51 protein-coding genes (2 of these 51 cut by a window edge) are annotated in these 57,671 nt (G+C 59.8%); 31 read left to right on the top strand and 20 right to left on the bottom strand.

From position 1 onward, the window contains the following. Positions 1-658, bottom strand: the beginning of a protein-coding gene (locus G5154_RS14440; RefSeq protein WP_421251102.1) for a phosphoethanolamine transferase. Its footprint begins 959 nt before the window's first position; only the first 658 of its 1,617 coding nucleotides appear in the window; its start codon is at positions 656-658; its stop codon lies off the left edge, out of view. Between the two features lie 220 nt (positions 659-878). Between G5154_RS14440 and G5154_RS14435 the strand changes: the two genes are divergently transcribed. From G5154_RS14435 to G5154_RS14395, 9 genes are all read left to right on the top strand, one after another. After that, positions 879-2,114 carry an HD-GYP domain-containing protein gene (locus G5154_RS14435; RefSeq protein ID WP_421251103.1) on the top strand — a complete coding sequence of 412 codons (1,236 nt, stop codon included), beginning with the start codon at positions 879-881 and terminating at the stop codon, positions 2,112-2,114. Between the two features lie 353 nt (positions 2,115-2,467). Beyond that, the gene (locus G5154_RS14430) at positions 2,468-4,138 is read left to right on the top strand and encodes a LytS/YhcK type 5TM receptor domain-containing protein (protein WP_421251104.1); all 1,671 of its coding nucleotides are present in this window, start codon (positions 2,468-2,470) and stop codon (positions 4,136-4,138) included. Next, on the top strand, positions 4,135-4,839 hold the full coding sequence (btsR, locus tag G5154_RS14425; protein ID WP_005344408.1) for a two-component system response regulator BtsR: 705 nt from the start codon (positions 4,135-4,137) through the stop codon (positions 4,837-4,839). Before G5154_RS14430 ends, btsR begins: the two co-directional genes overlap by 4 nt. A gap of 140 nt (positions 4,840-4,979) precedes the next feature. Beyond that, positions 4,980-6,401 (top strand): carbon starvation protein A, encoded by a 1,422-nt coding sequence (locus G5154_RS14420; protein WP_019445441.1) that lies wholly within the window; start codon positions 4,980-4,982, stop codon positions 6,399-6,401. A 212-nt stretch (positions 6,402-6,613) separates the two neighbouring features. Continuing rightward, complete coding sequence (locus tag G5154_RS14415; protein WP_042032410.1) at positions 6,614-6,952, top strand: DUF3302 domain-containing protein; 339 nt, start codon at positions 6,614-6,616, stop codon at positions 6,950-6,952. 3 nt (positions 6,953-6,955) lie between these two features. Next, entirely contained in the window at positions 6,956-7,993 is a 1,038-nt protein-coding gene (locus G5154_RS14410; RefSeq protein ID WP_005344402.1) for an HlyD family secretion protein, read from the top strand. 103 nt (positions 7,994-8,096) lie between these two features. Continuing rightward, a complete protein-coding gene (locus G5154_RS14405) occupies positions 8,097-9,857 on the top strand; it encodes a DEAD/DEAH box helicase (RefSeq protein ID WP_421251105.1) in 1,761 nt (586 codons plus the stop codon). Positions 9,858-9,990: 133 nt separating this feature from the next. Beyond that, on the top strand, positions 9,991-11,427 hold the full coding sequence (dacB, locus tag G5154_RS14400; protein WP_216979114.1) for a D-alanyl-D-alanine carboxypeptidase/D-alanyl-D-alanine endopeptidase: 1,437 nt from the start codon (positions 9,991-9,993) through the stop codon (positions 11,425-11,427). Between the two features lie 94 nt (positions 11,428-11,521). Further along, entirely contained in the window at positions 11,522-11,818 is a 297-nt protein-coding gene (locus G5154_RS14395) for a GrxA family glutaredoxin (RefSeq protein ID WP_224970215.1), read from the top strand. A 123-nt stretch (positions 11,819-11,941) separates the two neighbouring features. Here the strand turns inward: G5154_RS14395 and G5154_RS14390 are convergent, their stop codons facing one another. Beyond that, positions 11,942-12,787: an endonuclease/exonuclease/phosphatase family protein gene (locus G5154_RS14390; RefSeq protein ID WP_005337873.1), complete on the bottom strand. Its 846-nt coding sequence runs from the start codon at positions 12,785-12,787 to the stop codon at positions 11,942-11,944. A 107-nt stretch (positions 12,788-12,894) separates the two neighbouring features. Here G5154_RS14390 and G5154_RS14385 point away from each other — a divergent pair, with 107 nt between their 5' ends. Next, positions 12,895-13,119 carry a hypothetical protein gene (locus G5154_RS14385; RefSeq protein ID WP_005344394.1) on the top strand — a complete coding sequence of 75 codons (225 nt, stop codon included), beginning with the start codon at positions 12,895-12,897 and terminating at the stop codon, positions 13,117-13,119. On the opposite strand, the gene yciA is transcribed toward G5154_RS14385, so the two are convergent. The 6 genes from yciA to G5154_RS14355 form a co-directional block, all read right to left on the bottom strand. Beyond that, on the bottom strand, positions 13,120-13,524 hold the full coding sequence (yciA, locus tag G5154_RS14380) for an acyl-CoA thioester hydrolase YciA (protein ID WP_005337875.1): 405 nt from the start codon (positions 13,522-13,524) through the stop codon (positions 13,120-13,122). A gap of 59 nt (positions 13,525-13,583) precedes the next feature. Then, entirely contained in the window at positions 13,584-14,435 is an 852-nt protein-coding gene (locus G5154_RS14375) for an NAD-dependent epimerase/dehydratase family protein (RefSeq protein WP_421251106.1), read from the bottom strand. A 161-nt stretch (positions 14,436-14,596) separates the two neighbouring features. Further along, positions 14,597-15,919, bottom strand: coding sequence for a hypothetical protein (locus G5154_RS14370; protein WP_421251107.1), 1,323 nt, complete (start codon positions 15,917-15,919; stop codon positions 14,597-14,599). 250 nt (positions 15,920-16,169) lie between these two features. Next, positions 16,170-19,745 (bottom strand): pyruvate:ferredoxin (flavodoxin) oxidoreductase, encoded by a 3,576-nt coding sequence (nifJ, locus tag G5154_RS14365; protein ID WP_421251108.1) that lies wholly within the window; start codon positions 19,743-19,745, stop codon positions 16,170-16,172. Next, positions 19,742-21,388: an NAD(P)-binding protein gene (locus tag G5154_RS14360; protein ID WP_421251109.1), complete on the bottom strand. Its 1,647-nt coding sequence runs from the start codon at positions 21,386-21,388 to the stop codon at positions 19,742-19,744. The genes nifJ and G5154_RS14360 overlap by 4 nt, the downstream gene beginning before the upstream one ends. 176 nt (positions 21,389-21,564) lie before the next feature. Beyond that, positions 21,565-22,317 (bottom strand): substrate-binding periplasmic protein, encoded by a 753-nt coding sequence (locus G5154_RS14355; RefSeq protein WP_120415265.1) that lies wholly within the window; start codon positions 22,315-22,317, stop codon positions 21,565-21,567. A gap of 77 nt (positions 22,318-22,394) precedes the next feature. On the opposite strand from G5154_RS14355, the gene G5154_RS14350 reads away from it, so the two are divergent. Then, a complete protein-coding gene (locus tag G5154_RS14350; RefSeq protein ID WP_421251110.1) occupies positions 22,395-24,245 on the top strand; it encodes an MOSC N-terminal beta barrel domain-containing protein in 1,851 nt (616 codons plus the stop codon). Between the two features lie 213 nt (positions 24,246-24,458). Next, positions 24,459-26,171, top strand: coding sequence for a methyl-accepting chemotaxis protein (locus tag G5154_RS14345; protein ID WP_421251111.1), 1,713 nt, complete (start codon positions 24,459-24,461; stop codon positions 26,169-26,171). Between the two features lie 78 nt (positions 26,172-26,249). On the opposite strand, the gene htpX is transcribed toward G5154_RS14345, so the two are convergent. From htpX to bioB, 5 genes are all read right to left on the bottom strand, one after another. Further along, complete coding sequence (gene htpX, locus G5154_RS14340) at positions 26,250-27,122, bottom strand: protease HtpX (RefSeq protein ID WP_421251112.1); 873 nt, start codon at positions 27,120-27,122, stop codon at positions 26,250-26,252. A 111-nt stretch (positions 27,123-27,233) separates the two neighbouring features. Continuing rightward, positions 27,234-27,914, bottom strand: coding sequence for a dethiobiotin synthase (gene bioD, locus G5154_RS14335; RefSeq protein ID WP_043851316.1), 681 nt, complete (start codon positions 27,912-27,914; stop codon positions 27,234-27,236). A 58-nt stretch (positions 27,915-27,972) separates the two neighbouring features. After that, complete coding sequence (gene bioC, locus G5154_RS14330; protein ID WP_421251113.1) at positions 27,973-28,788, bottom strand: malonyl-ACP O-methyltransferase BioC; 816 nt, start codon at positions 28,786-28,788, stop codon at positions 27,973-27,975. Next, on the bottom strand, positions 28,781-29,977 hold the full coding sequence (gene bioF, locus G5154_RS14325) for an 8-amino-7-oxononanoate synthase (RefSeq protein WP_216963655.1): 1,197 nt from the start codon (positions 29,975-29,977) through the stop codon (positions 28,781-28,783). The genes bioC and bioF overlap by 8 nt, the downstream gene beginning before the upstream one ends. Then, entirely contained in the window at positions 29,974-31,062 is a 1,089-nt protein-coding gene (gene bioB / locus G5154_RS14320) for a biotin synthase BioB (RefSeq protein WP_005344369.1), read from the bottom strand. Before bioB ends, bioF begins: the two co-directional genes overlap by 4 nt. A gap of 193 nt (positions 31,063-31,255) precedes the next feature. Between bioB and bioA the strand changes: the two genes are divergently transcribed. Continuing rightward, the gene (gene bioA / locus G5154_RS14315) at positions 31,256-32,530 is read left to right on the top strand and encodes an adenosylmethionine--8-amino-7-oxononanoate transaminase (protein WP_421251114.1); all 1,275 of its coding nucleotides are present in this window, start codon (positions 31,256-31,258) and stop codon (positions 32,528-32,530) included. Between the two features lie 176 nt (positions 32,531-32,706). Next, entirely contained in the window at positions 32,707-33,519 is an 813-nt protein-coding gene (locus G5154_RS14310) for a HAMP domain-containing protein (protein WP_216979127.1), read from the top strand. A 23-nt stretch (positions 33,520-33,542) separates the two neighbouring features. Here the strand turns inward: G5154_RS14310 and G5154_RS14305 are convergent, their stop codons facing one another. Next, the gene (locus G5154_RS14305) at positions 33,543-33,893 is read right to left on the bottom strand and encodes a hypothetical protein (protein ID WP_337073583.1); all 351 of its coding nucleotides are present in this window, start codon (positions 33,891-33,893) and stop codon (positions 33,543-33,545) included. A 194-nt stretch (positions 33,894-34,087) separates the two neighbouring features. On the opposite strand from G5154_RS14305, the gene asnS reads away from it, so the two are divergent. The 4 genes from asnS to G5154_RS14285 all read left to right on the top strand — a co-directional run bounded on the left by asnS (position 34,088) and on the right by G5154_RS14285 (position 38,902). Then, entirely contained in the window at positions 34,088-35,488 is a 1,401-nt protein-coding gene (gene asnS / locus G5154_RS14300; RefSeq protein WP_216979129.1) for an asparagine--tRNA ligase, read from the top strand. Between the two features lie 110 nt (positions 35,489-35,598). Then, positions 35,599-36,354 (top strand): ABC transporter substrate-binding protein, encoded by a 756-nt coding sequence (locus G5154_RS14295; protein WP_337073584.1) that lies wholly within the window; start codon positions 35,599-35,601, stop codon positions 36,352-36,354. A 373-nt stretch (positions 36,355-36,727) separates the two neighbouring features. Further along, the gene (locus tag G5154_RS14290; RefSeq protein ID WP_421251115.1) at positions 36,728-38,071 is read left to right on the top strand and encodes an anaerobic C4-dicarboxylate transporter; all 1,344 of its coding nucleotides are present in this window, start codon (positions 36,728-36,730) and stop codon (positions 38,069-38,071) included. Positions 38,072-38,245: 174 nt separating this feature from the next. Beyond that, positions 38,246-38,902 carry a hypothetical protein gene (locus tag G5154_RS14285; RefSeq protein WP_421251116.1) on the top strand — a complete coding sequence of 219 codons (657 nt, stop codon included), beginning with the start codon at positions 38,246-38,248 and terminating at the stop codon, positions 38,900-38,902. Between the two features lie 139 nt (positions 38,903-39,041). Here G5154_RS14285 and G5154_RS14280 read toward each other — a convergent pair whose 3' ends face one another. Then, complete coding sequence (locus G5154_RS14280; protein ID WP_337073586.1) at positions 39,042-40,181, bottom strand: M20 family metallopeptidase; 1,140 nt, start codon at positions 40,179-40,181, stop codon at positions 39,042-39,044. A 134-nt stretch (positions 40,182-40,315) separates the two neighbouring features. Further along, the gene (gene dcuC, locus G5154_RS14275; RefSeq protein WP_216954209.1) at positions 40,316-41,692 is read right to left on the bottom strand and encodes a C4-dicarboxylate transporter DcuC; all 1,377 of its coding nucleotides are present in this window, start codon (positions 41,690-41,692) and stop codon (positions 40,316-40,318) included. A 285-nt stretch (positions 41,693-41,977) separates the two neighbouring features. Here dcuC and G5154_RS14270 point away from each other — a divergent pair, with 285 nt between their 5' ends. From G5154_RS14270 to G5154_RS14235, 8 genes are all read left to right on the top strand, one after another. Continuing rightward, positions 41,978-42,292: a hypothetical protein gene (locus G5154_RS14270; RefSeq protein WP_005344357.1), complete on the top strand. Its 315-nt coding sequence runs from the start codon at positions 41,978-41,980 to the stop codon at positions 42,290-42,292. Between the two features lie 316 nt (positions 42,293-42,608). After that, positions 42,609-42,959, top strand: coding sequence for an ArsC family reductase (locus G5154_RS14265; RefSeq protein ID WP_288726945.1), 351 nt, complete (start codon positions 42,609-42,611; stop codon positions 42,957-42,959). Between the two features lie 19 nt (positions 42,960-42,978). Next, positions 42,979-44,106: a succinyl-diaminopimelate desuccinylase gene (dapE, locus tag G5154_RS14260; RefSeq protein ID WP_421211764.1), complete on the top strand. Its 1,128-nt coding sequence runs from the start codon at positions 42,979-42,981 to the stop codon at positions 44,104-44,106. Next, entirely contained in the window at positions 44,103-44,792 is a 690-nt protein-coding gene (locus G5154_RS14255; RefSeq protein ID WP_421251117.1) for a M15 family metallopeptidase, read from the top strand. The genes dapE and G5154_RS14255 overlap by 4 nt, the downstream gene beginning before the upstream one ends. Continuing rightward, complete coding sequence (locus G5154_RS14250; RefSeq protein ID WP_005337933.1) at positions 44,789-44,935, top strand: hypothetical protein; 147 nt, start codon at positions 44,789-44,791, stop codon at positions 44,933-44,935. The genes G5154_RS14255 and G5154_RS14250 overlap by 4 nt, the downstream gene beginning before the upstream one ends. A 269-nt stretch (positions 44,936-45,204) precedes the next feature. After that, positions 45,205-46,932, top strand: coding sequence for a potassium/proton antiporter (locus G5154_RS14245; RefSeq protein WP_421251118.1), 1,728 nt, complete (start codon positions 45,205-45,207; stop codon positions 46,930-46,932). 43 nt (positions 46,933-46,975) lie between these two features. Continuing rightward, positions 46,976-48,079 carry a beta-N-acetylglucosaminidase domain-containing protein gene (locus G5154_RS14240; RefSeq protein ID WP_421211760.1) on the top strand — a complete coding sequence of 368 codons (1,104 nt, stop codon included), beginning with the start codon at positions 46,976-46,978 and terminating at the stop codon, positions 48,077-48,079. 153 nt (positions 48,080-48,232) lie between these two features. Next, positions 48,233-49,441 carry a cation:proton antiporter gene (locus G5154_RS14235; RefSeq protein ID WP_319920183.1) on the top strand — a complete coding sequence of 403 codons (1,209 nt, stop codon included), beginning with the start codon at positions 48,233-48,235 and terminating at the stop codon, positions 49,439-49,441. Positions 49,442-49,514: 73 nt separating this feature from the next. Here G5154_RS14235 and G5154_RS14230 read toward each other — a convergent pair whose 3' ends face one another. Beyond that, positions 49,515-50,147 (bottom strand): LysE family translocator, encoded by a 633-nt coding sequence (locus G5154_RS14230; protein ID WP_069554739.1) that lies wholly within the window; start codon positions 50,145-50,147, stop codon positions 49,515-49,517. A gap of 232 nt (positions 50,148-50,379) precedes the next feature. Between G5154_RS14230 and G5154_RS14225 the strand changes: the two genes are divergently transcribed. From G5154_RS14225 to G5154_RS14215, 3 genes are all read left to right on the top strand, one after another. Further along, on the top strand, positions 50,380-52,002 hold the full coding sequence (locus tag G5154_RS14225) for a methyl-accepting chemotaxis protein (RefSeq protein ID WP_216979139.1): 1,623 nt from the start codon (positions 50,380-50,382) through the stop codon (positions 52,000-52,002). 175 nt (positions 52,003-52,177) lie between these two features. Then, positions 52,178-52,708 carry a DUF1523 family protein gene (locus G5154_RS14220; RefSeq protein ID WP_005344342.1) on the top strand — a complete coding sequence of 177 codons (531 nt, stop codon included), beginning with the start codon at positions 52,178-52,180 and terminating at the stop codon, positions 52,706-52,708. Next, the gene (locus G5154_RS14215) at positions 52,705-53,001 is read left to right on the top strand and encodes a winged helix-turn-helix domain-containing protein (RefSeq protein WP_005344341.1); all 297 of its coding nucleotides are present in this window, start codon (positions 52,705-52,707) and stop codon (positions 52,999-53,001) included. The genes G5154_RS14220 and G5154_RS14215 overlap by 4 nt, the downstream gene beginning before the upstream one ends. A gap of 101 nt (positions 53,002-53,102) precedes the next feature. On the opposite strand, the gene G5154_RS14210 is transcribed toward G5154_RS14215, so the two are convergent. Both G5154_RS14210 and rihA read right to left on the bottom strand, forming a co-directional pair. Then, a complete protein-coding gene (locus G5154_RS14210; RefSeq protein ID WP_216979140.1) occupies positions 53,103-53,570 on the bottom strand; it encodes a hypothetical protein in 468 nt (155 codons plus the stop codon). A 33-nt stretch (positions 53,571-53,603) separates the two neighbouring features. After that, complete coding sequence (gene rihA / locus G5154_RS14205; RefSeq protein ID WP_421251119.1) at positions 53,604-54,539, bottom strand: pyrimidine-specific ribonucleoside hydrolase RihA; 936 nt, start codon at positions 54,537-54,539, stop codon at positions 53,604-53,606. 256 nt (positions 54,540-54,795) lie between these two features. Between rihA and G5154_RS14200 the strand changes: the two genes are divergently transcribed. Then, positions 54,796-55,491, top strand: coding sequence for an RluA family pseudouridine synthase (locus G5154_RS14200; RefSeq protein WP_421251120.1), 696 nt, complete (start codon positions 54,796-54,798; stop codon positions 55,489-55,491). A gap of 154 nt (positions 55,492-55,645) precedes the next feature. Here G5154_RS14200 and udp read toward each other — a convergent pair whose 3' ends face one another. After that, positions 55,646-56,401: a uridine phosphorylase gene (udp, locus tag G5154_RS14195; RefSeq protein ID WP_005344336.1), complete on the bottom strand. Its 756-nt coding sequence runs from the start codon at positions 56,399-56,401 to the stop codon at positions 55,646-55,648. A gap of 392 nt (positions 56,402-56,793) precedes the next feature. On the opposite strand from udp, the gene yiaY reads away from it, so the two are divergent. Then, positions 56,794-57,671 carry the 5' portion of an L-threonine dehydrogenase gene (gene yiaY / locus G5154_RS14190; protein ID WP_421251121.1) on the top strand. Its footprint extends 274 nt past the window's final position, so the window shows 878 of its 1,152 coding nt (coding positions 1-878); its start codon is at positions 56,794-56,796; its stop codon lies off the right edge, out of view.

The raw sequence follows: 57,671 nt of genomic DNA, 5'->3' as shown, positions 1-57,671 counted from the left end.
CCCTGGCATCGGTCCCTAGGTGCTGGTAAGGGATAGGCGTGGCAAACAGCACATCCCGTCCATATTTGTAGAGGCCGTGCACATAGTTGGCGGGCACAATCTCTTTGGCCAGCGACTTGTTGTTGCGACCGACCGAGGCGTAATCCTGATAGTAAAGAGCCGCGATCCCCCCGATAAAAAGCAGAGAGAGGACCAGGGCGCCGGTGCGCAACGCCAACCCATGATACCAGCGAGCCGGATAGCGGATCCGCAGTGACCAGAGCATCAGAGTGGGCAGTAGCCCGGTCAGCAAGAACCAGAGCGCAACCGAGCCATTCAAATAGGCACCCGCCTCACCACTGTTAGTCTCTACTATGTTTTGCATCATACCGGCGTCAAAGATGATGCCATATTTGAGCATGGCGTAACTGACGATGGAGCCACTCAGGATCAATACGGTAAAAAAGGGTTTGAGCACAAACCGGAACGTGAAGGGAATAAACACGGCATTGAGTGCCGCAATCAGCACCAGCGGGATCGAGATGGCGAATCCGGCTTTGACGTGATTCAGCTCACTGAGCACCGAATAGAAGTGCAAAAGGATAGGCCAGTTAAGAACCAGCGCGAAAAAGAGCACAAGCAGCAGATTGGTCTGCAGCACACCGAGCGTTACACGCATACATCACTCCTAAATACCGGCCTGCAGAGCCGGTCAAGCAAACGAAAACAACGGAGCCAGCGTAGGAAGTAAAACTTAAGAGCGAATTAAGAGAGTTCTGATGCTCGTGCGCTTTATCACAGCGCGGATGGTTCCCGGTCTCCTTCATGGATTTTTAGTTGTCTATCCATCGGATTTTGCTAGCTTGTTGAGTAGGCATTCCAGAAATGCAGGTTAACCGATGGCACTGATCCAAGCCTCAATCGAACAGTTGCGGGTAGGCCACTATATCCATCTCCCCACCGGATGGACCAATCACCCGTTCATGTTCAATGCCTTCAAAATCAAAGATCAGCAGCAGCTGGACATCATCCGCCACCTAGATCTGAACCTGATGATGGTGGATCCGGACAAGAGCGATCTGCCTATCGAGCCGCTACTGCGTGGCGATATTCCTGATGCCGGACCCGATCTCGATGAGCTGGAATCCCTGATTGATGCAGGTCCACCCCCTTTTGACGAAAAAGCCTTTCGTCGCTCCATGCGCGCCGCCGACAAAGCCTTTGGCCAGTCCATGAGTGAGCTGCGCGATGCACTCGGGGCGCTCAACCTCAAACCGGACGAGGGGTTAGCCAACACCGCCCAGATCGTCCGCAACGCCGCCTTCACCCTCAGTCAGCACGAAGGTCCGCTCGGTCTCCACCTTATTCGTAGCCCCCACACCGATGTTCTGCTACAGCACAGCCTCAACGTAGCTTTCATTGCCATGCTGATGGCGCGCGAACTGGGGATGAACCCCATCGAATTGGAGGAGACCGGACTTGCAGGACTTATCCACGACATCGGCGAGCTGAAAATTCCGAGCCAGATCACCCAAAAGCGCGGGGAACTCAACAAGGCCGAGCAGAACTTTCTCAAGATGCATCCCCAGTACGGGCTGGAAATGCTGACCCAGCTCAACGCCTTTGAACCGAAAATCCGTCAGGTCGCCCATCTGCACCACGAGCGACTCGATGGCAGCGGTTATCCACTCGGGATCAAGGGGGGAGAGATCCCGCCATTAGCCCGGCTGATCGGACTGGTCGACTTCTACGATGAGCTGCTTCATCCGCGCAACAGCGGCACGCCGGCAGCGCCGAGTCAGGCCATCAGCCAGCTCTACAAGTTATCCCAGAAGAAGTTCGACCAGAATCTGGTCAAGTTACTGGTGAAGGTGCTGGGAGTATACCCGCCTGGCTCCCTGGTGAAACTCTCAGACGAGAGTATTGCGCTGGTGCTCTCTACCGAGCCCACCATGCCTCTCAAGCCGAAGATCCTGCCCTTTATCAAAGCCCAGCGCCCGGAAGCCGTCGCCATGATCGATCTGCGGGAAGATGAACGCACCATCACTGCTTTTATCAAACAGGAAGAGCTGGATGAGGGACAACGGCAGTTCTTTAACCTGACCCGCCGCTTCTGCTACTACTTTGCATTCTGAGTTATCCCCAGAAGCTGGGGATAACTCATTGGACAAACCGGAATAATTGCTCAAACCCCCATCAGAAGGTTGCCAACTGACCATGTATAAAAAACGCCCAGCCAAGGGGCCGGGCGGAGCATGCCACCTCCGTGTGGCGTATCCAGTGGATACATTCATGCTCCATCCATCAATATCAACCCGCTGCCGCTTACACAAATATCAATTTAACATGCTGATTTGATATGGTTTTATCCACTTGTTCTGGCAAACTGGCGGCCCGTTGCGCCCAGTTGGGCCAACAGAACAAGATCCTGATCACACTTATTCACGGGCTGACTATTTTTTCAGCTGGCTTATGAGGAGCGTTTTTTATGCAGTTGGTCCTCTCCTTGCTGCAACAGATGAGCGTCAGCCTGGTGATCGCCTATCTCTTCTCGAAAAGCCCACTGCTGCGTCCGCTTGCCAACTATTCGGTGAGGCTTCCTCACAAGATACTGATATACATCATTTTTTCCAGCTTTTGTATCCTCGGCACCTATGTGGGCCTCGATATCGACGATGCCATCGCCAACACCCGGGCGGTCGGCGCCGTCTTGGGGGGATTATTGGGGGGACCACTGGTGGGCTTTCTGGTAGGGCTGACCGGCGGCCTGCACCGCTATACCCTGGGCGGCTTCACCGATCTCGCCTGCGCCATCTCTACCACCTGCGAGGGGTTGCTCGGGGGTATTGTTCACTGGCGGCTGATGCGCGCGGGGCGAACAGATGCCCTGTTTCAGCCCCGCATCGCCTTCTTTACCACCCTCTACGCCGAAATCATGCAGATGGTGATCATCCTGCTGGTAGCCACCCCGTTCGACAAATCTCTGCTGCTGGTACGGACCATCGCCACCCCGATGATTCTGGCCAACTCCTGCGGTGCGGCGCTCTTTATCAGCATGATCCGTGACCAGCAGCGAATGTATGAGAAGTTTTCCCGGGTCTTCTCCGCCAAGGCACTCAACATCGCCAACCGCACAGTGGGGATCATGAGTCAGGGCTTTACCCCGGAAGCGAGCAACAAAATAGCCCGCATCATTCAGGAGGAGACCGGCGTGGGGGCAGTCGCCATTACGGACACCGAGCAGATCCTCGCCTTTATCGGCACCGGCGAAGATCACCATCTGCCGGGTACCCCCATTGCGTCAGCCATCACCATGCAGGCCATCGCCCAGAACCAGGTGTTGTTTGCCGATGGCAACAGTCAGCCCTATCGCTGCAGCCTCTCCCCTGCATGCCAGCTTGGCTCGGTGCTGGTGATCCCGCTGCAGGGGGACAAGGGGGTGATTGGCACCATCAAGCTCTACGAGCCGAAGAAGCGGCTGTTTCTCAAGATCAACCACACCTTGGGTGAAGGGATTGCCAACCTGCTGTCACAGCAGTTGTTGGCCGGTCGGCTGGAGCAGCATCAGCGGCTGCTGGTGCAGTCCGAACTCAAGCTGATCCAGGCCCAGATCAACCCCCACTTTCTGTTCAACACCCTCAACACCATCAGTGCCATCACCCGGCGTGATCCGGACAAGGCGCGAGACCTTCTGCTGCATCTTTCGCTGTTCTTTCGCAAGAACCTCAAGCGCCAGAGCGGCCTTGCGACCCTGCAGGAAGAACAGGAGCACTGCCAATCCTATCTGGAGATCGAGCTTGCCCGCTTTGGCGATCGGCTGACGGTGATAAACGAGATCCCGCCCCATCTGGCCACACTGCGACTACCCAGCTTCACCCTGCAACCGTTGATCGAGAATGCCATCAAGCACGGCATCTCGACCCTACTGGAACAGGGGCGCATTCGCCTCTGGACCGATGAGCATCCCACCAGCGTCACCATCCACGTGGAAGATAATGCAGGCACCTGGCAAGCGCACCCCGCTGGCGACGGTCTGGGCATGACCATTGTCGATCGGCGACTGAAAAGCGCCTTTGGCGAGCGCTATGGCGTGACTATTGCCTGCGAGCCTGAGCAGTGGACCCGGGTGTCGTTCACCATCCCCAAGGAGCAACCATGATCCGCACCCTGATTGTCGATGACGAACACTACGCCCGCGAAGAGCTGAGGCAGCAGCTGGCTTGCGATCCTGCCATCGAGATCGTGGGGGAAGCGGCCAACGCCATCGAGGCGCTGCCGCTTATTCAGCGCCTCAAACCCGACGTGGTATTCCTCGATATCCAGATGCCCAAGCTGAGCGGTATGGAGCTGGTGGCCATGCTCGATCCCCTGCCCCGCATCGTCTTTGTCACCGCCTTTGACGAATATGCCATTCAGGCCTTTGAGGAGAACGCCTTCGACTACCTGCTAAAGCCGGTGGAACCCGCACGCCTCGCCAAAACGCTGGCACGCCTCAAGCAGGATATCTCCCCGCAGCCCATCGAGCGGCTGGCCCCCACCATCGCACATATTCCGGGCTATCTGCACAACCGGGTCAGACTGCTGCCCATCGCGCAGGTGGAGTATGCCTTCTCCGATCTGGGCGGGGTCCATGTGGCCTGTCAGGGCGAGCTGTTCCACACCCAGCTCACCCTCAAATCACTGGAGGAAAAGAGCCCGCTGCTGCGCTGCCACCGCCAATATCTGGTCTCTCCCAACGCCATCTTCGAGATCCGGTTGCTGGATAACCAGTTGGCAGAGATTGTCACCCCGAGCGGCGCACGGGTGCCGGTCAGTCGTCGCTATCTCAAGGAGCTGAAAGATCAGCTGGGGCTGGACTGAGCCGCGGAGTGTGCGCCTGATCACAGCCGCCGACCGCTCGGCGCGCCAAAGCGCCGCTCGGGGAGTTTCACCTGCCAGTCAGGCGCAACCGTTTTAGACTCGCTCTGCACACTAAAAAATAACAATGCAGGAGCGTAGCAATGATCTGGTTCTTCCTCTGTGTCGGCTTACTTGTGGCCGGCTACTTCATATACGGCAAATTCATCGAACGGATATTCAGCCCGAAACCCGAGCTGAAAACCCCCGCCATCACCATGGCTGACGGGGTGGACTATGTCCCCATGTCGGACAAGAAAGTCTATCTGGTTCAACTGCTCAACATCGCAGGCGTCGGCCCCATCTTCGGCCCCATCCTGGGTGCCCTCTACGGCCCGGTCGCCATGCTGTGGATCGTCTTTGGCTGCATCTTCGCCGGTGCGGTACATGACTACTTCTCTGGCATGCTGTCGGTGCGCGCCAAGGGGGCCTCGGTGCCAACCGTGGTCGGTGAGCATCTGGGCACCGCCGCCAAGCACTTCATGAACCTGTTTGCCGTGGTGCTGCTGATGCTGGTGGGCGTGGTATTCGTGCTGAGCCCGGCAGGGCTGCTCGCCAACCTCACCTCCACCGATCTGGTCTACTGGATTGTGGCAATCTTTGCCTACTACATCCTCGCGACCATAGTCCCCATCGACAAGATCATCGGCCGCTTCTACCCCATCTTCGGCGCCCTGCTGGTCTTCATGTCGGTCGGCCTCATCGTTGGCCTGATCGCCTCCGGCAAAGGCTTCTACAACACCGGGATGGACTTCTCCAACCTGCACCCGACCGAACTGCCGCTCTGGCCGCTGCTCTTCATCACCATCGCCTGTGGCGCGGTATCAGGCTTCCACGCCACCCAGTCACCGCTGATGGCGCGCTGCATGCAGAACGAAAAATCCGGCCGCTTCATCTTCTACGGCGCAATGATCGGTGAAGGGATCATCGCCCTTATCTGGTGCACCCTGGGTCTCTCCTTCTACGACAGCACCGAAGCGCTCAACGCTACCATGGCCAACGGCGGCCCGGCGGCCGTGGTACACGAAGTCTCCACCAGCCTGCTCGGCACAGTCGGCGGTATTCTGGCCATCCTCGGCGTGGTGATCCTGCCCATCACCTCCGGTGACACCGCGTTTCGCAGTGCTCGCCTGATCGTGGCGGACTTCCTGAAGATGACCCAGAAACCGCTGGCCAAGCGTCTGCTGATCGCCATCCCCATGTTTATCCTTGGCTTCATCATCTCCAAGGCTGAATTCGGGGTGATCTGGCGCTACTTCGGCTGGGCCAACCAGACCACCGCCGTCATCATGTTGTGGGCTGCGGCTGCCTACCTCATCAAAGAGGGCAAGCTGCACTGGATATGCACCATTCCCGCCATGTTCATGACCGCTGTGGTGATCACCTATCTGGCCAACGCCCCCATCGGGTTCGGGCTGGAGATGGGGACCTCCACCATCATCGGCCTGACTGCCACAGCGGCCATTACCGTGGCCTTCCTGATGAAGTTCCGCCAACCACTGGTTAGCAATCCCAGTGAAGGGTGATGTCTGACTTGAGGTGGTAAAAAAGGGGGCCAAAAGGCCCCTTTTTAATTGACAAAAGAACCAATAAAACAACTCGTTATTCCCTTAAGCTCCTATACAGCACAAGCCCTTAAGATTCCGTGCGACCTGACGATAAATATGTGATTTTAAATTGCTTTCCCGAATATATGAATCAATGATAAAGCTGTGCTTAAAGCCAGTGGAGGTTATACATGTTCCTTGACTACTTTGCCCTTGGCCTGCTCGTCTTTGTCGCGCTGGTCATCTTCTACGGAATCATCGTGATCCACGATATTCCTTACGAAATCGCCAAACATCGCAATCATCCCCATCAGGATGCCATCCATGTTGCCGGCTGGGTCAGCCTGTTTACGCTGCACGTGTTGTGGCCTTTCCTCTGGATCTGGGCCACCCTCTACCGCCCGGATCGGGGCTGGGGCTTTAACCAACGCCTGCAAAAAGATGAAGATGATATCGCGGCCCTCAGAGAAGAGCTGGCTGAACTGAAGGGCCGTCTCAACCATATCGAACAGCAAGAGCAACAGGGATAAATCATGGACCTGCTACTGATCCTGACCTATACGGCACTCTGTGTAGCCATTTTCAAAATCTTCCGCATCCCGCTCAACAAGTGGACTGTTCCGACTGCCGCGCTGGGTGGTGTGGTGCTCATCGGCACCCTCATCATGCTGATGAACTACAACCACCCCTACTCCGAGATGGCGCGCAACTACTACCTCTCTACCCCTATCGTACCGCTGGTCAAGGGCCGGGTGGTCGAGGTGCCGGTGCAAGCCAACCAGCCGGTGAAGAAGGGCGATGTGCTGTTTCGCCTCGATGACGAGCCTTTCAGACTGAAAGTGGAGAGCCTGAGCGCTCGCCTCGATGCCAACAAGGATCAACTCAAGTCCATTGACGCCAGACTACGCTCAGCCAAACTGGACAGAGATCGCGCCAGTGACCTGATGCGCCGCGGCGTCGGCAAGCAGCGTGACCTCGACGTGACCCAGGCGAGCGTAGACGAGATCGCCGCCCAGATGGATCAGCAACGCGCCACGCTGGAAGATTTGCAGGCCCAGCTCGATGAAGCCAAATACCAGCTGGCCCAGACCGTGGTCTATGCCCCGAGCGATGGCCATGTGGTGCAGCTTGCCCTGCGTCCAGGCATGATCGCCACCCCGTTTATGTACCGTCCGGTGATGACCTTCATCCACAAAGATGAGACTGCCTATGTTGGCTGGTTCTGGCAGAACAGCATGCAGCGTCTGGCGGTGGGTGATGAGGCCGAAGTGGTGATCGACGGTATTCCCGGCAAGATCTTCAAGGGCAAGGTGACCGCCGTGATCCCGGCCATTGCCGCCGGTAACGTGCAGGCCAACGCTATGCTGCTTGACCAGAATAGCGCCATTCGTCCAGGTCGTATGCCGGTACTGATCTCCATTACCGACCCCGAATGGGCAAAGTATCAGGTAATCGCGGGTGCCAGCGGACAAGCCGCTGTCTATACCGAGTATTTCCACCATGTTTCTGTAATGCGCAAAGTGCTGCTGCGCATGGCAAGCTGGATGAATTACCTCTTCCCCTTCCACTAAGCACGCAATGTATTCAACGGGCCGGCATCATGTCGGCCCGCTGTTTTTTGGCGGCAAGATCCCTATAATGGCGCCATCCTGCCAAGCCCCGCGCCAAACCTGCATGTTCGTTCTAAGACCCTATCAGACCGACGCCGTCAACGCCGTCATCAGCCACTTTCGCAAACACCCGGATCCCGCCGTGGTGGTGCTGCCCACCGGGGCCGGCAAGAGTCTGGTGATCGCCGAACTGGCCCGCAAGGCGCGCGGACGGGTGCTGGTACTGGCCCACGTCAAGGAGCTGGTGGAGCAGAACCACGCCAAGTACGAGGCGTGGGGGCTCAAGGCCGACATTTTTGCCGCCGGTCTCGCCCGCAAGGAGGCAAGCGCCCAGGTGGTGTTCGGCTCGGTGCAATCGGTCGCCCGCAATCTGGCGGCCTTCGACAGCGCCTTCTCTCTGCTCATCATCGACGAGTGCCACCGGGTCTCGCTCGATGACGACAGCCAGTACCATCAGGTGATCGACCACCTCAAGGCCGCCAATCCGGCCCTCAAGATCCTCGGCCTCACCGCTACCCCCTATCGGCTGGGGCTGGGCTGGATCTACCGGCGCCACTATCACGGCATGGTCAAGAGCCACGGCGAACGGCTGTTTGGCGACTGCGTGTTCGAGCTGCCGCTGCGCTTCATGGTGAAAAACGGTTACCTGACGCCGCCACGCATGGTGGATGCCCCCATCGTCCACTACGACTTCAGCAAGCTGGTGGCGCGGGAGAATGGCCTCTTCAGCGAGGCGGATCTCAACGGCGAGCTCAAGCGTCAGGAGCGGGTTACCCCCCATATCCTGAGCCAGGTGCTGGAGTATGCCTCCGACCGGCAGGGGGTGATGATCTTCGCCGCCACCGTCGAACACGCCCGGGAAATTCACGGCCTGCTTGGCGCCAGAGGCCAGCAGGCGGCCCTTATCACCGGTGAGACGCCGGGGCCGGAGCGCGATGCCCTCATCAACGCCTTCAAGGCACGCGAGCTCAAGTTTCTGGTCAACGTGGCGGTGCTCACCACAGGCTTCGATGCCCCTCATGTCGATCTTATCGTGATGCTCAGGCCCACCGAGTCGGTCTCCCTCTACCAGCAGATCGTCGGGCGGGGCCTGCGTCTCTCGCCGGGCAAGAGCGATTGTCTGGTGCTCGACTATGCGGGCAACAACTTCAACCTGTTCGCCCCCGAAGTGGGGGAGCCTCGCCCCCACGCCGGTACCGAACCGGTACAGGTGCCCTGCCCCGCCTGCGGCTTTGCCAACACCTTCTGGGGCAAGACCGACGAGGATGGCAAGGTGATCGAGCACTACGGCCGCCGCTGTCAGGGGCTGTTTGAAGATGACGAGGGCAACCGCGAAGAGTGTGACTACCGCTTTCGCGCCAAGATCTGCCCCGGCTGTGGCGCGGAGAACGACATCGCCGCCCGCCGCTGCCAGAGCTGCAATCAGCTGCTGGTTGACCCTGACGACAAGCTTAAAGAAGCGCTCAATCTCAAGGATTGCATGGTGATCCGCTGTGCAGGGCTGACCCTCACCGCAGGGCGCGGCAAACAGGGGGAGCGGCTGGAGGTGACCTACCACGATGAGGATGGATTGACCCTCAGCGAATACTTCGGATTTCACTCCCCGGGCGCACGGCGCTTGTTTCAACAGCACTTTGTGCGTCATCATTGGCCCGCCCCGGGTCTGGAACCCGAATTTGCCACCCTGGCGAGCGTGCTGGCGGCACAAAGCCAGTTCCGTCATCCCGATTTCGTCATCGCCCGCAAATCGGGGCGCTTCTGGCAGATAAAAGAGAAGATTTTTGATTATGAGGGTCGCTATCGCACCGCCAACTCGCTGGCGTGATGGCCAGTGGCGACCGGCATAAATCGTATGAATGGCTTTGCCACGGTCGATCCCGCATCGGCGGGTGGAACCAGGTTGAATTGTCAGGGCCGGCGCCACTGCCGAGCCCCCTTCGTCACGTTTAGAGGATGTTATGCAGCGGCTGTTGATTGGTTTTTGTGCTCTCTTTTCCCTGGCGGCCCAGGCCGCCCCGCTCACCCCGCCCCAGGGGGGCCAGTACGCCATCATAGTGCAGGGCAACAACGGCGTTGAATTTGCCCGTCATGCGGATCAGATGATCGCCCCCGCTTCCACCATGAAGGTGCTCACCGCGCTGGCGGCCCGCCTCGAGCTGGGTGCCGATTTCCGCTTCGCTACCGACATTCAGGCCCAGCCCGGCGCCAAACAGGGCGACACCATCAACGGTGATATCTGGATCAACTTCGTCGGCGACCCCACCCTCTCCCGCATGGATCTGCTCGCCCTGTTCAAACAACTCGGCGTCACCAGCATCAAGGGCAATGTCTACGTCAACACCGGCGCCTACAACGGCTACGAGCGCGGCAACGGCTGGTCGTGGGGGGATCAGACCCTCTGCTTCGCCGCGCCCGTCTCCTCGGTCATCATCGACAAGAACTGCGCCTACGGCACCATCACTGCCACCCAGATTGGCAAACCGGCGGTCGGCAATGTGGCCACCGGCGTCCCCATCGGCATCGGTGCCGACAACGTGGAAGTGATGAGCTATGGCGACATGGCGCGCCAGTTCTGCGCACTGGAAGTGGATATGGCCAAGGGCAACTTCTACGAACTCAAAGGCTGCATCACCCCGAATAAAGAGCCGCAGGGTCTGCGTTTCGCTATTCACGACGTGGAAGCCTGGGGCTGGGACAACATCCGCTGGGCGATGAACCGGGCCGGTATCAAGCATGACGGCCTGCTGCGGGTCACCCACAAGGCCCCGGAAGGGGCAGAGACCCTCGGCACCCACTACTCGGTCTCCCTGCCGGTGATGCTGGCCAAGATGCTGAAGAAATCGGACAACCTCTACGCCGACACCTTCCTCAAAACCGTGGGCCGTCACTACTACAACAAGCCGGGCAGCTATCGCAGCGGCACCATGGCGGTGCGCGCTATCCTGACCAAACATGGTATCGATCTGGGTAATGCGACCCTGGCCGACGGCTCCGGCCTCTCCGCTCACAATCTCATCAGTGCCCGCCAGATGCTGTCAGTGCTGGACTACATCCAGAAAAACGATGCCGAGCTTGGCCTGATCAAGCTGCTGCCAAGCTCTCAGGTGGATGGCACCCTGGCGTGGCGTCGCAGTGTCACCGCCCCCATGATGAAGAACAAGGTCCACGCCAAGACAGGTACCATCACCGGCACCTCCAATCTGGTGGGCTTTATCGATACGGCGGGCGGCCAGCGCAAGGCGTTCGTGATGTTCCAGCGCGGCCTGTCCCAAGATCCGGCCACCCATGAGCGCTACCGTGCCAGCAAGGCGCCGTGGCCCTGGACTGTGTTCGAGAAGGGGGTGCTGGAGAGCATCTATCAGCAGCAGCCGATCCAGATCGCCGATGAGAGCTGATCCAATAGGCCCACTCGAATCACGGTATCGATAATTTCGGCTTCAAGTCGCCACGAGGCAGGGCTATGCTGTTGCCTGCCTCATATCAACGGCCATACAAAAACGGCTTAAAAAACGGAGAGAAAATATGTTTGCAGTGATTTTTGGTCGCCCAGGTTGCCCCTACTGTGTCCGTGCCGTACAGATCGCCGAGCAGCTGACCGAACAGCGCGATGACTTCAAATTCCGCTACGTGGATATCCATGCCGAAGGCATCACCAAAGAAGATCTGGCCAAGAGCGCCGGCAAGCCGGTCAATACCGTGCCGCAGATCTTCCTGGATGAGCAGCACATCGGTGGCTGCACCGATTTCGAAGCCTACGCCAAAGCGAATCTGGGTCTCTACCAGTAATGCCTGCGGGTCATCCCGAGCGGGTTGACCGCCAGAACGTATAAAAAATCCGGCGCCATCAGGCGCCGGATCTTTTATTAGCGGAACTCGCACCATCCCTTGTCAGGAAGTCACAGACTGGGGTCAGGGAGTCACAGACTGGGCGGCAAAGCGCGCAATGATGGGGTTGTGATCCGAACTGTCGGTCGCCGGTGAACTCACCTCGACCAAATCCAGATTGCGGTAGTAGAGATGATCCAGTGGGCGACCGAAGGCGGTACGGCGCAGGTCAGGCACCGGCACGGCCTCTTGCAGACCCAGCTCGTCCACCAATTTATTCAGCCAGAACTGGCGCTTGTCGCTCCAGGTATTGAAATCACCGGCCAGGATCACCGGCCCCTGATGGCGGCGCACCAAGGCAGTCAAATCGTTGAGCTGCTCGCGGAAGGTAGCCATCCCCAGCTCGAAATTGACCGCATGGATATTGATGACCATAACGCCGTCAGGATCGCCCTGCAGCGGATAGAGGCTCACCAGCCCGGATTTGGGGATGCGCAGCAAAGGCTCGGGGGAGCGCACGCCACAGACGAACGCCTGCGGGGTCTTGGCCACCGTCATTACCCCGAACGACACGCCGCCCTGGGTGAAGGCTTGCAGCTGTTGCCACTGGAAATCACCGGCGCGCAGCCAGTCGAGCATATCGGGACGGGTGGCCGACTCTTGCAGCAGCACCAGATCCTGCCCCTTGGCATAACTGTCCATCCCTTCGCGCCAGTTTTTGCGCTGGCCCTTGTAGAGATTCCACACCGTCACCCCGAATTCACGAGGCAGCGCCGTGGTCGCCAACGCTACCAGCGGCGGACGCTGGCAGTCGAGTCCCGGCACAATCCCTTGAGCAGTGACCAGATGGTTCTGATCCGGCACCTCAAAACAACCTACCAACCCCAGGGTCAGCAGGGAGGTGCCAAGAATGCGATAACTATTTTTCATTGGCTAACAACCGCCCGCCTTTGCTTTTTGTTGCGACCATCACAAACGTCATCCACGCCGACTAAGCTGATAGTCCCTGTTCCACCCAACCAGAAGGACCTTGTCTCATGGCGAAAGAACTTCGGTACAACGTGACGTTTTATGATCAACAAGGAAATTGTCATCAAGTGGAGCTGTCCACCGTCTATCAGATAAGACGGGACCCTCAATGCGATCTCTGCCTGTTCGACACCCTGCAATATGTGGGCTCGGAAGAGATGCTGGAACGCATGATACGGCAAAAAACCGGGCTTGAGCAGGAAATATCCATCATCAATGCCCGGCTGATTTAATCAGGCACTCACCGGAACCGGGCGGGATTTGCCCTGTTCGTCGATGGCGACATAGGTGAAGATCCCCTCGGTCACACAGTAACGCTGGGCATCGTTTTCCCGCAGTACCGGCTTGACCCACACCTCCAGCTTGAGCTTCATGGAGCTGCGGCCAATCTTCATGCAGCGGCCGTAGCAGCAGACCACATCGCCCACCTTGACCGGACTGTGGAAGGTCATGCCTTCGACGGATACGGTACAAATACGTCCTTTTGCCAGCTCCTTGGCCATAATGCCCCCACCTATATCCATCTGGGACATGATCCAGCCACCAAAGATGTCGCCATTGGGGTTGGTATCGGCTGGCATTGCCAGGGTTCTCAGCAACAACTCCCCATCGGGGTGACGTTTTGTATCTACCATCATTACCGCCTCTCTCTCATGGATGGCGGCATGATAGGGGGCGATCACCCCCTTGGCAAACCTCAATTGCCCGAGGCGGCGAGCTCGGCAAACCAGTGGGCCGGATCGGGCCAGCGATAGTTGAATCCCATCTGCTGGCAAATCAGCTGACCGTCGATGGGCAGAAATTCACCGGCAGGCTCGATAAAGACCGGCACGGGCAGCCCCTGCTGGCGCGCCGCAAAGGGGTAGAACTGCTCGCGACGCGGATGCACCGGTGCGCTCAGGTTGAAAACATCCCCGTCCTTGCCTCGCTCCAGCAGCAGCATGCAAGCCGCCACTACATCGTCCAGATGGACCAGATTGACCGACTGGGCGCCACCATCCAGGGTCTTGCCCGCAAGGAAACGGCCGGGATGGCGATCCGGGCCATAAAGGCCGGAGGGGCGCACTATCATCACCGTCTCGAAACCGGCCGCCAGCACCGCCTGCTCCGCCGCCAGCATCCGCTCACCACGGGCATGGCGGGGTTGGGGTTCTTCCCCCTCCTGCTGCCCTGCGCCCCATACCGAGGTGGCGCTGACAAACAGCACCCGCCGGGTGCCATTCGCGTTGGCCAACGTGCAGGCCTTTGCCACCGCCTGCGGATAGTCATCGGTCTTGCTGGGCGGTACGCAGATAACCAACGATTCGCAGGGGATGGGCCACAGCGCTTTTTGATCAGCGATGGACATCTCGGCAGAGCCCATGTTGGCAGAGATGGTCAGCGGATAGGCGTTGATCCCCTCCCCCTGCAAACGGGCCGCCTTCTCGGCGCTGCTGACCGTCACCGCCACCTGCTTGCCAGCCGCCAGCAGGGCCCGCGCCAGCGGCAGCCCCAGCCAACCCGCACCCAGAATGCCGATCGTCCCGGCGAAATGTTGTTCTGTCATCATCCCTTCTCCTGCTTGACGCTATTTGCCCCGCAGCTTACCTGCCGTGACACAAAAAGAAAGCTTTGGCCTGTAGATAGATAACGGCAGCATTTCATTTTCCAAGCAGCCGATTCAAACCATTGCTAAAGCAACATGGTGATATATCAGATGACTCAGTCCGTTTACATACTTGATATTATAAATTTGACTTCATATCCATGAAACTTATGGTCTGGCCATTTTTCCACAAGCAGTGACACTGTTTTATCTTGATATTTTTCAGTGTATGACTCGCACTGTAAAATTGCATTTTTCATTCGAATTGATAGCGGTTCATTTAAGCTAAAAAAACTTAAACGCTCCGCGAAAGCATCTAATTTATCAAGAGCTTGACGTGTTCTTTTTGCATCGTTCACATTAAGCTTTATTTTAAGTACCTTGACCACATCCTTAGTACCTTCAATATAGTAAGCAATATTATCAGGAGGAAAACCCTCACCAATATCATTCATTTGAGATGCAGCAAACCATTCATTTTCAAACAATTCATTGTAGAATCCTGTTTCAACCCCCTCATCCATTAAAAACTCTTTGGCTCTATAAGGATTCCAGCCTAACTCTTTAGGTATATCCTTTTGGGATTTTTCAGCAGACATGACTGTAAATATATATTTAAATGTACCCCATAAGTCAGCATATGAATCAACTTTAACCATCCTGACTCGATGCCTCCATCGCTTCAGTAACTGAAGCTGAACATTAAAAAATAAAATGGCATAAATTTTGGCCAACCATAGATGCCACTTATTACTTATGGACTTTTCAAGATTAAGAAATTCTTGTTCATATGTTGAATAGATAAGCATGGAATATATAAATGGCAAGTAGCAAAGGGTTAGTAATGGTGGAACAAAGAAGTCATACACTGTATTTATTTTTCCAAACCCAGCAAAGTCTGTTGTCAAATTGTAAATGGTATAAACAATCAACAAAAAACCAAACAATGAGAATATATGTTCTAGCAGAACTCTAACTTGATGGTATTTTTTATCTGACTCAGCAATTGAGAACATAGCTCCGGCCATTGCTAAAATTGGAACTAGCAGTATTTCAATCCAAAGAGGAAACGTATATACACCGACAACAAATTGGAATACTGCTAATAATTTCAAGTTATCTGTAACTGAGTGTTTGAAAAAGTGTTTATCCTTTTTAATACTTTCAAGCTTAAATAATGACATGAATCCCACAGAAGCACACCAGAAAATCGTATTTTTAAGCTGTTCAGAATTCCATAGGCCTAACTCAGAAAGCCAATAAACAACTACCCCCACATAGCAGAGCATATAAAAAAGCACGACAATTACTTTCTTTACAAATAATGTGGAGCACAAGTTTATAAAAGCGCTCCTAAAGCCATCTTCTTTTGATGATGTAAAAATATAAAGTGATAACACAGCCAGCCAAAATAAAACTGCACACTCTCGATTATTCAGTATCTCCATGAAACTCCCTTTTACATTGAAAATAATGCAATTCTATAACGATACTACAATAAGTTTCAATGCTAACCGCAGTCATCACCTGATTTCGAAGTGAATTAATAAATTATGTATGTTGCGTTAATACAAAAAATGAAGGTAGAAGAACTTCACTCCAGTTATACATTTATGAAACACGTATTAGCTCACTTGCATATCCCTGTAAAAAGCGGGCCAGTGGCCCGCTTCGTTTTATGCAGAGTTAACCCAATCCTCACACCGGCGGATGGAAATGGCTGGCCTCGCGGGTAGCCATCTCCTCGTAGGTGGCCCACTTCTGCCAAGCCACTTTTTGCGCCACCTGCATCAGCCGCTCTGCCTCCTCCGGATGGCTCTGGGCCAGCACCCGATAACGGGTCTCCTCCTGCCGATATTCAGCAAGGGGGATGGAGGGGCGCAGGCTGTCGAGACTGAAGGGGTTCTGCCCCGATCTGCGCAGTACCGGGTTGTAGCGCATCAGCGGCCAGTGACCGGAGGCCACAGCGCGTTTTTGCTGGGTCAGGCCAAACTCCATATCGATGCCATGAGCGATACAGTGGCTGTAGGCGATGATCAGCGACGGGCCCGGATAGGCCTCCGCCTCACGCAAGGCCTGCAGCGCCTGCTGCGGATTGGCACCAAAGGCGATGCGGGCAACATAGACGTTGCCGTAGGAGATGGCCTGCAACGCCACATCCTTCTTGGCCAGCGTCTTGCCTCCCGCCGCGAACTTGGCGACGGCGCCGAGCGGGGTCGATTTCGACATCTGGCCGCCAGTGTTGGAGTAGACCTCGGTATCCATCACCAGCACGTTCACATCGCGCCCGGAGGCGAGCACATGGTCTAGCCCCGCTGAGCCGATGTCATAGGCCCAGCCATCGCCGCCAATAATCCAGACCGAGCGGCGCACCAGCTGGTCGATCAAGGAGAGCAGCTCGCGGGCCTTGCCGGATTTCACCTCCTCCAGCCGCTCCCGCACTTGCGCCACCCGGGTACGCTGGGCACGGATCTCCGACTCCAGCCGTTGCGGGGCGCTAATCAGGGTATCGACCAGCTCTGCGCCCAGCTCTCCCTTCATCGCTTCAAGGGCCGCCACCGCCTGACCGTGATGCTGATCGGCGGTGAGACGAAAACCAAAGCCAAACTCGGCGTTGTCCTCGAACAGGGAGTTGGACCAGGCGGGCCCCTTCCCTTCCGCGTTCTTGGCCCACGGGGTAGTCGGCAGGTTGCCGCCGTAGATGGAGGAGCAACCGGTGGCGTTGGCTACCAGCATGCGATCACCAAACAGCTGGGTCAGCAGCTTGAGATAGGGGGTCTCGCCACAACCAGCGCAGGCGCCGGAGAACTCGAACAGGGGTTCGAGGAACTGAGCACCGCGCACGGTGGAGAAGTCCACCCGCTCTCGAGCAGGCCACGGCAGGCTCTCGAACCAGCGCAGCGCCTGTTTCTGGCCAGCCAGATGGGGCGCCTTGTCCATCATGGTGATGGCCCGCTCGCCCTCGTGTTCCTCATCTGCCCCGACCCGCACCGGACAGGCCTGCACGCACTGACCGCAGCCGGTGCAATCCTCCGGATAGAGTTGCAAGGTGTAGCGGCTGTCGGGGAAGCCCTTGGCGGTGACGGGCACCGACTGCGCTGCCTCGGGGGCGGTCGCCAGCCAGTCCTGATGGTAGAACTTGGCCCGCAGCGCCGCGTGGGGGCAGACAAAGACGCAGTTGCCGCACTGGATGCAGATATCGGAGTGCCAGATCGGGATCTCGCGGGCGATATCCCGCTTCTCGAAGCGGCTGGTGGCGGTGGGGTAAGTGCCATCCACCGGCAGCATGGAGACAGGGATCAGGTCACCGCGCCCAGCCAGCATCTCGCCGGTGACCCGCTGGACAAACTCGCTGCCCCCCGGTGCCAGTGGCAGCGGATAGTCGCTGATCTGCTCGTCACCGGCCGGGATCGCCACCTTGCTCAAGTGAGCCAGGGTGTCATCCACCGCGGCGAAGTTGCGCGCCACCACCTCGGGCCCCTTGCGGGCATAACTCTTCTCGATGCTCTCCTTGATCAGCGCAATGGCCTCATCCCGCGGCAAGATACCAGCCAGCGCGAAGAAGCAGGTCTGCATAATGGTGTTGATGCGATTGCCCATGCCGTTTTGCTCGGCCACCCGATCCCCATCGATGCAGTAGAGTTGGATATTGAGGGCGCGAATACGGGCCCGCAGCCGCTCGGGCAACTCGGCCCAGACTCGGTCAGGCTCATAGGGGGCATTGAGCAGCAGAGTCGCCCCTTCGGCGGCGTGCTCCAGCAGATCGACCGATTCGACAAAGCCCCACTGGTGGCAGCCGATAAAGCTCGCCTGCTCGATAAGCCAGGGGGCGTCGATGGGCTCGGGGCCAAAGCGCAGGTGGGAGACGGTGCGCGAGCCCGACTTCTTGGAGTCGTAGACGAAGTAGCCTTGGGCGTGGAAGCCCTCCAGCTCGCCGATGATCTTGATGCTGTTCTTGTTGGCGCCCACCGTGCCATCGGCACCAAGACCAAAGAAGAGCGCCCGTACCCGACTGGCGGGCTCCAGATCGCCGATGGGGTGCCAGGCCAGACTGAGGCCCGACACATCGTCCACTATCCCTACGGTAAAGCGCGGACGCGGCGCATCAGAGGCGAGTTCCTCGAACACCGCCGCGCACATGGCGGGGGTGAACTCCTTTGAGGAGAGGCCGTAGCGACCGCCACTGAGCCAGGGTAGCCGCTTGATAAGGCCGCGCTGCAAGCCGTCGATCAGCGCGCTCTGCACATCCAGCAGCAGCGGCTCGCCGCCCGCCCCCGGCTCCTTGGTGCGATCCAGCACCGCCATGCGCCGCACGCTCTGCGGTAGCGCATCGAGCAGCGCCTGTACCGGGAAGGGTCGATAGAGGCGCACAACCAAGACCCCGGTCTTGCGATCCTGCCGGTTGAGCCAATCCACGGTAGTGCGGGCGGTGGCCGTCCCCGAGCCCATCAGCACGATGACGTCGGTGGCATCGGGCGCACCGTGGTACTCCACCAACCGGTAGTGACGACCGGTCAGCTCGCCGAGGTTGTCCATGCACTGCTGCACCCGCGCTGGTACCGCCTCGTAGAAGGGGTTGACGCTCTCGCGGGACTGGAAATAGGTATCCGGATTCTGGGCGGTGCCACGCATCACCGGATGATCCGGGTTGAGGGCCCGCGCGCGGTGGGCGCGCACCCAGTCGTTGTCGATAAGGGCGCGAATCTCATCCCGATGCAGGGCGGTGATCTTGTTCACCTCGTGGGAGGTGCGAAAGCCGTCGAAGAAGTGGATAAAGGGCACCCGGCACTGCAGGGTGACGCTATGGGCAACCAAGGCCAGGTCCTGCGCCTCCTGCACCGAGCCGGAGGCAAGCATGGCAAAACCGGTGCTGCGCGCCGCCATCACATCCTGATGGTCGCCAAAAATCGACAGCCCCTGCGCCGCCAGCGAGCGGGCCGCCACATGGAACACCGCCGAGGTCAATTCACCGGCGATCTTGTACATGTTGGGCAGCATCAGCATCAGCCCCTGACTGGCGGTGAAGGTGGTGGCGAGCGCCCCCGCCTGCAGGGCACCGTGTACCGTACCGGCAGCCCCCCCCTCACTCTGCATCTCCACTACGGTGGGGATGTTGCCCCACAGGTTGGTCTGCCCCTCCGCCGCCCAGGCATCGGCCAGTTCGGCCATGGTCGAGCTCGGGGTGATGGGGTAGATGGCACACACTTCGCTCAGCTGGTACGCCACCCGGGCCGCGGCTTCGTTGCCGTCGACCATGATCAGTTCATGTTTCATTGGGACTCCTCCGGTTGGCGCAGCTCGATGGCGTGACAAGGGCATTGGTCATGGCAGGCACCGCAGCCGGTGCAGCGCTCGGCATCCACCTGATAACCTTTGCCCGGCCCCAGCTTGGCGATGGCCTGCTCGGGGCAGCTGCCATAGCAGCCGTCGCACTCGAAGCAGTTGCCGCAGGAGTAGCAGCGCGCCGCCTCGTAGCGGGCGGCCACCTCATCCAGCCCGCCGATGATCTCGCCAAAGTCATCTCGCGCCCACGCCGGTTTGACCGGCTGGCTGCTGGCCGGGGCGTGGGTCTGGAACCAGAGCTGCAACTGCTCCGGCCCCACCAGCGGGTAGGAGAGCGGCTTGTGGTAGTGGCGACCGCGCAGCCAGGCATCCATATGGCGCGCTGCCTTCTTGCCATGGCCGGTGGCGATGGTGACGGTGCGCTCGGAGGGCACCATGTCGCCGCCCGCAAACAGACCCGGCACATCCGTCATCAGGTTGCCTGCCACCTGAACTACCCCCTCCTTGTTGACCCGCACGCCAGGAATGCTCTCCAGCACCGAGAGATCGACCTCCTGACCGAGCGCCAGAATAAGGGAGTCCGCTTCAAGGGTTTCAAACTTGCCGGTGGGTACCGGTTTGCCCTCGGCATCCAGCGCCATCACCTCCACCTCGATATTGGTGTTGTCGAGCTGGCGGATGCTACGCAGCCAGTTGATCTTGATCCCCTCCTCCTCGGCCTCGTCGGCTTCAAAGGCGTGGGCAGGCATATGGTCCCGATCGCGGCGGTAGATGATCATCGCCTCTTCCACACCGAGGCGACGGGCGGTACGGGCCGCATCCATGGCGGTGTTGCCCCCCCCATAAATCGCTACCCGCCGTCCCAGTTTGGGTGGCGGCAAGCCCTGCTCTTCGGCCAGACTGGCCTGTTCGAGGAAACTCACCGCATCGAGGATCTTGCCCGCTTCCCGAGCCGGAATATCGACCCGCTTGGCCAGATGGGCGCCGATGGCCATAAAGACGGCATCAAAGCCCCCCTCATCGCGCTCGCGCAGCACATCCTCCACCTTGTGGTTGAGGGTCAGGGTCACCCCGGCCGCCACGATGCGGGCCACCTCCCGATCCAGCACGTCGCGAGGCAGACGGTAAGCGGGAATACCGAAGCGCAGCATGCCGCCGGCAAGCGGCCCCGCTTCGCGGATCTCCACCTGATGGCCGAGCCGGTTGAGGTGCCAGGCGCAGGAGAGGCCGGAGGGGCCGGCGCCGATCACCAGCACCTTCTTGCCGCTGGCAGGGGCAGGTGGCGCAGGCTGCCAACCCCGGGCCAGCGCCTCGTCGCCGAGGAAGCGCTCGATGGCATGGATAGAGACGGATTCATCCACCTGACCGCGGTTGCAGGCGCTCTCGCAGGGGTGATAGCAGACCCGGCCATGAATGGCGGGCAAAGGGTTCTCTTCGATCAGGGTCTGCCAGGCCGCCTCAAAACGACCGGCCTGCGCCAAAGAGAGCCAGACCTGGATATTTTCTCCGGCCGGGCAGGCGTGATTGCAGGGTGGCAGGGCCGGCCGCCAGACGGGTAGCCGGGTACGCACCGGGCCTGTTCCCGTTTTCAGGGAGAGATCCGGCAATGGGGTCATGTCCAGTTGTTTGCTCATACATTGCTTTCTTCTTTTTGTGTGACAGGCCCCACCCGATGGCGCTTGATACCGTGTAGCCGAAGCGGACGGTGGCCGGATGGGGAAGAAGCGAAAGCGTTAGAAACTGGGAACTGAGTCGATAATGGCCGCTTTTTTGTACTGATTAGCGAATCAGGATCAAAAAATGTTGCACTTTATGGTTCATAAAGACCAGAACGTGACTCAAGTAACATCTTCTCCAGCTGACCGCTGGCTTTCAGTTTGGCGAGCCCCCGATTGAAGGTTTTGATCAGTTCGTCAGCGTTGGCGCGCTTGCGACTGATCAACAGGTGGCCTTCAACTTTCATCACTGGTTTTGAATGGGTTGCAAAGAGATCGACCGTGCTGGCCGGGTAGAACTGACGCAGGGAGTAGTAGCCGACATCTATGTTCTCCAGGGTCAGGTCGGCGCGGCCGGAGAGCAGCAGATCAAAGCTCTGGCGCAGCCGGGTGACGAACTGCACCTGCAGCGGCACCTGCGCGATGGCTGCAAAAAAATCTGCATTGTAGGTATAGCCACTGACCGCAGCCAACTTGCGATCCGCCAGATCCTGATAGCTGCGCCATTCCAGCGGATCGGACTTGAGATAGAACCAGACGTAGGTTTCGCTCAGGATGGGATCGCTGTAGAGATGGGTTTTGCGCCGCTCGCTCGACTCATACCAGTGGACTGTGCCATCCACCACTCCCTCCTCCGACAAGCGAAAGGCCCGCTTCCAGGGCAGAAACTGGAACTTGACGCTCACCCCTTCACTCTTGAACGCCTCGCTCACCACATGAGGGATAAGTCCCTGATATTTGAGCGTCTCGGAGCAGTAAGGGGGATACTCTCCCGTGGTCAGGGTCAGCTCCTGCGCCCAGAGCCCGTGACAAAAAAGGCTCCCCGCCAGCAACCAGCTTATTTTCATCCCGATGCCCTCTTGTTCTGTTTTCCCAACTATAGACCGCCCCCTTGAAAGGATTGCCGGATCGTCGTGGAACCGTTATGTTCCCCTTTTTCCAGGCGATCGCGCCGCGTCACAAGGATATGAAGATGCCCAGGCTAGACAGCATTCACCTCTACCCCATCAAATCGACTGCAGGTATGCCGCTGGCTCGCGCCCGGGTGACCGAAGAGGGACTGGCAGGGGATCGCCGCTACATGGTGGTCAAACCGGACGGCACCTTTATCACCGCCCGAACCCATCCCCAGCTGCAACAGGTCGTGGCCACCCCCATCGAAGGAGGCTTGCAACTCCGCTATCCGGGCTTTGAACCCCTCACCCTGCAAGAGGTCGACTTCAGCCGCGCCCCGCAAGCTACCGGAGTCTGGAGCGACCGCTTTATCGCCCTGCACACCGACCCCAAAGCCGATGGATGGCTGAGCCGGGTGGCAGGGGAGACGGTGCAGCTGCTCTGGCTGGGTGAAACCTCTGATCGCTTTCGTGAAAAGACCGGCACCCGGGTCAGCTTTGCCGACGGTTATCCGCTACTGCTGATAAGCCAGGCTTCCCTTGAAGATCTCAATCTGCGCTCCGATGCGCTGCACCAGATGAGCCAGTTCCGCACCAATCTGGTAGCAAGCAATACCCAGCCCTTCGAGGAGGACAGCTGGGTGCGTATCCGCATCGGCGAGGTGGAATTCAAGGTGGTCAAGCCCTGCAGCCGCTGCATCATGACCACGGTGGAAGCGGGCACCGAGCGTTTCAACGCCCTGAAAGAGCCGCTGGCCACCCTTACCCGCTACCGCCGTGGCGAGGATGGCGAGGTCTACTTCGGCCAGAATCTGGTGGCGCTGAACGAGGGCTGGATTGAGGCAGGCAGCGAGATAGAAGTGCTGGAGCGCACCCGTCCGGTGGTCTATCCCGCCGCCGCTCCGAAGAAGCGGGAGCTGGTCTGCGTGGCCCGCGAACCGCTGGCGCGGGATCTGGAGACCTTCTGGTTCGAAGCCGCCGATGGCGAGCCCCTGCCCGACTACCTGCCGGGCCAGCATCTGCCCATCAGCCTCGATATCAAAAACGAGCGGATCCAGCGGCGCTATACCCTGAGCTCCACACCGGATCACCCGGAGCGTTACGGCATCAGCGTCAAAAAGGTGGAGGGTGGCCGCATCTCCCACTGGCTGCACCAGCAGTTGCAGGTGGGCGACCGGCTGCTGGCCGCCAACCCCGCTGGCGAGTTTCACTTAGGGTCCGAGCACAACCTCCTGTTGCTCTCCGCAGGCTCCGGCGTCACCCCCATGCTGGCGATAGCCCGCACCCTGGCGCTACGCGGGGAGCTGGAAGAGGTTCACTTTATGCATCTGTGCCGTAGCGAAGCGGACATTCCCGCCGCCAGCGAACTGCATGCCATGGCGCAGCAGGGGATGACCCTCACCCTGATCCTGAGCCAGCCGGACAATCACTGGCAGGGGCTGCAAGGGCGGCTCAATGATGAGCATCTGCGACTGGTCAAAGAGCTGGCCGAAAAAGAGGTCTTTATCTGCGGCCCCCACGGTTTTATGGCCGATGCGGCGGCGAAAGTGGCAGCCCTCGGCGTTCCGGCCGCACGCATCAAACAGGAGAGCTTTGGCGGCGCCATTCTCTCGGTGGCCCGCCCCCATCAGGCGGTGCAACTGCGTATCGGCGCCCAAGCCTTTACCGGCAACAATCAGAGCACTGTGCTGGATCAGGCCAACAAGCAAGGTGTAGAGCTGCCATGGAGCTGCCGCGCCGGCATCTGCGGCAGTTGCAAACAGACGCTGATCTCGGGCGAGGTGGATCACCCCGACGCCCCCGCCATCACCGCCGCCGAGCGGGCCGAGGGAAAAATCCTCACCTGCTGCGCAGTGCCGCTGACCGACCTCGTCATCGAATAAGGTGATCGAGCTACGAAAAGGCTGGCCAGACCCCGTCCCTAGCTGGCCTTTTCGCCCATGTCGACAAGCTGATCGTCCTTTCTCGCGTACTCACCGCAATCATATCGGCTACCGCTCTATACTCACAGTAATAACAATAAAACCCCCAGCGATGTAGCGGCGCTGTCCGTCTGCCCAAGGGATCATACTGGTGAGAATAAGGACGCTCAAACCATGGAACAGAATAAACCCGCCTTTCAGCTCAATCTCTTGCTCTCCGTCATTACACTGATCCTGCTGTCATTGGTTTTCTTTGCTTACAGCTGGTCGGAAAAAAAGGTGGAGCAGAGTTATCAACAGCGCTATCAATCCTATCTGCTAGCCGATGAACTGCGCCAATCCTCCGATGATCTGACACGACTCGGCCGCACCTACGTTATCACCAAAGACCCCGCCTACGAGCAGCAATACATGCGGATCCTGGCCATTCGCAACGGCGAGCAACCGAGGCCGGATGGCTACAACCGTATCTACTGGGATTTTGTCGCGGCCAACGGTCAGAATCCCCGCCCCGACAGCTCAATACGGCGTAGTCTTATCGACCTGATGAAAGAGACCGGTTTTACTGAAGGGGAGCTGGCCAAGCTCAACGAGGCCAAGAACAACTCGGATGCCCTGGTCAACACCGAGGTAGCCGCCTTCAAGCTGGTGCAACAGACGGACGGCGATCTGGCCGCCAACCAGCAAAAAGCCATCACCATGATGCATGACAAGGCCTATCACCAGAACAAGGGACGCATCATGTCCCCCATCGACGACTTCTACGTCATGATGGAAAACCGCACCCAGCAGGCGGTGGACGATGCTGCCAGCCAGTCCGCCATGCTGCGCTACCTGTTCATCGCGCTGGGTCTGGTGTTGATGTTCTTCCTCTGGCGCACCTACAAGGCGCTGCTCGACCTGGTCGGCACCTCGGTCGACCAGCTCAGAAGCGCTCTCAACCACCTGGCCGAGGGGGACTTCTCCCAGCCCATCAAGGTGCCGGCCGGTGCCAAGGAGAGCCTGATCGGCCAGCTCGCCACCATGCAGACCACCCTCAAGGGGATCATCACCCAGGTATCGCGCTCAAGTGAAGAGCTATCAGAGTCGGCTGACAGCATCGCCCAGATAGCCGAGCAGACAGCCCAGTTTGCTACCTCCCAGCAGAGCAGCACCCAGACCATGGCCGCCGCCATCGAAGAGTTGGTGGTGAGCATCAGCCATCTCTCTGACAACGCCAGCCATGCAGACGAACTCAGCAAGGTCTCTGCCGACACTCTGGAAGAGGGATCGGGGGTCATCAAGGAAACCCTCGGCAGCATCGAGAATATCTCGACTACAGTCGGCGAAGCGGCCAGCACCATTGCTGAACTAAACAGTCATACCCAGCAGATTTCCGAAATCATCGGAGTGATCCGTGGCATTGCCGATCAGACCAATTTGCTGGCCCTCAATGCGGCCATCGAGGCGGCGCGGGCCGGTGAACAGGGGCGCGGCTTTGCAGTGGTCGCCGACGAAGTACGTAACCTAGCCAGCCGCTCGGCCGCCTCGACCCAGCAGATCACCGGGATGATCAGCAAGATCCAGAGCGGGGCGGATGCCTCTATCCGCAGCATGGAGAACACGGTCAACAACGTCTCCCGCGGGGTCACGCTGGCCAATCAGACCGGGCAGGCCATCGCCAGCATTCAGAATCACGCCGCCAACCTCACCGGTCTGATGGGAGAGATCAGCCACACCCTGCGCGAGCAATCCACGGCCGCCAACGAGGTGGTCTCTACCGTCGGCAACATCACCTCCCTCTCCGAACAATCGGGGGATGCCGCTCGCCATGTGTCCCAAGAGGCGGCCAAGCTCAAGCAACTGTCACGGGTGTTGCGTCAGGAGATGGGACACTTCAAGCTTTAAAGAACGCTGAAAAGCAAAACGGCTGCCCGAAGGCAGCCGTTTTATTATTCGGGGTTATCCCCTGTCATCCAGCATCTATCAACCACGCAGGGCGGCGATGCGCTGCTCGATGGGCGGGTGGCTCATGAACAGCTCGCTCATGGAGCGCTTGCCGTTGATGCCAAAGGCCATCATGGAGCCTTCCAGCTGCGGCTCGGCACCGCGGGAGAGGCGCTCAAGGGCGGCGATCATCTTGTCGCGACCGGCCAGCTTGGCGGCACCGGCATCGGCGCGGAACTCACGCTGACGGCTGAACCACATGACGATGATGGAGGCGAGCACGCCAAACACCATCTCCAGCACGAACACGGTAATCATGTAGGCAAAGCCGCCGGTGCTGCTGCTCTCTTCATCGTTGTTGGAGCTGAAGAAGTTGCTGATAACGCCACCCACGATGCGGGCGAAGAACATCACGAAGGTGTTCACCACCCCCTGGATCAGGGTCAGGGTCACCATGTCGCCGTTGGCCACGTGGCTCACCTCGTGAGCCAGCACCGCTTCGGCCTCGTCGCGGCTCATGCTGTAGAGCAGGCCGGAGGAGACGGCCACCAGCGAGTCATCGCGGCGGGCACCGGTAGCAAAGGCGTTCATCTCGGGAGAGTCGTAGATCCCCACTTCCGGCATCTGGATCCCGGCTTCACGGGCCTGACGGGCCACAGTGCTCACCAGCCAGTGCTCGGTCTCGTTGCGGGGCTGCTCGATCACCTGGACGCCATAGCTGCGCTTGGCCATCCACTTGGACATCAGCAAGGAGATAAAGGAACCGCCAAAACCGAACACGGCACAGAAGACCAACAGGCCGGAAATACTGGACTTGTTGATACCCAGAACCGAGAACAGGATATTGAGTACCACCCCCAGCACCAGCATGACGGCCAGGTTGGTCACCAGGAATAGTATTATTCGCTTCATATTGACTCCTTGTGAGAATAACGGACATGGCCGGGGTTCATTGAACCGCCCTATCACCATGTTATGGATGGCATTTTAGGGAGATTCGATGAATGTTCGCTGAATATGCCGTCACAGCAGTGGCGAGATATCGAGGCGGCCCTGCAGGTTAGCTTCAAACGGATTGTTTATAAAGGGAATTTCCCCCAGAAACGGCGCTGGCAACAAGCCCCTGAGGGTGTCCAGATTTTCCTGATAGTGGCTCATCGAGCTGTGCAGCCGATTAATAACCCAGCCTGCGACCGGCAGCTGATCGTTACGGATGGCGGCAAAGGTAAGCAGGGCATGGTTGAGGCAGCCAAGCTTGGCCCCCACCACCAGAATCACCGGCATGTTCTCCTGCTTCACCCAGTCTGACAGCAGGTGCTTGCGATCCAGCGGCAGATACCAGCCCCCCGCCCCCTCGACGATGGCAAGCTCGGCCCCCGCCTGTTCAATTTTTCGCAGCCCCTCGCTCAGCCCCTGCAGGCTGATGGGCTGGCGCGCCTCGCTGGCCGCGATGTGCGGCGCAATCGGCGGCTCATAGGCATAGGGGTTGACCGTCTCGTAAGGCAACGGCAGGCTCGCCGCCTCCTGCAACAGGACGGCATCGAGGTTGCGCAGCCCCTCGGGAGTGCGGGCACATCCGGCCGAGACCGGCTTGTAACCCGCGCACTTGATTCCCTGTGCGCTGAATTCCCGCAGCAGGGTGCGCGCTACCAGCGTCTTGCCTGCGTCCGTGTCGGTGCCGGTGATAAAGAATGACTTCATAATGCTCTCTCCTTGGCAGGAGAGGGCCCAACGCGCCCCTCCCCCTCATACTCTGGCTGGTTCAGCAAGGTTTGCCGAGCCGGCCCAGACAGACCCGGTAACTGGCCACCAGCTGGCCATCGGGCTGACGAAATGCTTCATACGCCTGAGCCAGCCGCTGCAATCTGGCGCGACCGCTCAGCCCGGCCGGTGCACTGCGGGCACACTCATCATTGATCTGATTTGCCCCGATCCCCTTGAGATCGCGCAACAACTGCGGCAATTCAAGATAGGCAAGATCCCAGTTTCTGCACTCAAGCCCCGGGGCAATGGCGCCCGCCGATAACAGCGCCTGCTCCAATTGTGGCAGGCCAAGGAAGCGGTTGACATGGGCTCGGCCATCTACTTGCTGCCAGGCTGCGCGCAGTTGCCAGAGCGATTCATCGAGCAGGGTAGAGAAGAAGATCTGGCCGCCGGGTTTGACCACCCGCAGCAGCTCGGCGAAAGCCTGCGCCGGTCGCTCGCACCACTGCAGCGCGAGGCTGGAAAACACCCAGTCAAAGGCGTTGTCGGCAAAGGGGAGCTGCTCGGCATCGCCGCACACCAGCTGGGCCCCGCTACCGCGCAGAGCCGCCTGCTCCAGCATGCCGGGGGCAAGATCCAGCCCGGTCAGCCCGGCGCAGCGGGTGGCAAGATGAGGCAGGAAGAAGCCGGTGCCGCAGCCCAAATCGAGCCCGCAGCCCCGGCGCTCCTCACGTACACCAGCCGTGCTCATCAGCTCGAGCAGCGCCAGCCCCACCTCCTGTTGAAAGCGGGCGTGGGCATCGTAATGACAAGCGGCGGCGCCAAAACGGCGAGCAAGCTGCGCCTTGTCGACCGTTTGAAAACGCTCAGCCATAGTGAGCCTCCCCAAGCGTTGTAACTGCAGGGCAGACACCCAAGGCATCGAGCAGGCGATCCACATCCTGCTCGCGGTGAGCCGCACTCAGGGTGACGCGCAGCCGGGCTGTACCGACTGGCACCGTGGGCGGACGGATGGCGCTCACCCAGACGCCGCGTTCCCGCAGCCGTTCTGCCAGTTGCAGGGCAACACTGCTCTCCCCCACCAGCAGCGGCTGGATCGGGGTATCGCTCGCGCCAAGCTGCCAACCCTGATCCTTTGCCCCTTGCCGGAAGCGAGCGATCAGCTGGCCAAGATGGGCGCGGGACTCATCAGCCGCGCGCACCAGTTCGATGCTCTTGCTGACCGCGTAAGTCTGCGCGGCGGGCATATGGGTGCTGTAGACATAGTGGCGGGCGAAGTTGACCAGATACTCCACCAGTTCGCGACTGCCGCCGACAAAGGCACCGGCAACCCCGAGCGCCTTGCCAAAAGTGCCCATCTGGATGTGTACGCTGGCAGGGTTAACCCCCTGCGCCGCCAGCGTGCCACGCCCCTCGGGTCCCAGCACGCCGAGACCGTGGGCATCGTCGATCATCAGCCAGTTGCCGCTTTGGGCGGCGAGGGTTGCGAGATCGCGCCAAGGGCCCTGATCCCCGTCCATGCTGAACACCCCCTCCGAGACGATGAGCCCGCGATTTGGTTCAAGCTGCCGTTCAAGGGCCGCCATATCGTTGTGGGCAAAACGCTTCATCTTGCAAGGGAGCTGGCTGCCCATCTCCTGCAAAGAGGCGTGGTTGAGTTTGTCCTGCCACAGCAGATGTTCCTTGCCGAGCAGCGCTTTGAGCACCGCCTGATTGGCGGAAAAACCGCAGTTGAACAGCAGCACCGCCTCCACTCCCAGCCACTCGGCCAGAGTCTCCTCAAGCTCTTGGTGAGCATGACTGTAACCAGTCACCAGTGGCGAGGCGCCGGAGCCCGTGCCATAACGCTCAATCCCCGCGTTGAAGGCGGTCTTGATGGCGCCGTGATCCGCCAGTCCCAGATAGTCGTTGGCGGAAAAGTTGAGGTAGTCGCGCCCCGCAACCTTGAGCCGCCCGCCACTCGCCCCGTCGGTCGCGATGCGGTTGCGCAGCAGACCCACCTGCTCGCGCTCGGCCAGAGCCGTGCCCAACACAAAGGGGCCCGTTACTGCAGGGCCGTTCATGACCGCGCAGCCCCTGCACGGGGGCGGGTGGCGTCATAAAACATCTCGGCAGGCTCGCTCTGGCGACTCACCTCGGCCAGCAGTTCCTCTTCTTGAACCTGATCCGGCTTCTGGGCCCGCTGGGCAGGGCGAATGCCGAGCCGCTTGAACAGCTGCATATCGCTGTTTTCGTCCGGGTTGGGGGTGGTCAGCAACTTGCAGCCATAGAAAATGGAGTTGGCCCCGGCCATAAAACACATGGCCTGCATCTGCTCATTCATCTTCTCCCGCCCGGCTGAGAGGCGCACATGGGAGGCGGGCATCATGATCCGTGCCACGGCGATGGTGCGGATAAATTCGAACGGATCGAGGTTCTCCTGATCCTCCAGCGGCGTTCCCTTCACCTTGACCAGCATGTTGATGGGCACACTCTCCGGGTGCCGCGGCAGGTTGGCGAGCGCCATCAAGAGGCCCGCACGGTCTTTGGCCTGCTCGCCCATGCCGACGATACCGCCGGAGCACACCTTCATCCCGGCGCTGCGCACATGCTCCAGGGTATCGAGCCTGTCCTGATAGGTGCGGGTGGAGATGATCTCGCCGTAAAACTCCGGCGATGTATCGAGGTTGTGGTTGTAGTAATCGAGCCCCGCAGCGCCAAGACGTGCCGCCTGATCGGCGGTGAGCATCCCTAGCGTCATGCAGGTCTCCATCCCCAGCCCGCGCACCTCCTCAATCATCCGGATGATGTAGGGCATGTCCTTCTCTTTGGGGTTGCGCCAGGCGGCCCCCATGCAAAAGCGTGACGAGCCGTTGGCCTTGGCTTCACGGGCCCGCTCCAGCACCTTCTCCACCTCCATCAGCCGCTCGGCCTCGAGCCCGGTGTGGTAACGGGCGCTCTGGGGGCAGTATTTGCAATCTTCCGGGCAGGCGCCGGTCTTGATGGAGAGCAAAGTACTCACCTGCACTTCATTCGGGTCAAAGTGGGCGCGGTGGACGGTCTGGGCCTGAAACAGCAGATCGTTGAACGGCAGGGCAAACAGGGCCTGAACCTCGGCGAGGGTCCAGTCATGACGAAGGGCGTGACCGCCCGCGGTGAGAGCATTCATACATGGCTTCCGGTTGTTATTAGTGGGATCCTGCGCCCGCCATCTCGGGATGGACGGCCACAAAACCCGCCGCCTGGCCTGTGCGCTCAGGGTGATGCGCAGTGCCAAGTGGCTGAAATTGTTGGCTAGTGTAGAGAGCACGCGTAGACTGTCAACACCGACCAGATCAAACCAATTGACAACAGAACAACAAATGACCAACCAAGAATTCGACCTGCATCACATCTGGCACCCCTATACCTCCCTCACTCACCCCCTGCCCTGCTATGAAGTGGCCAGCGCCAAAGGGGTGACCATCACCCTCAGCGATGGCCGCAAACTGGTGGATGGCATGAGCTCCTGGTGGGCTTGCGTGCACGGGTATCAGGTGCCGGAGCTGGATGCTGCCGCCACCGCCCAGCTCGGCAAGATGTCCCACGTGATGTTTGGCGGCCTCACCCACGCCCCGGCGGTCGAGCTCTGCCGCAAGCTGGTGGAGATCACTCCGAAGGGGCTTGATCGGGTATTTCTGGCCGATTCCGGCTCGGTGGCAGTGGAAGTGGCGCTCAAGATGGCGCAGCAGTACTGGCACGCCAAGGGGACGCCCAGAGCCAAATTTGTCGCCCTGCGCAGCGGCTATCACGGCGACACCTTTGGCGCCATGAGCGTCTGCGATCCCGATGGCGGCATGCATGAGCTCTACAAGGGATTCCTGCCGGAACACTATTTTGTCGAAGCACCCAGCTGTCGCTTCCACGCCGAGTGGGACGAGCAGTGCGTGGTGGAGCTGGCCACACTCATGGCGGATCATCACGAAGAGATCGCCGCCATCGTGCTTGAGCCCATAGTGCAGGGCGCTGGCGGCATGCGCTTCTATCACCCCCGCTACCTGCAGTGGGTGCGCGCCCTGTGCGACGAGTTCGGCGTGCTGCTCATCGCCGACGAGATCGCCACCGGCTTTGGCCGTACCGGTCAGCTGTTTGCCTGCGACTGGGCGGGGATCAGCCCCGACATCATGTGTCTGGGCAAGGCGCTCACCGGCGGCTACCTCACCCTCTCGACGACCCTGACCACCGAGCATGTCGCCCGCACCATCTGTGACGGCAAGGCGGGCGTCTTTATGCACGGCCCCACCTTTATGGGCAATCCCCTCGCCTGCGCGGTGGCCAACGCCTCTATCGATCTGCTGCTGGCCTCACCGTGGCAGGAGCGGGTGCGCGCCATCGAGCATCAGCTGCGTACCGAGCTGGTGGAGCTGACCCTGCACCCGGCGGTCGCGGATGTGCGGGTGCTCGGCGCCATCGGGGTGGTGGAGATGAAAGAGCGGGTGGATGTGGCGCGCATCCAGCGCAAGTTTGTCGAACTGGGCGCCTGGATCCGCCCCTTTGGCAAGCTGGTCTACCTGATGCCCCCGTTTGTCATCACCCCTGAAGAGCTGCGGGTATTGACCGGCGCCATCCGTCAGGCCATCACCGAAGGCGAGTTTTAATGCATGCAGCGGGCGGCCATCGCTGCCGCCCGTTTGACTACCGGCATTTGATATATAAAGAGGGCGACTTTATCCACTTCAGCGCGCTTTCACTTGCCGTAATGTGAGCAAAACACCAGACCTGAGGCCCCAAGAGGGGTAAACTGCTGCGGTTTTACCATCAAGAAAGACTGCTCATGCGCCTCTCCATTGCTGCCAAAATCAACTTTTTCCTGCTCTTCATCTTCTCCATGGTACTGGTCTTCTCCGCCGCCTATCAGGCGGTGCGCGAGCGCGATCTCATCCTGACGCTCATCAAGGAGCAGAGCCGCGAGCAGACCGAAGCCTATTTCGACGGCCTCAACATGCTGATGCTGACCGGCAAGATGGATGCCCGCGATACTCTGCGCGGCAAGTTTCTCGACCACGCCCATGTGGAGGATGCACGCATCGTTCGTGGCGACGCGGTGAGCAAACAGTTCGGGCCGGGACGGGAGACAGAACAGGTAAAAGATGAGTTTGATGAGCTGGCACTGGCGGGCAAAGGGAGCCTGGAGGTGGTGCACAACGGCATGCACAGCCGTCTGGTGGTCACCCGACCGCTGCTGGCCAAGAAGGATTTTCGCGGCACCGACTGCACCAGCTGTCATCTGGTGCCGGAGAATACCGTGCTTGGTGCGGTGCGCTTTGACTACTCCCTCGATTCGCTGTTTACCCGGGTCGAGCAGAACATTCTCACCTCGGCGCTGATCCTCACCGGCATCTTCGGGATGGGACTGCTGCTGACCCTCTGGGTCATCCGCACCTGGATCGTACGCCCCCTCAACCAGCTCACCCGCTCCATGGAAGAGGCCACCGACCTGCACGACTTCGGCCACCGGCTGGAGGGGGATGACGGCGACGAGATTGGCCGGGTGGCGGTGGCCTACAACCAGATGCTCGACAGTGTGGAGCGCCAGCTCGGCAAGCGACCGCTCGGCGGCAAGCCGGGAGCTCGCCCTGGCGAATAGCGGACCACACCGCCCGGCATCGGCTAACCGGTGTAATAGAACAGCAGACAAGCAATAAGGATCAGCAGCAGGATCGCCAGATTGACGTGATAGGCATCATCCCTGCGCCGACTGCGCCGCCGCTCCAGCAGCAGTACAGCCAGGGTCAGCAAGCTGCAACCCCACAGGCCATGCACCAACCAGGGAGTGAGTGCGGGATCCCAGTAATCGCGTACCTTGATGCCGCCGTAAACCAGAAAACCATATGCAATCTCCGGCCTGGCATAGTGATAGAGCGCAAGCAGCACGATAAAACCGCACCAGCAGATCAGCACCATTGTTCGCAACAGTCGTGTCAGCCAATCCGGCCCTTGTCGCCGCTCTTTCACTCGCATCTCCTGTCCCGAGGGAACCCTGCTTGGGTGAACCATGCTGAAAACCCCACCAGAGTCCGACATTTTTGCTTGTTTATCAAACCCGCGCGGGTAAGATTGACGGCTTAGTCTGCCATGGTGGGCCATCTGTGCCCGGGCCAGACTCCCTAGTGTTGCAAATAGCGCTGCAAGAACAAGCTGGAGACAATATTTCGATGACGCACGCATCCGTAGTTGATGTGCTGACCGGTAAATATGCGGTTGGCACCACCCTGACTGTACGAGGGTGGATCCGGACTCGCCGTGATTCCAAGGCGGGGATCTCATTTTTGGCCATTTCCGATGGCTCCTGTTTCCATCCGGTACAGGCCGTCGTCCCCAATACCCTGGCCAATTACGAGAATGAAGTGCTGCGTCTGACCACCGCCTGCTCCGTGGAAGTGACTGGCATCATCGCCGAATCCCAGGGCAGCGGCCAGGCTTTCGAACTGCAGGCCACCGATGTGAAGGTCGTCGGCTGGGTCGAAGATCCCGATACCTACCCGATGGCCGCCAAGCGCCACAGCATCGAGTACCTGCGTGAACAGGCCCACCTGCGTCCGCGCACCAACATCGTGGGTGCCGTGACCCGGGTTCGCCACTGCCTGGCGCAAGCTATCCACCGCTTCTTCCACGAAGAGGGCTTTGTCTGGGTTGCGACCCCGCTCATCACCGCCTCTGATACCGAAGGGGCCGGCGAGATGTTCCGTGTCTCTACCCTGGATCTGGAAAACCTGCCGCGTACCGACGCCGGCAAGGTGGACTACAACGAAGATTTCTTCGGCAAAGAGGCCTTCCTGACCGTATCCGGCCAGCTGAACGCCGAAACCTATGCCTGCGCCCTCTCCAAGGTCTATACCTTCGGGCCGACCTTCCGCGCTGAAAACTCCAACACCAGCCGTCACCTGGCCGAGTTCTGGATGGTGGAGCCGGAAGTGGCCTTCAACAATCTGGAAGATAACGCCGCCCTGGCCGAAGCCATGCTGAAGTATGTCTTCAACGCCGTCCTGACCGAGCGTCGCGACGATCTGGAGTTCTTTGCCCAGCACGTAGACAAGGATGCCATCGGCCGTCTGGAGCGTTTCGTCGCCTCCGACTTCGCCCAGATTGATTACACAGATGCCATCGAAGTGCTGAAAAACTGCGGCAAGAAGTTCGAGTTCCCGGTCTCCTGGGGCATCGATCTCTCCTCCGAGCACGAACGCTATCTGGCCGAGGAGCACTTCAAGTCTCCGGTGGTGGTGAAGAACTATCCGAAAGATATCAAGGCCTTCTACATGCGCCTCAACGACGACGGCAAGACCGTTGCCGCGATGGACGTACTGGCACCTGGTATTGGCGAGATCATCGGTGGCTCCCAGCGTGAAGAGCGTCTGGAGGTACTGGATGCCCGCCTGGCCGAGATGGGCCTGAAGCAGGAAGATTACTGGTGGTATCGCGATCTGCGCCGCTACGGTACCGTGCCGCACTCCGGCTTCGGTCTGGGCTTCGAGCGTCTGGTGGTTTACGTGACCGGTATGGGCAACGTCCGCGACGTGATCCCGTTCCCGCGAACTCCGCGTACCGCCGAGTTCTGATCAGCGGCATATTGCCACTACATTGCAAAAGCCGTCCTCAGGGTCGGCTTTTTTATTACCCCCGTTATGGGTAATACTCAGAACCAATCGACACAAGGAATGGGTCGTTCATGGGATATCGTCGGCTTCTGACACTCTTGCTGCTCTGGCTCCCCCTGCAATTGCGGGCAGAACCCGTGCACCTGACCACCCTGGAGTGGCCCCCCTATACCAGCCAGCATCTCCCTGATGGTGGCCTTACCGGTCATATCGTCAAGCGTGCATTTGCCGAAGCGGGGCTGGAGGTTCAGTTTGACTTCTACCCCTGGCATCGAGCCATGTTGCTGGCATCCGATCCCGCCCAGCACTACAGCGGCTACTTCCCCAAATACTTCGCCGATGATCTGGATAAACGGTGGCATATATCCACCAGCGTGGGCAGTAGTGTGCTGGGCATGGCGCAGCAAGCCGGCCCCCCTATCCACTGGCAGCGACTCGAAGATCTCGCTTCCTACCGGATTGGGGTCGTCGCAGGTTATATCAATACCCGTGAATTTGATGCCCTGATGGCCAGCAAGCGCCTCAACACCTTTGCCGTGGACGACGATCACCTCAACCTGCGAAAATTGCAGCGCGACCGGCTCGATCTGGCCGTGATCGACCGGGATGTTTTCTACTGGCTCACCTATCACGATGACAAACTCCACCCCGAACAGCTGCAGTTCAACCCGAAGATCCTCGGGTACAAGAGCCTGCACATCATGTTCCGTCCCGATCAACAGCAACTGCAACAGCGAGTGAACAATGCGCTAGCCAGACTCGATATCAAGGAGCTGAGCGAACAGTATCAGCGTCGCTATCTGCTATCAGCACCCGCCCCCCGATGAGCAGAGTCGCAGAACACCCCATTTGTCAAAAAAGATATCTTTAACCCGTGTTTTTAAGCCTCTTCTCCCCTGACCCGGGCCTTTTTCCACAACTTCCTTACCAACGCATTCCCCATCACAACGCCTCTGGTTGCACTCTGATGGGCTGGCCCCGAGTGATACCACTTGGTGACAAAAATAATGTTTTTGTTAGTACGTGGTTTTTAAGTGGTTTAATCAAAAATTCATCGAGTTATTGAAGTAACTCAATTTTTTCACTTTTTCAGGGGAGCAGAATAGCAACTAACCCTTTTGGGCTAAATAAAACAGACAATGACAATTCATGGTTCAGGCTACCCGCGGCAACATGGGTTGAATCACACGAGGTAATGGAATGATCTTGATGGAATTTTTGGTGGTACTCGGCTGCTTGCTGCTCGGTACCCGCTTTGGTGGCATGGGGCTTGGTCTCATCAGTGGTATCGGTCTCTTCCTGCTGACCTTCGTTTTCGGTCTGGTGCCGGGCGAACCGCCGGTGCAGGTAATGCTGACCATTCTGGCGGTGATCGGTTGTGCCGCCACCCTGCAGACCGCCGGCGGTCTCAACCTGATGATGCAGGTAGCCGAGCGTCTGCTGCGCCGTCACCCGCAATACATCACTATCCTGGCACCGCTCACCACCTGGACCCTCACCTTCCTGTGCGGTACCGGCCACGTGGTCTACACCATGTTCCCCATCATCGCCGACATCGCGCTGCAGAAGAACATCCGTCCCGAGCGCCCGATGGCTGTCGCCTCCGTTGCCTCCCAGATGGCCATCTGCGCCTCGCCGGTATCGGTTGCCGTGGTCTCCATGGTCTCCATTCTGGCGGCCGGCCACGGTATCGGTCAGGCCTATGGTCTGCTCGACATCCTGATGGTCGCCATCCCCTCCTCCCTGACCGGTGTCATCGTGGCGGCCCTGTGGAGCCTGCGCCGCGGCAAGGATCTGGACAAGGACGAGGAGTTCCAGGCCAAGATCCAGGATCCGGAGCAGCGCGCCTTCATCTACGGTGGTGGCGAGACCCTGCTCAACACCAAATTCCCGAAAGAGGCCTACTGGTCTACCTGGATTTTCTTCGCCGCCATCGCAGCCGTGGTGCTGCTGGGTGCCAATGAGGCGCTGCGCCCCGTCTTCACCATCAAGGACAAGACTGGCCCGCTCTCCATGAACCTGGTGATCCAGATGATGATGCTGATCGCCGGTGCCATCATCCTGATGCGCTGCAAGGTCAAGCCGGGCGAGATCGCCAACGGCGCCGTCTTCAAGGCGGGCATGGTCGCCATCTTCTCCGTATTCGGGGTTGCCTGGATGAGTGAGACCTTCTTCCAGGCCCACATGCCGCTGCTCAAAGAGACCCTGGCCCATGTGGTACAGGCCCAGCCCTGGACCTACGCCCTGGTGCTGTTCCTCATCTCCAAGCTGGTAAACAGCCAGGCCGCCGCCCTCACCGCCATCGCCCCCATGGGTCTGGCGCTGGGTGTCGAGCCGAAGCTGCTGATCGCCTTCCTGCCAGCGAGCTACGGCTACTTCGTGCTGCCGACCTACCCGAGCGATCTGGCCTGTATCGGTTTCGACCGCTCCGGCACCACCCGCATCGGCAAGTTCATCATCAACCACAGCTTCATCATTCCGGGGCTGATCGGGGTGGTGACCTCCTGCTCGCTGGGCTTTATCCTCACCAGCATCCTGCTCTAATCGCAGCGGCGTTTACCACGCTATTGCAATACAGGCCCCCGCTTCGGGGGCCTGCTTTTTTCCCCGCTCAGTTACCTCAACCACTTCCCCGCCGCCATTTCCGGACACAATACCTTTACCTCTGCCCCCGCCGCTGGGTAGCATGCCCCCTCGTTCACCACCGGAATCTCATCCATGTCTCGCGTCATCCTGCTCTGGAGCGGTGGCAAAGATGCCATGCTGGCCCTCTGTCATGCTCGCCAAGCGGGCCATCAGCTGGTGGCACTGGCCACCTTTGCGCCGCCTGAGCCCCGATTTCTCGCTCACCCCTTGCCGCTGGTGCGCCGTCAGGCGGAAGCCCTCGGGCTGCCCCATCTGCTGGTCACCATAGAAGCGCCGTTCGATCTCGGTTATGAGCGGGCACTGGCACGGCTCAAGGAGGAGTGGCAACTCGATGGCGTGGTCACCGGCGATATCGACAGCGTGGGCGGTGCGCCTAACTGGATCCGCGAACGCTGCCAGCCGATGGGCCTCACCGTCCATACCCCGCTCTGGCAGCAATCTCGTCAAGCCTTGCTGGCGGATATGCTGGCGCGTGGCATCGTCGCCCACCTCTCCTGCGTCGATACCCGGGTGCTTTCCCCCGAGTGGACTGGACGCCCCCTTGATGCCACCACCCTCAGCGATCTGCAGCAACTGGCCGAGCACGAGGGCTTCGATGCCTGCGGCGAGCAAGGGGAGTACCACACCATGGTGACCGACGGCCCGGGCTTTGCCGCCCCGCTGCGCCTCGATGGCTGGCAGGTGACGCGGCAGGATCATCTGGCCTATCTGGCCGAGCCGCAGGGGTAACGGCCGCAAGCCATCTGGCCCGCTCACTCAGCGCGCGAAAAATCGAGATAAAAAAACAGGAGGCAACAGCCTCCCGTTTGGATTTGAGCGGACCAGTTTTGAGCGGGCCAATAACGACCCGAACAAGGGATAAACCGGCTTATTTCGCCAGCTTGCCCAGCACCCGCTGCAGCAGGCGGATGCGCGGCTCGATGCTCTCCAGCAGCAGGAACTCCGCCTCCGAGTGGAAACCGCCCCCCATGGGGCCGAAGCCATCGAGGGACGGCACCCCCGCGGCGGCGGTGAAGTTGGCATCCGAGCCGCCACCGGCCTCCAGCCAGTTGAAGGGGATCCCCTCCTCCTTGGCTGCCGCCTCCACCAGTGCCATCAGCGCCTCGGTGTCGCCACTCGGGCGCATCGCCGGCTTGAAGGTCTGGCGATCCACCTCGACCCGACAACCCGCGAGGAAGGGGTTGTTGGCCATAAAGGTGAGCCGATCGTGTACCACAGCGGCCTCTTCGTTGCTCCAGAAGCGCAGATCGACGATCGCCTCGGCAAAGTCCGGCACCACGTTGACACCGGTGCCGCCCTGTACCACGCCAACGTTCATGGTGGTGCCCGTGGTCATGTTGACCTGCTCGTTGATGGCCAGCACCCAATGAGCGAGTTCTGTAATGGCAGAGACCCCTTCGGTCAGGGCCGAACCGGCGTGGGACGCCTTGCCGTGGAAGGTGATGCGGTACTTGGCATTGCCCTTGCGGGCGCTGATGAGATCCCCGTTGGGACGGGCTGCCTCGGCCACCAGCACGCAGCCGCTCTGTTTGGCTTTTTTCACCAGCCAATCCTTGGACCAGGGGGAGCCAATCTCTTCGTCGCAGTTGTAGCAGACCAGCACCTTGAGCTTGGCAAGCAATGCCGGGTCCATCTCTTTGAGGGCATACCAGATAGAGAGCAAGCCGCTCTTCATGTCCGAAACGCCGGGGCCAAAGGCTTGATTGCCTTCGATTTTCAGCGGGCGCTTGGCCGCCGTCCCCTCGGGGAAGACGGTATCCATGTGGCCGCACAGCATCACGTCGTAGTGATCTGCACCCGGCGCATTGGTGATCTCGAGGCAGGGGCCGCACTCGGCAGCGAACTGGTGGCGAGTCACCTGCCAGCCGATGGCCTCATATTTCTCGGTCATGATGTCGGCCACTTTCGCTACCCCGGCCGGGGTGCGAGTACCGCAATCGAGGTTGATGAGCGGGGCCAAATCGGCCAGATAGTTATCGAGGGAAAACGGGCTCTTTACAACTGTCATTATCTTCTCCATGCAACAATCAGCATTGATGGCCGATCGTCTATTGCAACAATGCGACACAGTGAGAAAAAGGCGGGCAGCCATGCCACCCGCCCGACCGGTAAATTCCAAACACCACTACATAACCCACATCACTACATGAACAGCAGATAGTTGAGGGTCAGCGCCGTCACCAGCGCCCCCGCCATGGGCACGCTGGTGCGTTTGACCACGGTAAAGGGCGACACCTTGGCAATCCCCGCACAAGCGATCAGCACCGCCGCGATGGGAGAGATGGTGCGGCCGATACTGGAAGCGAGCTGCATCGGCAGCAACATGGTCACCGCAGGCACACCAAACTTGGCCGCCACCGCCGGTGCCAGGGTCGAGAAGCTCAGGAACGCCGCGTTGCCGGAGCCCATGATGACCGCCGCCACCATGATGAGGCCCACCATCACCAGGGTCATCAGGCCGCTGCCGATACCGGCATTGCTGGCAGAGTGCAGCAGGGTATCGATGGCGCCGATGGCCTTGAGAGATTCGGCAAACAGCTCGGCACAGACGATGAGCGCCACCACAGGGCCAAACACCTTGCCCATGCCATCGAGGAAGCTCGACAGCCCCGCGAATGCGGTTCGCACCGAGCGGCTACGCAGCAGCTCGCACAGCATGCCGATAAAGACCGACAGCAGCATGGCCACCTCCACGCTCATCTTGATGTCGCTCACCAGCAGCTTGGAGAAGGTCATCATCAGCACGAAGGGGATTATCGGCAGCAGGGCATACCAGGTGGGCGCCTGCACGCTCTCGGTGCCCTGCTCGTCCAGCTCGGCGTGATCGCCGCGATGGAGCGCAGGATCCCAGCCATCCTTGCGATCGCAGTGACGCTGCCAGAAGAAGTGCAGCACCATGGTCACCAGCAGCATGGGGGCCACCAGCCAGATCTGGTAGTCGACGAAATAGCTGGTCGGATCCATGCCGGATTGACCGGCGGAGAAGATGGCGTTGGTCTGGGTCGGGCCAATTTCAAACGCCTGGGAGGTGGCGATGACACCACAGGCGGAGGCCGGGCTGATGCCGAGGTTGCGCATCACCGGATACATGGTGACCATCAACAACAGGCCAAGGCCGGTGGCGGAGGTGACGAACAGGGAGACAAAGACCGCCACCAGATAACAGATGGCGAGCATCAGGTAGCTGGACTGGATGCCCGCCACCGGCTTGACCGCCACCCGCACCAGCGCCTGAGAGGCCCCGATATGGGACATGTAAGTGGCAAAACCCGCCACCGCCATGATGGTGAGGCCGAGGCCCGCCGCGCGGTAGGAGAAGATCCCCTTGAACACTTCGAACAGGTCGAACAGGGCGAAGCCGGTGCTCTTGTCAGCGGGGAGAATGGGGTGCAGCCCCAACCAGTAGGCCACTGCAAAAATGGCCATGCCCGCCAGCGCCAGCACCGCCTGCGGGTTGTAATCCTTGATGATGCCGTAGACCACGGCGACCAGAACGAGCAAGACGAATAAAAGTTCCAATATTCACTCCTGATAAATTTATCGAGGAGCGAAATCTAGTGATCTGACTACTGTTTGCCTTTGATCCCCATCAATAAAGGTGACGACATTGGGCTTTGACAGCACAATATGTTAGTCAAGTGCCAAATTTTCGTTTTTTCACCCACAGAAAAACCTTTACCATTCTCGGAAAGAGAATTGTCTGACGCGACTCCCCTCTTTTTTGCGTTGGATCAACATACGACAGCGCCGAAGTGGCGAAGATGCGCTTCGACATATAGCGACCATTTCGCGCCGGAGAGAGTTATGACAAGCCAAGCCACCGCAGGTGTCTCGACCTGCGACTACAAGCTGTGGGACATCCTCGTCGAGTCTGCAAAGGAACGCACTACCATTCGTTATTCCAAACTGGCCAAGCAGGCCGGGCTGGAACAGTGCCAGGATGAACTGCGCACCCTGCTGCAGCGCATTCGCATGTACTGCACCGAAAACAACCTGCCGATCCTCTCCGCCATCGTCGTGGACGACGTGGGCAAATACACTGGCCTCTCTTCCAGCCTGCCTGATGCACCCTGGGAACGGGCCCGGGTCTTTGACCATGAGTGGGCCCCCCTGCACTGATTGAGGTGCTTGATGATGCCAACCAAGACGCGCCCGCTGGCGCGTTTTGGCTATCTGGCGTTTGCCCTTTCTCTTTTTCTCCTGCGATAGCGGCTCTTCTCCCGCAATACCCGCCCCATCGGGCATACCCGCCGCACTGCTTCTGATCTTGATCTCAAAATCGCCGTTCAGGTGTGACCAGTTCCGGTAAAACCCGCGAGCCGGACCATCGGCGTTGCCATGGGATTGCCACAATGCCAGAATCGGGCCCTTGCACTCTGTTGATTCGGATTTTCGGGCACGGCCACGGCCAGCGCCCACAAGAGAAGGACTCCCCATGGCCATCACCCTCTATGGCATCAAGAACTGCGACACCATCAAAAAAGCCCGCAAGTGGCTGGATGAGGCCGGTATCGACTACCGCTTTCACGACCACCGCGCCGACGGCCTGAACCCGGACGATCTGGACAGCTGGCTAGCACAACTCGGCTGGGAAGCCCTGCTCAACAGCCGCGGCACCACCTTCCGCGCCCTGCCGGACGAGGCCAAACATGGACTCGATACCGCCAAAGCGCGTGCCCTGCTGCTGGAACATCCGGCCATGATCAAGCGCCCGCTGCTCGACCGTGACGGCGAACTGACTCTGGGTTTCAAGGCCGATCACTACCAATCCCTCTTCTCCCGTTAAGGACAACTAAGGACAACTGATGTCGGATGTCATCGCACTGGCCAAGGATCTGATCCGCCGCCCCTCCGTTACCCCCCTCGATGAAGGGTGTCAGACCCTGATGGCGGAGCGCCTCGCCAAACTCGGCTTTGTTATCGAGCCCATGGTGTTTGAGGACACCACCAATCTCTGGGCCCGCCGTGGCAGCGAGGGGCCGCTGTTCTGCTTCGCCGGTCACACCGACGTGGTGCCCGCCGGGCCGCTGGACAAATGGCACACCCCGCCGTTCGAGCCGACCATAAAGGATGGTGTGCTCTACGGGCGCGGCGCCGCCGACATGAAGGGCTCGCTGGCTTCCATGGTGGTGGCGGTCGAACGCTTCGTGGCCGAGCATCCGGATCACACCGGGTCCATCGCTTTTCTCATCACCTCCGATGAGGAGGGGCCCTTTATCAATGGCACCACCCGGGTGATCGACACCCTGGAGGCCCGCAACGAGAAGATCCGCTGGTGCATCGTCGGCGAGCCCTCCTCTACCGCCGTGGTAGGGGATGTGGTGAAGAACGGCCGCCGCGGCTCCATCACCGGCGATCTGCTTGTACGCGGGGTGCAGGGGCATGTGGCCTATCCCCATCTGGCTGACAACCCGATCCACAAGGCGGCGCCAGCGCTGGCCGAGCTTGCCGCGACCGTGTGGGATGAGGGTAACGCCTACTTCCCCCCCACCAGCTTCCAGATCGCCAACATCTCGGCCGGCACCGGCGCCTCCAACGTCATTCCGGGCGAATTGCAGGTGCAGTTTAACTTCCGCTTCAGTACCGAACTGACCGACCTGGATATCCGCGAGCGGGTCGAGGCGCTGCTGGATAAACATGGCCTCGATTATCAGCTGAGTTGGACCCTCTCCGGCCAGCCGTTCCTCACCGACACCGGCAAACTGTTGGCAGCGGCGGTCTCCGCCATCGAGGCGGTCAATGGCCAGCAGCCAGCCCTGCTCACCACCGGCGGCACCTCGGACGGGCGCTTTATCGCCCCCACCGGCGCCGAAGTGATCGAGCTCGGCCCGGTCAACGCCACCATCCACAAGGTGAACGAGTGTGTGAAGGCGGATGATCTGGATCTGCTGGCGGACATGTACCAAGGGGTGCTCGAGAGATTGCTGGCATGACCCAGGAACAACTGCTGGGGCTCGACGAGAGCCACCTTATGCTGGTGGGGCAAGGCCCTCATCGTCTGACCGCCGCCACCGCGGCGGTCTTCAACGACATGCAGGTAGCCGCCGCCCACGCTGGCTTCAATCTGCAACCGGCCTCCAGCTGGCGCAGCTTTGATCGCCAGCTCGCCATCTGGAACGGCAAGTGGCGCGGCGAACGGCCACTGCTCGATGCCAACAGCCAGCCCATCGATGCCCTGCAACTGAGTGACGAGGCGCGGCTGCACGCCATTCTGCGCTGGAGCGCCCTACCGGGCACCAGTCGCCACCACTGGGGTACCGATCTCGACATCTACGACCCGGACTGCCTGCCCGCCGACACCAAGCTGGCGCTGGAACCCTGGGAGTATGAGGCCGGGGGCTGGTTTGCAGATCTCAGCGAGTGGCTAAACGACCATATGAGCGACTTTGGCTTCTTCCTCCCTTATGCCAAACCGGTCGGGGCGGGGAGCGGGGTCGCTTACGAGCCCTGGCATATCAGCTTCGGGCCCGAGTCCCGTGCGCAACGGCTCGACCCGACGACGCTGGCACTTTGCCTGCAACAGGCGGATATTGAAGGCAAGGCGACCATATTGGCCAACCTTGATGAAATTTTGGACCGTTATGTCACCACCAGTCCTGACGAAAGGAAAATCCCATGAATCTCTGGCTGTGGATAGGGTTGCCGCTGCTGTTCCTGCTCGGGCTGTTTCTCAATGCCATCAAAGACATGAAACGGCTGGAGAAACAGTTGCCCAACTACAAGGACAAGATCCGCGAAGTAAAGGATGACGAGGACGACTGAGTCCCGCTCCATCCCGTGGGGAGCGCCCTTGTGCTCCCCTCTTCCTCTGCCGTGTCATTTCGCTTTTCCCCGCCCGCTCCTCCCTGCGCATCCCGATATCGATGCACCTTTTACACTGCTTTCGTTAACCCCGTCACAGTCAGAATATGGCGTGGCCATGAGGCAAAAAATGTAAAAAAGTGCAAATTGATGCACAAATAAGCCACACAAAGGGGACCTAACTGCATATAATGTGCCTACTTTGCACATTACCAAGAAGGAGTTCGCCCTTGGATGCCGCTACCATCAACAGTTTCTTTCTTGTCGCTGCCCTGTTGGTGGGAGCCAGCGTACTGTTGAGCGCACTCTCTTCCCGCCTCGGCATTCCCATTCTGGTCATTTTCCTCGCCGTCGGCATGCTGGCGGGTGAAGATGGTCCAGGTGGCATCCACTTCGCCGACTACTCCGTCGCCTATCTGGTAGGCAACCTGGCGCTAGCCATCATTCTGCTTGACGGCGGCATGCGCACCCGGGTCTCCTCGTTTCGGGTGGCACTCTGGCCAGCCTTGTCGCTGGCCACGGTCGGGGTGGCCATCACCACCGGCCTGACGGGTCTGGCCGCCGCCTGGCTGTTTGACCTCAACCTGATGCAGGGGATGCTGATCGGAGCCATCGTCGGCTCCACCGATGCGGCGGCGGTCTTCTCCCTGCTCGGCGGGCGCAGTCTCAACGAGCGGGTGAGCGCCACCCTGGAGATAGAGTCAGGCAGCAACGACCCCATGGCGGTGTTTCTCACCGTCACCCTGATTGAGGTACTTGCAACCGCCCAGCAGGGGCTGGATGCGGGCTTCCTGCTGCTACAACTGGTCAAGCAGTTTGGCCTTGGTGCCGGGATCGGCCTTGGCGGCGGCTGGCTGCTGTGGCGCCTCATCAACACCGCCCGCCTGGCCCCGGGGCTCTATCCGCTGCTCACCGTCAGCGGCGGCCTGCTCATTTTTGCCCTCACTACTGCCGTAGGCGGCAGCGGCATTCTTGCCATCTACCTCACAGGTCTGTTGCTCGGCAACCTCTCCCTGCGCAGCCGTAGCACAACCCTGTCGGTACTGGATGGACTCACCTGGCTGAGCCAAATCGGCATGTTTCTGGTGCTGGGGCTGCTCGCATCGCCCCACAAGCTGCTACCCATCGCCCTGCCCGCACTGGCGCTGGCAGCCTGGATGATCCTGTTTGCCCGCCCGGTGTCGGTCTGGATTGGGCTATTGCCGTTCAAGAACTTCGCCCCGCGCGAGCGCTGGTTTATCTCCTGGGTTGGCTTGCGCGGCGCCGTGCCGATCATTCTGGCGGTGTTCCCCATGATGGCAGGACTGCCCAATGCCCAGCTCTACTTCAACGTCGCCTTCTTCGTGGTGCTGGTCTCGCTGATTTTGCAGGGTAGCTCGCTGCCGCTGGCATCAAAACTGGCACGGGTCGAAGTTCCGGCACCACCGTCACCCATCAATCGCTCAGGGCTCGAGATCGATCTCGACAGCCAGTGGGAGACCTTCGTCTACCAGCTGGGGGAAGATAAGTGGTGTATCGGCTCGCCGCTGCGGGATCTGCAGATGCCTGCCGGCACCCGGATCTGTGCCCTGTTTCGTGGCCGCGAGCTGCTCCACCCCTCGGGCAGTACCTGTCTGCAGGCCGATGACATTCTCTGCGTGATCGGTCACGAACGTGACCTCCCCGCCCTCGGCCAGCTGTTCAGTCAGGCGCCGGAGCAAGATCTCGGCCCCCGCTTCTTCGGTGACTTCCTGCTGGAAGCAGCGGCACGGCTGGTGGATCTCGCCCCTCTCTACGGGCTGGATGTGAGCGAGGTGGCGGATCAGACACTGGGTGATTTTATTGCCAGCCAGTTGGGCGATAATCTGGTGGTCGGTGACAACATCGAATGGCAGGGCCTGATCTGGACCGTGGCCGAAATGGACGAGAGCGTGCCGAGCAAAATCGGGGTGCGCTTTCAGGAAGAGGACCCGGTCTGACCGACCGTCCCGTATCAAGTCCCCAGCAAGAAGGGAGAGCGTTATGCCATATCAAAGTTTGCTGTCCGGCCCCCTCCCCCCAGCTGCCAATCTGGGGGTCATTGAAGGTTTTTTTGGCAAGGGATGGAGCTGGCAGGCCCGCGCCCGCTACGCACAGTGGCTGCCACGCCACGGTTACGGCTTCTATATCTATGCACCGAAAGAGGATGGCTATCTGCGCAAGCACTGGGCCCTCCCCTGGCCCGAGCAGCAGCTGGCGGATCTCGCCGAGCTGGCGCGCCAGTGCCGCGCCAACGGGCTCGCCTTCGGGGTGGGCTTAAGCCCCATGGGGGCCCATCACGACTACGATCGCAAACGCCCGGCGCTGCTTGAGAAAGTGCGCCTCATCGACGAGATGCTCCAGCCCGATATCCTGGCGGTGCTGTTTGACGACATGAAGGGGGATACCCCGGATCTGGCCCGTCACCAGCTCACCATCGCCCACGATATCGCGGCCCACAGCAAGGCGACCCGCCTCATCTTCTGTCCCAGCTACTACTCGACCGATCCGGTGCTGGAGAAGGTGTTTGGCGCCATGCCTCCCCGCTATCTGGAGGAGCTTGGCGAGCAACTCGACCGCCGTTTCGAGATCTTCTGGACCGGCCCCAAGGTCTGCTCCAGCGAATATCCGGCCAGCCACCTCAAGCAGGTGACCGACCTGCTCGGCCGCAAGCCCTTCCTTTGGGACAACTACCCGGTTAACGATGGCAGCAAGGCGAGCAGCTACCTGCACCTGCGCGCTTTCGAGAACCGCCCCGCCGAGCTGGCGGAGCTGGTCTCTGGCCATGCGGTCAACCCGATGAAGCAGGCGGCGCTCTCCGCCCTGCCCCTCGCTACCCTGCCAATGAGCTACCGACTCGGCAAGCAGTACGACCCCGGCAAGGCGCTGCACGCCGCCCTCAACGCCACCTGTGGCCCGCAGATCTCGGCGATGATCGAGGCCGACCTGCCGCTGTTTCAGGACATAGGGCTGGCCCAACTGACCCCTGAGCAGGTGGCCCATCTCAAGGCCCGCTACCTGCCGTTTCGCGACCAATCCTGTGTCGACGAAATCGTGCGCTGGCTGGACGGGGAGTATGTGTTCGACCCCGACTGTCTGACCGATTGATCTGCCTCGGCAGGCGTGATGGGCACAGCCACTCTGGACAAGGTGTGCGCACAGTTACGGCAACGAAGAGTTAATCACTGAGAATATCGGGCATAACCCGGGGCCAGGATGGCAGTTAAACAGCCCTGACAAGATGGTTTCAAGGGAGCTTGTATGGATACACATCTGCTTTACCAGAATCTGGCGGTGATCGCCGCCTTCTTGCTGATCTACAGCCTGATCGCGGGGCGCTTCGAATCAAAACTGGTCAACGGCCCCCTGCTCTTTCTGCTGACCGGCTGGTTGCTGGGGCCTGGCGGGCTGGAGCTGCTCTCCCTCTCTATCGACAGTGACGGCATCAAGCTGCTGGCCGAGCTGACGCTGGTTATCGTGCTGTTCAACGATGCCGCCAACACCAACTGGCAAGTATTGCTGGCCAACCGGCAGCTCCCCATCCGGCTGCTGATGATCGGCCTGCCTCTTACCCTGCTCTGTGGCGCCCTATTTGGTCACTGGATCTTCCCCGACCTGCCACTGCTGGAGATGGCTATCCTCTCCACCATTCTTGCCCCCACGGATGCGGCGCTCGGCAAGGCGGTGGTAAGCAACCCGGCCGTACCGGCACCGGTGCGTGAAGGGCTCAATCAGGAGAGTGGCCTCAACGACGGCATCTGCGTACCGGTGCTGCTTCTGCTGCTGGCTCTTATTGCCCCCACCGAACAGCATGCAGGCACCGCCACTCTGGCCCTCACCCTGATGCTGGAGGAGATCGGCATTGGCCTCCTGGTCGCTTATGTACTGACCAGCCTCACTATCCGGCTGCTGAAAATCTCCTATCTCAACGGCTGGCAACTGCCGCTCTGGCGCCAGCTCACCATGCCGGGGCTGGCCCTGCTCTGCTTTGCGCTGGCCCAGACTCTCGGAGGGAGCGGCTTTATCGCCGCCTTCGTTGGTGGCCTGCTAATGGGACGCCGCCTGGGCGAGCACAAGCACGCCTATATGGACAGCTGCGAAGGCTACGGCGACCTGCTCTCCGTGGTGATCTGGATGGTGTTTGGTGCCACCCTGATGCCCATCCTGCCCGAGCTGCTGCACTGGCAATACTGGCTCTATGCCATTGCCAGCCTCACCCTGCTGCGGATGGTGCCGGTCTGGCTGAGCCTCATCGGCACCGGCCTCAAGCCCGAGCTCAAGCTCTTTATCGGCTGGTTCGGGCCGCGGGGCCTTGCCAGCATCGTCTTTGCGGTGATGGTGCTGCAAAACCAGCCTGCCCTTATCGGCCAGCGGCCCATCATCGCCACTGTGCTCTGCACCATCATATTGAGCGTCGTCCTGCACGGCCTCACCGCCAACCCCTGGGTCGAGCGTTTCAAACCGCGCTGAGCCACCCTGCGCCCATTAAAAATGCCACCGACCGGTGGCATTTTTCTTTGGTGGCATGGGTCACTGACGGCTCTTAACCGAGCGCCAGCCAGACCCCCACTCCCAACATCAGGGTACCGGCGATGCGGTTCATCAGGGTGACGTTGCCGCTCTTGGCGAGGAAGTGGCGCAGGGTACGACCGCCGCTGGCGTAGAGCAGCAGGCAGGAGAATTCGATGACCAGGATCAGCGCCACCAGCGCGCTGATCTGCGGCGCCATCGGCTTGTCGGCGGAGATAAAGGGGGGCAGCAAGGAGATCATAAAGGCCCATCCCTTTGGGTTGGCAATGGCGGTGACAAAGCCCTGCACCGCCAGCCCCATGGCGCTGGTCTGCTGACCGGCCGAGAGATCCGCCGGAATGGCCATCTTCCCCTTGGCCTGCCACATCTGGATACCTAGCCACACCAGATAGGCGCCCCCTACGTATTTAAAGGCGGCGAAGATCCCCGGATAGTTGAGCATGATGGCAGCGACCCCGATCACCGACAGCACCGAGACCAGGCCGACGCCGATCAGCTCCCCCCACATCATGTGCAGGGTGCGACGCACACCCAGGCTCATCCCCAGCGTCATCGACAGGGTCATGCACATGCCGGGGGTCACCGAGACAAAGAAAAAGGTCGGAATAAACAGAGCCAGAATGGCCGGATCGATCCAGCTGGACACAGCACACCTCCATATGACGAGAGCGAGAAATCACGAAAACGGGACAGGGTTGACACAACCCGGCCAGTTGTACCACATATTCAGGGGATTAAGCGCTCAATCATGCCTATATGGTGCCTTTCGCACAAGGAAAAACCTTTTCTTCAGCAAATTTCAGCAATAAAAGACTGTGACAGCTCCTGACGTAGATGTGTAATATGTCAGCTCCTCCCATTTCGGATTAGAGCCATTTATGTCATTGAATAATCTATCAATACGTGTCCAGGTCCTGATACCGCTGCTGCTGGCCAGCCTGCTGATGATGGTAATGATCGCCATCAGTAAACAGGGGCTGGACGATGCCATCCGTGACATAGATGAGACGACCCAGAGCGTAGTCCGGCACAAGGACGATATTGCCACATTGATCCACACCACCTACCGGCTGCGCACCAGCGCCATCTATGGCCTGTACGATGCCAAGCTGTTTGCCGCACTGCCCGCGAACCTCAACAGCGCCGAGCAGGAGATCAATGCCATCCTCGGTCGCTTGGTTGTCCCCGGTGCCGAGCAGGATAACCGTCAGGTCGCTGCAGCCCTGCAGGCCTACCTCAGCCACACCCGAAATAATATGCTGCCGTTACTGGCAGAAAAGCATCAGGGAGGTGGCGATCCGGTCGCCTACGAGGCGGCCCGCCTCCATTTCCGCGAACTGGGTGAGCAGCTGATCAAACAGATCGACAGTATGTCAGCCCACATCAACCAATTGATCCAGCAAGAGCTGGCCGAAGAGCAGGCTCACTATGACGCCACCCTGCTACGTACCCTGCTGCTCACCGCTGGTACCCTGCTGGCGGCGCTGATCTGCGGCTGGGTCCTCTCCGGTCGCATCGTCAGCCCCATCGGTCAGCTGCAAGAGGTGATGCACGCCGTGGCGCAAGGGCGCTTCAACGTGCGCGCCAAAGCGGAGGGCAACAACGAGCTGACCCGTCTGGCCAAAGATATCAACCTCACTCTGGGGCAACTTGGTAGCACCATCGAGAACCTGACCGGGATCAGCAACAGCGTCGCCTCCGCCGCCACCGAGCTGGCCGCCGTGATGACCCAGTCCGAGGCCAATGCAAAGCAGCAGCACAGCGAGATCGAACAGGTCGCCTCCGCCGTGACCGAACTCTCCAGCACCGCTGACAACGTCAACCACAACGCCGCTATCGCCGATGAGCTGGCGCGGGAGGCCAATGGCAGGGTTGAACAGGGGCTCGCCCTCTTTACCGAAAGCATCGCAGCCAACAGCCGGATGGCAGGCAGCCTGGAAGATGCCGCCGCCATCGTAGCCCAGCTCAAATCCCAGTCCGAGCAGATCGGCAAGGTGATTGAAGTGATCCAGGGGATCTCCGAGCAGACCAACCTGCTGGCGCTCAATGCTGCCATCGAAGCGGCCCGTGCCGGCGAAACCGGACGCGGTTTTGCCGTCGTCGCCGACGAAGTGAGAATGCTGGCAGCCCGTACCCAGGACTCCACCAAGGAGATCCAGGCCATCATCGAGCGGCTGCAGAGCCAGTCCCAATCCGCCAACAACGGCGTGCAGGAAACCCTGGAGATCCTCGGTCATAACCAACGCCTGTCAGCTCAGGTGCAGGATCTGCTGAGCGGCATTACCGGTGCAGTACGCCAGATCAACGACGCCAACGCCCAGGTCGCCACTGCCGCCGAGGAGCAGTCCTGCGTCACTGCCGACATCAACCGCAACATCACCAATATTCACGAGATCGTGAGCCAGAGCTCCGCCGGCATCAGCCAGAGCGCCTGTGCCAGCAACGAACTCTCGCAGCTCGCCGAACAGCAACGCAAGCAGCTGGCCCAATTCCAGCTGTAAGCGCACAACGTGGATCAGACAAAAAGGCCCGCAAGGGCCTTTCTTGTTGATGGTGCAATGGCTTTGTCTCTGTTTTAAACGCCATTTTTTGGCTTGCGGAGCCATAAGGGGCTGGGCTGAGGGGGCAAATGTGAGTATGGTAGAGGCACGTCACTTCCCCTCACGTGAGAACACCATGAGCCTGAGATTCAAGAAACCCGCCTTTATTGCCCTTGGGCTCATCGCCCTCATTTCTGCCGCCTGGCTCGACTACTACCTGCCAGAGCACACCATCGCCACCATCACCGGGGTCGAGGTGAAGCGCACCGACAAGGATGGTCCCATCAGCCAGAAGAACCCGGCTGACGGCCCGACCACCGACGTCTACTACATCTATACCGAACGCCCCGGCGAGAAGATCCGGGTGTTCAGAAATGAGGATACCGAGTGGGGCTGGCCCTTCTACTTCAAGTTCAACGCCGCCGACGTGCAGGCCAAGGCCAAGTCGATGGAGTTTGAAAAGCGTCTGGCCATCATTACTTCCTACGGCTGGCGCATCAACATGTTCTCCATGTTCCCCAACGTCACCAAGATTGAGAGTACCGAGCCTGATGCTTCCACCTGGAGCTTCTTCCGCTGGTTCTGGTTCGGTCTCTGGGCACTGGTGATGGGCAAAGCCGCCATCGCAACCTGGCGCTACTTCGATCGTCTTGAGGACGAGATATGAGCGAGCCGAGCAAGACCCGCACCAGCTTCTACCGGCGGCTCTACGTGGCATGGCTGATCAGTCAGGGCACGGATACGGTGCCCGCCATCATGGAAGCGACCGGCATGCCACGCCGCACCGCGCAGGATACTCTAAGCGCGCTGGCCGAACTCGATATCAGCTGCGCCTTCGAGCAGACCGAGGGGGCGCGCCACCTGCAGGGGCACTACCGCATCAGCGACTGGGGCCCCATCAATCCGGCGTGGATCAAGGCCCAGCTGCCGCTTATCAAAGAGACGCTGAGCTATCCCTGATCCGGGAACTGCTCTGCAATCACACCCAGCGTTGAATTAAAGAGGGGCCAGCCGGCAAGGCTGGCCCCTCTTTTTTCAGGCCGATGGTGTGGTAGGTTGCCCTACTCGGGCAATGCCGAATCCTCAAGCTCCCCGTCAGACTCGCCACGGGTGCAGTCGATGATGGATCGCTTGGGGTTGTTGGGGTCGCGCAGCAGCAGGGGCGCCACACCCTCGTCATGCTTCTGCTCGTCGCCAAACTCGCTGCCGTAGGCGTTATGGGTCAAGCGGCGGGCGTTGGCGATGGGGGTATCGACAAACAGGGCGTGCACTTCGAAGCTGGAGGCGGGCACGATAAAACCGACCACCGGCAGGCCGTGCAGCTCCTCGTGCACCTTGTACCAGGCAAAGCCGTCGCTCACCTTGTAGGGGGTGTAATTGGCCAGTTGTAGATTGGCGGCCCTGCCCGTCTCATTCACATAGAGATCGGTAAATTCACAGGTCGCCAGCCCCTGCCACATCCGCTCGAATGGCGTCGCACAGCCTGTCAGTTGCAACCCGGCCAGCAGCGCCAAGCCTCTCTTCCACATTCCCCGCCCCTTCTTGCAAAAATGAACCGGCGCTCAGTCAAACGCCCGCAGCCGCGTCACCAGCAGATCGATAAAGCCCGGACGATCCAGCCCCAACAATACCAGCGCATTGGCTGGCTTGCCGGTCAGACCATAACGATCCACCACCGTCATCCCCACGGTATGCTCCCCCCGGGTCTCGATATCGACCCGGCACTCGACCCCGTGGAACAGCTCGGGAGCCAGCAACCAGGCAATGGTACAGGGGTCGTGCAGCGGCGCGCCAGCAAATCCCCACTTGGGGTCCCGATGGTAGATCATGAAAAAATCGAGCAGACCGGCCACACACTGGGCCACCGGATTGGTGATGGCGCGTACCCGTTCGATATCCTCGTCCATCACCTGCGCCTCATGGGTCACATCGAGGCCACACATGGTGATGGGGATACCCGACTTGAACACCATATCGGCCGCTTCCGGGTCCACATAGATATTGAATTCCGCCGCCGGCGTCCAGTTGCCGGCCCCTGCGGCGCCCCCCATCAGCACGATACGGGCGATCTTGGGTTTGAGCTCGGGGTGGGCCGCCAGCAGCAGGGCGATGTTGGTGAGCGGGCCGGTCGGCACCAAAGTCACGGGCTCCGGGCTCTCGCGCAGACATCTGGCCATCAGCTCGATCCCCGTCATCCCCTGCGGCGCAAAGGCGGGATCCGGCAGTTTGGGGCCATCGAGGCCCGATTCGCCATGGACGTTGTCGGCAATAATCAACTCGCGGGCCAGCGGTTTCGGCGCCCCAGCCGCCACCGGAATATCATCCCGTCCCAGCAAGGTAAGGATGCGCAGGGCATTGTTGAGGGTCTTGTCCGGTGTCTGGTTGCCCGCGCTCGTGGTGACCGCCAGCACCTCAAGTTCAGGGCTGGCCAGCGCCAGAATGAGGGCAATGGCGTCGTCGTGGCCGGGATCACAATCGAGAATAACGGGCAGTGCCATGGAAAGGGTCCTTACAACATAACAGGGAGCCATACCTTAACAAGCAAGCTTCGGATGAACTCGGGAAGGGGTCACAAAACGGGGCCTTGTTGGTGACCAAGGCGGTTTGTAATGCACACCGTCCCGCTCAACGCGGCTCATTATCAATAGGTTGCGTGGCGTCATCCCGTTCATTTTCCGAGGTCGCGCACCGCCCATTCGCCCGGCCGCACCGGTTCAGGTATGATCGCTCCCCCGTTTTCTGCCCGTGCCCCCTATGTCCGTTATCGTCGACACCTTTATCGCCCCGCCCTGCAAGGCCGCCATCGAAATCCTGTTCGAGGATGAGCACCTGCTGCTCATCAACAAGCCGAGCGGCCTGCTGAGCCTCTCGGGCAAAAATCCGCAGAACCTCGACTCGGTGCACTATCGACTGGTGCAGGATTACCCAGGCTGTACCCTGGTGCACCGCCTCGATTTTGGTACCTCAGGCATCATGGTGGTGGCCAAAAACAAGGCCATCAACGCCCAGCTCTGCCAGCAGTTCAGCCAGCGGGCGGTGAGCAAGGCCTACAGCGCCCTGCTGTGCGGCCATCTGATTGACGACGAAGGAGTTATCAACGCCCCTATCGCCAAGGATCCAGCGATCTTTCCGCTGATGAAGATCTGCGCCGCCAGCGGCAAACCCGTCCGCTCCCGCTATCAGGTGATTGAGCGGCTGGCGCAGCAGATACAGGGACAGACAGTGCCACTGACCCGGGTACGACTGGTGCCGGAGACCGGCCGCACCCATCAGCTGCGCATCCACAGCCAGCTGCTGGACCACCCAATCCTCGGCTGCGATCTCTATGGTGGCCTGCTGCCACCTGGCTGCGAGCAAGCACCGCGGCTGATGCTCCATGCCAGCGAGCTGGATTTTGTACATCCGGTGAGCGGTGAGCCGATGCAGATCCGCTGTGCCGCCCCTTTTTAGAGGCAATGGGTAGAGGCCGTCAGTAGATGGCAATAAACGCGAGTTTGGCGGGATCAGTGAAAGGCGTGACGGGAGAGGAAAAGCGGTAAACGGTGGATAAAGATAGGGGCCGTGCTTTCGCAACGGCCCCCACCCCCCACTCTTTGTGGTGCTATCAGATCAGCTTGCGGGCAGCGCCCAGTACGATCTTGATGGCATCAGATTCGGTCTTCGCCATGGTTTCGGCGTTCGGGATCTCTTGCTGGGTACGGTTGACGATAACGCCAGCTACCATACCGGCACGCAGGCCCTGGCTGGAGCACATGGTCAGCAGGGTTGCAGATTCCATCTCATAGTTCAGCACGCCCATGGCTTGCCACTCTTTCATGGAACCCTGGAAACGGCTCACTACGCGGCCGGATACGGTGTCGTAACGCTCCTGACCCGGGTAGAAGGTATCGGAAGAGGCAGTCACACCGATGTGCAGCTTGGAGCCCATCTCTTTGGCGGTGTTGACCAGCGCGGTGGTGCAGTCGAAGTCGGCAACCGCCGGGAACTCCATCGGTGCAAAGTGCAGGCTGGCACCGTCGAGGCGCACGGAACCGGTAGTGACGATCACGTCACCCACGTTCAGGTGCGGCTGGATGGCGCCGGTGGTGCCGATACGCAGGAAGGTGTTGATACCCAGCTGGGCCAGCTCTTCTACCGCGATGGAGGTGGACGGGCCACCGATACCGGTAGAGCAGATGATCACGGCCTTGCCGTCCATCTCGCCGCGCCAGGTAGTAAATTCGCGATGGCTGGCCAGGTGCACCGGGTTATCCAACAGCTCTGCGATACGCTTCACGCGCTCGGGGTCACCGGGGACGATCGCCAGGGTGGCGCCTTGCAGATCCGCTTTCTTCAAACCCAAGTGAAATACATCAGACATATTGGACTCCTGGTTGCCCCCTGCCAGCATGGTCAGGGCACAAGTTAAGATGATTCTTTATGATACTTTCAAGCCTTTACCCCCCTCTTCGGGGAGGCGCCAACTATGGTCGAAAGCGCTTTCCAATTCCTTGAAGCGCCTCACACTTCCACGCATTGACAGTCACAAACTCCACGCAAAACGTTTGCTAACCTGATGAATTAATTGAAAAACGTTTTTCTTCCCATGAACGGGCAATAGCGCTTGTCAATCCCTGTCTGGCCCCATGTTTCCGGTACGTGATCGAGTCCATAAAGTTGTAAAGCAGATACCATTGACCCCTTTCCATCCCCTCTGACGATGTTATGTTGGCGCCAAACTACCACTTAATGGCTAACCACAGGGAGTCCATCATGGCTACATTCAAATTCTATATTCCCGCAATCAACCTGATGGGTGCCGGCTGTCTGCAAGAGGCCGCCGCCGATATCAAAGGTTACGGCTATCGCAAGGTGTTGATCGTTACCGACAAAATTCTCAACCAGATCGGCGTGGTCGCCAAGCTCACCACCCTGTTGGCTGAACATGGCATTGAAAGCGCAGTTTTCGATGAGACCAAACCCAACCCCACCACCAGCAACGTCGAAGCGGGTCTGGCGATGATCAAGGCCAACGGCTGCGACTGCGTCATCTCGCTGGGTGGCGGCTCGCCCCACGACTGTGCCAAGGGCATCGCGCTGGTGGCCGCCAATGGTGGCAGCATCAAGGATTACGAAGGGGTGGATCGCTCCGCCAAGCCGCAGTTGCCGCTTATCGCCATCAACACCACCGCCGGTACCGCCTCCGAGATGACCCGCTTCTGCATCATCACCGACGAGGCCCGCCACGTGAAAATGGCCATCATCGACAAGCACGTTACCCCGCTGATGTCGGTCAACGATCCCGAGCTGATGCTTGCCAAGCCGGCTGGTCTCACCGCCGCCACCGGCATGGATGCCCTGACCCACGCCATCGAGGCCTATGTCTCCACCATCGCCACTCCGGTAACCGATGCCAGCGCCGTGATGGCCATCAAGCTGATTGCCAAGCACCTGCGCACCGCCGTTCACCACGGCGATGATCTGCACGCCCGCGAGCAGATGGCCTATGCCCAGTTCCTGGCCGGCATGGCCTTCAACAACGCAAGCCTGGGCTATGTGCACGCCATGGCCCACCAGCTGGGCGGCTTCTATGACCTGCCCCACGGTGTCTGCAACGCCGTGCTGCTGCCCCACGTTCAGGCGTTCAACGC

The organism is Aeromonas sp. 600527 (genome assembly GCF_049175415.1).
Classification (GTDB): Bacteria; Pseudomonadota; Gammaproteobacteria; order Enterobacterales; family Aeromonadaceae; genus Aeromonas; species Aeromonas veronii_A.
Note: the sequence above shows the minus strand (reverse complement) of the source record. Positions and strands in the feature narration are given on the sequence as shown.

Excerpts from the sequence above, each read along its gene's own strand:
- nifJ (WP_421251108.1), bottom strand. The coding sequence starts at position 19,745 with ATGAAACATGAACTGATCATGGTCGACGGCAACGAAGCCGCGGCCCGG.
- G5154_RS14355 (WP_120415265.1), bottom strand. The coding sequence starts at position 22,317 with ATGAAAATAAGCTGGTTGCTGGCGGGGAGCCTTTTTTGTCACGGGCTC.
- G5154_RS14215 (WP_005344341.1), top strand. The coding sequence starts at position 52,705 with ATGAGCGAGCCGAGCAAGACCCGCACCAGCTTCTACCGGCGGCTCTAC.
- G5154_RS14430 (WP_421251104.1), top strand. The coding sequence starts at position 2,468 with ATGCAGTTGGTCCTCTCCTTGCTGCAACAGATGAGCGTCAGCCTGGTG.
- bioC (WP_421251113.1), bottom strand. The coding sequence starts at position 28,788 with ATGGCTGAGCGTTTTCAAACGGTCGACAAGGCGCAGCTTGCTCGCCGT.
- G5154_RS14255 (WP_421251117.1), top strand. The coding sequence starts at position 44,103 with ATGACCCAGGAACAACTGCTGGGGCTCGACGAGAGCCACCTTATGCTG.
- G5154_RS14240 (WP_421211760.1), top strand. The coding sequence starts at position 46,976 with ATGCCATATCAAAGTTTGCTGTCCGGCCCCCTCCCCCCAGCTGCCAAT.
- yciA (WP_005337875.1), bottom strand. The coding sequence starts at position 13,524 with ATGATGGTAGATACAAAACGTCACCCCGATGGGGAGTTGTTGCTGAGA.
- asnS (WP_216979129.1), top strand. The coding sequence starts at position 34,088 with ATGACGCACGCATCCGTAGTTGATGTGCTGACCGGTAAATATGCGGTT.
- G5154_RS14295 (WP_337073584.1), top strand. The coding sequence starts at position 35,599 with ATGGGATATCGTCGGCTTCTGACACTCTTGCTGCTCTGGCTCCCCCTG.
- G5154_RS14200 (WP_421251120.1), top strand. The coding sequence starts at position 54,796 with ATGTCCGTTATCGTCGACACCTTTATCGCCCCGCCCTGCAAGGCCGCC.
- G5154_RS14285 (WP_421251116.1), top strand. The coding sequence starts at position 38,246 with ATGTCTCGCGTCATCCTGCTCTGGAGCGGTGGCAAAGATGCCATGCTG.
- G5154_RS14390 (WP_005337873.1), bottom strand. The coding sequence starts at position 12,787 with ATGAAAAATAGTTATCGCATTCTTGGCACCTCCCTGCTGACCCTGGGG.
- G5154_RS14270 (WP_005344357.1), top strand. The coding sequence starts at position 41,978 with ATGACAAGCCAAGCCACCGCAGGTGTCTCGACCTGCGACTACAAGCTG.
- G5154_RS14225 (WP_216979139.1), top strand. The coding sequence starts at position 50,380 with ATGTCATTGAATAATCTATCAATACGTGTCCAGGTCCTGATACCGCTG.
- bioA (WP_421251114.1), top strand. The coding sequence starts at position 31,256 with ATGACCAACCAAGAATTCGACCTGCATCACATCTGGCACCCCTATACC.
- G5154_RS14435 (WP_421251103.1), top strand. The coding sequence starts at position 879 with ATGGCACTGATCCAAGCCTCAATCGAACAGTTGCGGGTAGGCCACTAT.
- G5154_RS14265 (WP_288726945.1), top strand. The coding sequence starts at position 42,609 with ATGGCCATCACCCTCTATGGCATCAAGAACTGCGACACCATCAAAAAA.
- G5154_RS14345 (WP_421251111.1), top strand. The coding sequence starts at position 24,459 with ATGGAACAGAATAAACCCGCCTTTCAGCTCAATCTCTTGCTCTCCGTC.
- udp (WP_005344336.1), bottom strand. The coding sequence starts at position 56,401 with ATGTCTGATGTATTTCACTTGGGTTTGAAGAAAGCGGATCTGCAAGGC.
- G5154_RS14310 (WP_216979127.1), top strand. The coding sequence starts at position 32,707 with ATGCGCCTCTCCATTGCTGCCAAAATCAACTTTTTCCTGCTCTTCATC.
- G5154_RS14360 (WP_421251109.1), bottom strand. The coding sequence starts at position 21,388 with ATGAGCAAACAACTGGACATGACCCCATTGCCGGATCTCTCCCTGAAA.
- G5154_RS14280 (WP_337073586.1), bottom strand. The coding sequence starts at position 40,181 with ATGACAGTTGTAAAGAGCCCGTTTTCCCTCGATAACTATCTGGCCGAT.
- rihA (WP_421251119.1), bottom strand. The coding sequence starts at position 54,539 with ATGGCACTGCCCGTTATTCTCGATTGTGATCCCGGCCACGACGACGCC.
- G5154_RS14410 (WP_005344402.1), top strand. The coding sequence starts at position 6,956 with ATGGACCTGCTACTGATCCTGACCTATACGGCACTCTGTGTAGCCATT.
- G5154_RS14220 (WP_005344342.1), top strand. The coding sequence starts at position 52,178 with ATGAGCCTGAGATTCAAGAAACCCGCCTTTATTGCCCTTGGGCTCATC.
- G5154_RS14350 (WP_421251110.1), top strand. The coding sequence starts at position 22,395 with ATGTTCCCCTTTTTCCAGGCGATCGCGCCGCGTCACAAGGATATGAAG.
- G5154_RS14370 (WP_421251107.1), bottom strand. The coding sequence starts at position 15,919 with ATGGAGATACTGAATAATCGAGAGTGTGCAGTTTTATTTTGGCTGGCT.
- dapE (WP_421211764.1), top strand. The coding sequence starts at position 42,979 with ATGTCGGATGTCATCGCACTGGCCAAGGATCTGATCCGCCGCCCCTCC.
- G5154_RS14235 (WP_319920183.1), top strand. The coding sequence starts at position 48,233 with ATGGATACACATCTGCTTTACCAGAATCTGGCGGTGATCGCCGCCTTC.
- bioF (WP_216963655.1), bottom strand. The coding sequence starts at position 29,977 with ATGAACGGCCCTGCAGTAACGGGCCCCTTTGTGTTGGGCACGGCTCTG.
- G5154_RS14375 (WP_421251106.1), bottom strand. The coding sequence starts at position 14,435 with ATGATGACAGAACAACATTTCGCCGGGACGATCGGCATTCTGGGTGCG.
- G5154_RS14405 (WP_421251105.1), top strand. The coding sequence starts at position 8,097 with ATGTTCGTTCTAAGACCCTATCAGACCGACGCCGTCAACGCCGTCATC.
- G5154_RS14210 (WP_216979140.1), bottom strand. The coding sequence starts at position 53,570 with ATGTGGAAGAGAGGCTTGGCGCTGCTGGCCGGGTTGCAACTGACAGGC.
- G5154_RS14250 (WP_005337933.1), top strand. The coding sequence starts at position 44,789 with ATGAATCTCTGGCTGTGGATAGGGTTGCCGCTGCTGTTCCTGCTCGGG.
- btsR (WP_005344408.1), top strand. The coding sequence starts at position 4,135 with ATGATCCGCACCCTGATTGTCGATGACGAACACTACGCCCGCGAAGAG.
- G5154_RS14420 (WP_019445441.1), top strand. The coding sequence starts at position 4,980 with ATGATCTGGTTCTTCCTCTGTGTCGGCTTACTTGTGGCCGGCTACTTC.
- dacB (WP_216979114.1), top strand. The coding sequence starts at position 9,991 with ATGCAGCGGCTGTTGATTGGTTTTTGTGCTCTCTTTTCCCTGGCGGCC.
- bioB (WP_005344369.1), bottom strand. The coding sequence starts at position 31,062 with ATGAATGCTCTCACCGCGGGCGGTCACGCCCTTCGTCATGACTGGACC.
- G5154_RS14415 (WP_042032410.1), top strand. The coding sequence starts at position 6,614 with ATGTTCCTTGACTACTTTGCCCTTGGCCTGCTCGTCTTTGTCGCGCTG.
- G5154_RS14305 (WP_337073583.1), bottom strand. The coding sequence starts at position 33,893 with ATGCGAGTGAAAGAGCGGCGACAAGGGCCGGATTGGCTGACACGACTG.
- G5154_RS14385 (WP_005344394.1), top strand. The coding sequence starts at position 12,895 with ATGGCGAAAGAACTTCGGTACAACGTGACGTTTTATGATCAACAAGGA.
- htpX (WP_421251112.1), bottom strand. The coding sequence starts at position 27,122 with ATGAAGCGAATAATACTATTCCTGGTGACCAACCTGGCCGTCATGCTG.
- G5154_RS14290 (WP_421251115.1), top strand. The coding sequence starts at position 36,728 with ATGATCTTGATGGAATTTTTGGTGGTACTCGGCTGCTTGCTGCTCGGT.